Genomic DNA, 57,671 nt, shown 5'->3' with positions numbered 1-57,671 from the left:
AATCGCTTTTGCCGATGAAGTACCTATCCTATTAACACCTAAATTAATCATTTTAATCGCATCTTCGTAATTTTTCACACCTCCTGCGGCTTTAACTTGCAAGGGTTTGGCATTTTCAATAATCAGTTTCATTGCTTCAAACGTTGCTCCAGATGGTTTATTGTCAGATGTTTTATAAAATCCTGTGGAAGATTTTACGAATATTTTATCAGCACTTTTATCACCAAAATTACTTAAAACAACATCTTTTATCAGTTGTGCAATTGCGATAATTTCATCATTTGATAAAGCTGCTATTTCAATGATCCATTTTACGATTTTACCGTGTTCCAATCCCAATTTTGAACCTTTAAAAACTTCACTTTTTATAAGATTGATGTTTCCATTTAAAAAGGCGGGATAATTAATTACAAAATCGAGTTCGTCCGCACCATCGTCAATGGCTTGTTTTGCTTCAATCAATTTATCCTCAGTTGATAAAGTACCCTCATGAAATCCGATAACCGTACCGACCAATACGTTGCTGTTTGCTTTGGTAACTAATTCTTTTGCCAATGATACAAACCTCGGTCTTATCATTACCAATTTAAAATTTTCCGTAATGGCTTCCTGAACTAATTGAATTACATTTTTATGTGTTTCTTCTTTAGAAATACCAGCTTGAATCGGCGTTTTTAGATAGGTAGAATCTAAGTATTGATTAATGTCCAATTTATTGAGGATTTGAGTGGTAAAAATAGTCATTTTATTACAAAATAAATCCCGCTCAAGGCGGGATTTGTTCTAAGATCAAAATTGATTATCTAAATAAGATTAGTGAATTTCAAATACAATCGGCAACGTATATTTTACAGGTACCGCTTTTTTGCGTTGTTTACCCGGAATCATTTCGGGCAGTTTTTGTATAACACGCAATGCTTCTTTTTCCAACGTTTTATGGGGTGCTCTTATTTTAATGTCTGTAACCAATCCGTTTTTGTCAATGGTAAACAGTGCAAAAATGCGTTGTTTCCCTGTTAGGTTTAAACCCTCAGCTATGCCTGCATCAAATTTTCTATTAACAAATTTTGTCATTTGTTTGGTAAAACACGCTTTAGATTCCTGTTTTTCTAGTCCTTCGCAACCAGGAAAAACGGGAGCTTCTTCTAAGATTTCAAAAGGGATTGGAGGTATATCGTCATCTCCTTTTTCAATTACTTCATCAATCTCACCAATATCTATTTTTGGCTGATCATCTGTAGTTGGCAGGTCTAATACATCTTCAAATTTAGTGTTATCAGGAACTATTTCATGATCTGTCAATGGTACTTTTTCACGCTTTTGTTTTTCTTTGGGTTCTTGTTTTTTTTCAATAATAATATCGGGTGGTGCTGTAAAGACATAGGCTTGTTCTTCATCAGGAATAAAATCGTCAAACAATGTGATTGTTTTGGTTGACGTAAATTCTAATGATACATAAACTATTAATAGTGCCAATACCAAGCCCAGTTGCATAAAAAGAGCTGAACTTCGGTAGAATTTCTCGGTTGGTGGTTGATTTTTTTGGGGTTGTTTTGAAAAATTCATAGTGGTATGTTTAAAGTGTTAAAACTATGTTAACATCAATAAACATACCAAGATTGAATCCATTTTGAGCTAAATGTATTAAATTCTAACTTCTAATGTAATTGGTAGCGTATATTTAATACCAACAGGCACACCACGTTGTTTAGCAGGTATCATTTTAGGTAAAGATTGTACCACTCTAATGGCCTCTTTTTCTAATCTCGCATGTGGACCTCTAGCTTGTACTTTAGCAATATTGCCGTTACGGTCTATACTAAAAAGTACAATTACCCGCTTTTTACCCGCTTCCAAGCCTAGTTCTTGTGTAAGGTTGGTGTCAAAATTTTTTCCAACATGTGCCAAAATTTTTTCTGACAAACACTTCTTTAATTCGGCTTTATTACCCTTACATCCTGGAAAAATAGGTGCATCTTCAATAACCGCAAACGGAACGTCATCTACAACTACTTCTTCTTCAACCACTTCTTTAACTTCATCCAGTTCAACAACCTCTACGGCATCGTCTTGATCAATTTCAGTAGATTCGAGCATTGTTTCTTCTACTTCCGCTTCATCTGTTACCACCTCAATAACTTCAGGAGCAGGAGGGGGTGGTGGTGGCGGTTTTATTTGTTCTACCCGCTCCGTAATGGGTATATCTTCTACTATCTGTTCTTCCACTATAATACCAGTAAAATCAGAAACTGTTCTCTCATATGCTTTATGTTGTAATGAAAAGTATACAATGATTAGAGATAATGTTAGTCCCAGTTGTAAAAACAACCCACTATAATTCTCTAATTTGGCTTTGGGATTCTTTTTAACTTCCATAATTGAAAAATTTAAAATTTACTAATGTCTAAGCGATTATCTGATCGCTATTTTTTAAGGACACTACTAAGGTCTCAATTATTGTAGTAAAAAAGAATGATAAATATCATGTAAAGTACTGAATTACAGAACTTTTAAAAATTTATAAAAAATTTATAATAAACTATAATTCTGCAATATTTTTAGAAATTATGTGAATTTAAATTTATAAATGGAACATTTTATTGTAGATTTTATTTTTACTTCTATGTTGTTAAGCAATTTTTCTAACCCTATACTGCAAAAGTGTAAGGCTAGAAGGTGTAATCATATTTCAAGTTTATTGGTAAAATCACAGTATTGTGTATAAAAAAAAAGACCATCTTTAAGATGGCCTTTAGATATAAAAGAATATATTTTTTTTACTCTACCAATAAAGTAATTGGCAGTGTATACTTTACACCAACAGGTCTGCCACGTTGCTTACCTGGAATCATTTTTGGCAACTGGTTAACAACACTAACACCTTCTTTTTCCAATCTTGCATGTGGTCCTCTAGCCCTTACATCTGTAATATTGCCGTTTTTGTCTATTTTAAAGACTACATATACTTTCTTTTTACCGGGATCTAATCCTAGCTCACTAGCTAAATTTACATCAAATTTTCTAGCAACATGTTTTTCTATAGATTTTTGCAGACAAGCTTTTAATTCTGCTTTACTACCTTTACAACCTGGGAAAATTGGAGCATCTTCAATAATTGCAAAAGGAACATCCTCCGCTACTACCTCTTCTTCAACCACTTCAACAATTTCTTCAACTTCCACTACTTCGTTTTCGTCGGTTTCGGTTGACTCTAACATGGTTTCTTCAACTTCCTCTTCGTCTTCAACAACCTCAATTACTTCCGGAGCTGGTGGTGGCGGTGGTGGTGGCTTTATTTGTTCTATTCTTTCGGTGATTGGAATATCCTCTTCAATTTCTTCTCCAATGTTAAGCATACCTAAGTCATCAATATCCCTATCAAAAGTTTTAAATTCAATACCTAAATAGACAATAAGCAAAGCTAGCACAAGCCCAAGTTGTACAAATAACTTACTGTAGTTTTCCAAATTTGCTTTTGGATTTTTTTTAGTTTCCATGGGTAAAAAGTATTAATTTGTTTGCTAATTTAATAAATAAATTTATGTAAACAAGAATTATTTTTAATTCTCTTGTTTTTTAAACCACAAGTGAGAGGCTAGCCAAGCTAACAATACACCAGAGGTATTGGCAAGTTCATCATACCAATCTGCTGTTCTATATGTGGTGAGCGTTCCTTGTAATGCCTCAAGAATCATGCCGAAAACAACAAGGGATAAGGCAATATAAACCCATTTTTTTTTGCTGTTCCTAAAAACATAGAACCAGCTCATACTCAAGGTGAAATAAGCAATTAAGTGTCCAATTTTATCAGAGTTGCTTATACCAATATTAATTTGAGCAATTCCTTTTAAAGAAACAAGACTTAAAAAAGCAACAAAAAGCGTTAAGAAAATAGCAATTATTAAAGCATTACGCTCCAATAACCGCTTTATAGGCTTCAGCATCTAATAAACTGTCAATTTGCGAAGTATCGCTAATTTTAATTTTAATCATCCATCCCTTTCCGTAAGGATCTGTATTTACGTTTTCAGGATTGTCTTCCAAATCTTCATTAAATTCAATAACTTCACCTGAAAGTGGCATAAATAGATCCGAAACCGTCTTAACTGCTTCTACAGAACCGAAAACTTCGTCTTTATCAATGGTTTCATCTAGTGTGTCAACATCAACATAAACAATGTCTCCTAATTCGCCTTGTGCGAAGTCGGTTATACCAACTGTGGCAACATCGCCATCAATTTTTACCCATTCGTGGTCTTTAGTAAATTTTAATTCTGCGGGAATATTCATTTTGTTAAAATTAAATTAGAAAGGCAAAGTTAATAAAATGATTAACGATTAACGATTTTTGGTTAACGAATTTAAGTTGCTCCTTTTGATACTAAAAAGCCTATTGTTATTTCTGTACTTCAGTTGTTTAACTTATTAATTCCCAATCGTGTAACGAATGCTAATACCGGCACTGACGGATTTTCTTGGAAAGGTGGTTGAAATTAGGAAACGAGAGCTGTTTTGATCGTAATAAAAAGAAGCTAATAAATTTTTGTTCAATGCGTAATCCGCTTTAAATTTAAAGGATAATAAACGTTGCCCGCCCGTTACCTGATTGTTCAATACATCAATAGAACGAATAGTAGTGGAGTTGTTGCGAATGCCTATATCACCCGTAAGGTTAATGTCACCTTTAAAATTGGTTAAGGTATTACCGGTTCTAATTTTCAATTTAACGTCTTTGAAACGATAGCCCAGCCCCAAAACATATTCCTTACCTCTAACTTCTGTAATGGTATTGTTGCTTATGTTTAAGTTTAGCATTTTGTCCTGTTTCAGTTCTGCCCTTACCGAAAACGAATTTTTCATACGCATATCCACTTTTATCAGAGGATTGAATTCTTCAATTAAATTAACGCCTGAAAATATTTTAGAGGGTCGGTAATTATTGGTGCTCTCATTGATATTTTCAGAGCCATAAGGGTTATCTGCGTTATATAGCAAATTGTTATTAAAACCCATAACAGAATAAGTTGAACGGTATTCGTGTTCCACTATAAAACTTCTAAAATGTTTTTTAAACCAAGCAAATTTCATGAATCCTTTATAGTTTAAACGCCAATTGGGTATGGGAACATCTCTAAAAGCACTCAATTTTACTTTACTAGCATCTCTACCCGAATAGGTTGCTAAAAATGCTGGAATCAATACCTGTTGACTGTTTTCGCCAAAACCAGCAATATCAGCACCTGATTGCTGTGCCAAACGCTGTTGGATTATAGTTCGGTTTGCTTTAAACTCGTCAAAAGTGGCATCTCCATTACCGTCAAAAGCTTTGCCTAGCATAAAATGACTGATACTGAAATTACCTATTTCGTTAAAAGGCTGATCGTCTAAATCAAATTCAACTCCATTAATAACATCTATTTGCTGTGATTTGTTTTTGGTAAATATTTTATTTGCTGATAGCTCAATACTTAAATCTTTAAACGGCCTAACGTCAGCATTAATATCTAATTTGTTTAAATGTGTAGTGGCAAAAGTTTTGCTGTAATATGGGTCTGTAGCATCTCTTTTGACCAGCCAAGCATTGGCTGCGGCCAAACTTCTGATATCCCTTTGGCTTCCAAATACAAAGCCCAAAGTAGGGGCTAGGCTACCGTTATAATTGTCTCTGCCTAAAAAGCCAACTTCAGGTAAAAATCCTGGTAAAATAGTACCATTTTGTTCTGAATAGGCAACCTTTATTTTTTTGACAGAGGTAACCACATCTACCAAACCTTGCAGTACTTTTTTGCCACCTGTCTTGTCTTTTGTTTCAATAACCCTTCTAGATCTAGGTGCAGCTATTTTCTTGGAAGTTGAATCACGTTTTTTAGCATTTTTATCCCTTTTTGATCTTTTGGTTTTTTTCTTTGCCAAATCTGTAAGCCCTGTTCTTTTATAGAGTTTGGTCATGTCTAAATCGGCAGAAAAAGTATGGGTATTGGCGTTTTGTATGGTATTGCCAATATCCTCAACATATTGTGGTGCGGTGGCTTGCCAATCGAAATCGGCAGTGTAGCTATAGGTTCCGTTTAAAAAATCGAACCAAGTAATTTTATTTAACGGAATTTTATAAGTAGCATCTAATGTTTGATGGTATTGGTTGGGTCTGCCAATACTAAAGAAATTATCAAACAATCGGTCAACAACCGGTTCTCCATTTTCTTTTCTGTCATTAATATAGCTATTTCTTGCGTTGAAAGTAAAAGTAAGCGATTTTGTAAGGTCATAAGCAATGTTATAATCCCAATCGAACAAATAACGTCTTTGGTCAAAATTTACCGGATCTAAGTCTTCACTATAAGACCTAATGAACTGTTCATTATAACTCCTTATAATATTTGAGTTTACGGAAATTGAAGTAGGTAACGGATTCAGGTTAAAATCTTTAATAAATCTAAAAAGACTGTTTTTCTCTAAAAATTGGGATTTTTTAAAAGGTTCAAGTTCTAAAGGTTTAAATCCGTAATTGTAAGTAGCAGCAGCCCGTACATTTCGGTCAACAAATTTTTCCACTTCATAATCTTTATGATAGGTATCGTTGTAAGCATAAGAAAACGAGAGGTTTTCAACATCATAAAAACGTTGTTTCTTTTCAGGATTCGTTCTTTCCTTCCTAACATTAATCAGGTTTAAACTTCTACGTTTTGTATAATCTCTTGAGCTTTCTGCTTCGGCATCGTTTTTATCAAAACGTACATCTTGATATCTTTGATTCCATTTTGGATCGGCAAATTCCTCGCCATAACTCACATTCAAAGGAATTCTTACGCCTGCCGATTTAGGTAGTAATTGCCCTACGTTTATATTACTGATGACATCGTATTGTTTTGCGTCTTCTTGACTTCTTTCGTTTACAGTTTGTTCTAAAGATCCAAAACCCTGTGAGTTTGCCCTGCCCGAAACAGAAAAATCAGCAAAATCGGCAAAATTGGCATCTGCATTTACAACGGCAGCCCAACCACCTTCGTTATCATAATCGGCGACACGTAATTCGTTAAACCATAATTCGGCACTTTTAGACATGTTGGATTTGTTTTTCACCCCAATCATTATAGTTCTTATATTACCTAAGTTGGGATTTCCTTTCAGACGTAATCTGGCATCGGGTTCTGCTGTTTCGCTTGGATATAAATCATTAGGAGGATTAGATGCCGAAATACGCTCAATTTTTAATCGTCCAAAGGCTTTGAGGTCAGCAATCATTTCGTTGGCGTCAGGCCAAATTTCGTCGTCAAAAGTAGCACCAAATGGTGTTATTTTTAAGGGAACTTCATATTGGTAAAAGTTGTTATCGGTATCGCTACCCAACCTTATAATGGCTACCAAATCGTCATCATTAACGCCTAGTTGACCAGCAATTGCTTCCGCATGTATAAACATTTTCAACGTGTTGAACATACGCATATCAAACTGTGTGTTTTTAAAAACAGCTCTTGTTTCGCCCGCAGGCAAATCGTTTATTCTGACAAGTAAGGATTGTTCGTTTTGTTCTTGTAAAGTGGTTGTGCCTTGTAACCTTTCACGGCGTAAACCTGGGGGCAAAACATAAGGAATTGGTGTTTTATTTTCATTTTCTTGAACGTTAACAACACCCACCTCAAAATTTCTATTTTCTTCTTCGGTCAATTCTTGGGGTGGATTAATATTGTCATCCAACGTTTTGGTATATCTTCTCCAATCACCACGAACTAGTTCCAATTCACCAAAACGCAATACCACCGGTATTTTAAATTTGGTCAAAAACATTCGCATAAAACGGATAGAATTAAAATCAGAAATTTGACCAACGGTTTCGTCAGGTGTGGAAATTGGAATTCTAAATTGATACCATTTGGTTTGCTGTTGCGTTCCATCGGGAAGATTAACAGCTACAATTTTCTCATCAACTATATTGTTTTGACCCACAACAAATTGTGTAGGATCTATATCCACTTTATACTGAAAATAACCTTCTACAGTGCTCATGGTCTGGTCTTTATTGATGTCCTCAATATCAGGAAAAGAGCTGGCCGCAGTAGGATACGATTCTGTTGAATTATTAATAGTGGGTGAATTACCCTGTGTTTTATTAAAATTTCTATATCGGGTTAAAATAGAGGCATCTGCCGCATCTAAGTCGCTACCTCTGAAAAAGTTATAGTTATCATTAGCCGGGTCAGGACCAAATTGGGTTCCAAATCGTGTAGCTTCTTCGTCATCTTTTAAACCGTCCAATCCTAAATCTTGATTGGGTCTTTCATCATCCTTTTCGGTAAAAGCATAAATCAGAGATTGCTTTATAGGGATATCCGACCAAGCTGTTTGATCAATATTGGCACCAATATTGGGTTTGGGTATTTTTACACCATCTTCAGGAAGGCCGTTTTCATACATTCTACGATTATCGGTCAAGATATCTTCAGAAATATTACCTAAGTTAAAATATAGTTCTCCGCCAAAATCAGTTGGGTTTACAGAAGTAGGTCCACCTTCTTCTGGTTTTATGGAATAGTTCTCATAAGGATCCATTAACCAGAATTGTATATACTCTACATTGGCTTGTTGGAAATCTGTGGTGTTCAGAGAACGCATAATACCGGCCCATCTGTTTTCCGGATCTGTAAATTTTCCGTTGACAACGTTTTGGGTGTCAAAATTATAAGAACCACGCTCTTCAGGGAAATATGCTAAATCTAACGTATTTACTATATTGGATTGGGTAATATCTAAATCTAGTTCTGGGAACAGTTCGTTATAGCCAACCTGACGAACTTCCGCTCTAGATAGTTCAGCATTGTCAATATTATTTGGTTTTAAAGAGTTGCCATAAAACAATCTATCAATAGTGTACCAAGCCAACTGCGATCTTTTCTTACCAAATTTCAGCTGATCTGGATCGGCATCATTATAAAATTGCAAATCTGCTCGATTTTGATTTTGTGGCACACTGGCCAAAAACCATTGTCGGTACGAACTGATATCCAATGGGATTTGCGAGCCTTCAAAATCGTCTATGTACGAAGCATTTTCTCCGCTAATTCCACCATTTCTGTTTTTTGCAGTTCCGGGCATTAAATAAGCGGCATCGGCCCTGATTGAAAAGTTAGAAGCCACATCCGTATCAATATTCGGTAATTTATTTACCCATTTGGTAAATTTTGGTACTTCGGTCTGGTAGCTTAAATTAAATCCCGCAAGGGTATTATTGACCGATTCTTGACCAAATTGCATTTTGCCATAAGGTCTTTCCCTCATATTAATAATTGTACCACCAATGGCAAAATTTTCTGAAAAAACATGTTGTACATCGACACCTAAATAGCTGCGTTGTTGTTGATTGAATCCATTATTATTTTCGACAGAAACTTCAATTGGAGCATTGGAAGCCATTAAATTCGGGTTGATAACCTGTACCGTACCAATATTATAATCTACCACATAATCAACACCTTCCAAAAGTTCTCTGCCTCCAGATGTTACTTTTACAGATCCTTTACTTACATTAAACGCCCCCAAAGGAATACCAGTATCATTCTCCGTTTTAAAATACCCTTTGATGATGTATTTATCTTTGTACTGAAAATCGTTTTGTGCCTGTGATTTTGTTCTGTCGTACAATTCGGTAAAGACATATTTTTCATCTGCGGCATTGGTAAGAATTTCCCCCAGTTCACCAGGTTCAGCAGTATTTGAATTGCTATTTCCAAAAGGTTCAACCGTTGGGAATATTACGTAACCTTCTTGAGAATTGACTGTAATGCTTTCTACATAATCGAATAAACCATCACCGCCAGGCTCAGGGTCATTAGATTGGTCCAAACGGTCAACACGCAATAGATTAAGTAGGGTTTTTTGATTTACACCGGGCGTTTGGGCATTTTGCAAAACGTTTAAGGGTACTCCTTCTTCATCGTCCTGATACATTACTTCCAACCTAAACCCATCACGATTTAATTGATAAGCTCCCGGCAAGGCGTAAATATTTTTCATCATTAAATCCCACATAGGTATTGTGGTATTTACAATTTCGCTACGTAATAATTTAACCACTAAATTTGCGGGTGCTATAACACCATCGGTTGAAAGTTCGCCCACTCTAAAAACATTTTCTCCGGCTACATTACTATCGGTATACTCAAAGGCAACCGCCAAAATTTCGCTATCGGCCAATCTTCTATTCAGGGTAATGTATCCTAACTGTGGGTCTAATGTAAAATCTATACCCAGAATCAATTTTCTAGCATTTTCTAAAATGGTATAATCCGTTCCCTGTTGGTACCCAGATAAAGTAGAACTTACGGTAGAAATATCCCTAATACCAGGATTGCTCAATATATTGTTTAACGAGTTGGCTTTATTAGATGGGTCTTTTTCTCCCACTACGGGAGTTACTAAATTCGAATGGATATTGGTATCTTCTCCTTCACCAAGATCGGCCAGAGCAACAATGCTTCGGACATCTTCCGTGGTATTGTTTTTATTGGTAACCCAAACCTCAATTTGAGTAACTTGTTTTGAACTATTTATCAACGGAAATTTAGTCAAGGCACTATTAAAATCATCTCGGAAACGTTGTGATAAAAAGAAGTGCCTGTTATCGTCATAATTACTGGCACTCATGTCAAATTCGGTAATGGTGGCACCGCCTTCTGCGGCCACAGAACGTGTTTGTGATTTTTGTTGAGAGAAAACCCCTGTTACGGTAGTTTTACCAAATTGCAATTGTGTTTTAAAACCAAATAGGTTTTGTGCACCGCTTACCAAAGAATTTTGAATGGGCATACTGATATTACCCACTTCAATTTTTTGGATAATATCGTCTTCGGTAGGTGTATATTCTAATTTGATCTGATTTTGAAAAGTAAAACTTGCCTGAGTATCAAAATTTGCATTTACCCTAAGTCGTTTACCTACTTTAGCATTTAAACTGGCACCTATTTCTTGACCAAAATCGAAAGTGGTACTTTGCCGGTTACGCTCGGACAACTGTGGATTTTGTACTTTTTGATACAATATACCCATTCTAATTCCCACATATCCAGTAGGGTTTACCTCAATGGTATTTCCTCCAAAAATATTTTCGAAAAGTCCCGATTTTACGTAATACCTTGGTAGTAAGTTCTTTTGAGCGTCGTTATCTTTGTTTTTACCACTTACCGCACTCACTTTATCCTTAAAGTAGTCTAACATATCCTTGTTTAAACGATATTCTTTATACTCCTCTTCGGTCATGTAAGAAGGATGTTTTACATAATAATCGCCAACTTTTTTTACAAAAATGTATTGTTTTGCCTCGGCATCGTAAACAATTTCGTATTCCGATAAATTATCCAGGAAAAGGCTGCCTTTCTGGTCTCGTTTAAATTTGTACGGTAAATTGGGTAAAGTGTCCCTTTTAATCGTATCTGTGGGTTTAATGACTGATTTAGTGTTAGTTACCTTAACGGTGTCTTTTGGATTACGAGCAGACGGGGGTGCTTGAGCAAAAATGAAGGTTGATGCAAAAATGAGTACTAATAAAAATAGACTATATGTCCTTTTTAAGTTGATATTCAAAGTTTTACAAGTTTTTTAATGCTTGCTTTATGATGTTTTCAAGGGTAGTATCAGGGGTTTCTTGAATAATTTTCTGTACTAATTTTTCCACCTGTTTACGCGAAAACCCAAGTACTTCTAAAGCAGATAACGCTTCATCTTTAATAGTATTGTTGTTAGAAGCAGAATCTTCTGAAATTTCATAAGTTTTAACAATTTTATCACGTAAATCTATAATAACACGTTGGGCGGTTTTGGCTCCAATTCCCTTTACGGATTGTATAGTGGCAACATCTTCAGAAGCAATGGCACGTTGAATTTCCTCTGGAGTCATTGAAGAGAGCATGGTTCTTCCAATACTTGGGCCAACGCCCGAAACTGAGATTAGAAGTTTAAAAATTTCACGTTCTACTTTATCTGCAAAACCGAATAAAGTATGCGAATCCTCTTTTATATTGAGATAAGTATAAAGTTTTAATGCTTCCGCATCGGGAATTTTAGCGAAAGTATTTAAAGAAATATGTAAAAAATAACCAACACCGTTACATTCTATAATAACGTAAGTCGGATTTTTTTCTACTAGTTTTCCATTAAGATGAGTAATCATTTAGATTAAAAAGTTAGAGTTATTTATTTAATCCGTAAATGTAGTTTTTAAATTTTGAATGGCAAATTGGGTTTTGTTAATTTGTTAGAGACTAAAAACGAAAACTTCATTTTTTACTTCTTTCGTTTCTCATTCTCTTGAGCATCAATAACGGCAATGGCGGCCATATTTACCATTTCATCAACACTAGAACCTAATTGTAATATATGTGCGGGTTTTTTCATGCCCAACAAAATAGGACCAATGGATTCGGCCCCATAAAGTTCCTTCATTAATTTGTACGTAATATTAGCAGAGTCCAGATTTGGGAAAATAAGAACATTTACTTTTTTATCGACCAATTTAGAAAACGGGAACTCTTTTTTCAGCATTTCAGCATTTAAGGCAAAATCGGCCTGTATTTCACCGTCTATAACCACATTGGGATACTCTTGATGTATTTGCTTTATGGCATCGGCTATTTTTGTACATTCTTTATCTTTTGATGCTCCAAAATTTGAATAAGAAAGCAAGGCAATATTAGGTTGTATATGGAAGAGTTTTGCCAATGAAGCCGTCATTCTTGATATTTTTGCCAAATGTTCTGCTGTAGGGTTTATATTAATGGTGGTATCTGCCAAAAACATGGGGCCACGTTTAGTCAACATTAAATTGGTAGCGGCTATTCTGGTTACGCCATCAGCCATTCCAATGAGTTCCAACATAGGTTTTACCACCGATGAATAATTTCTGGAATAACCTGTAAGTACAGCATCTGCTTCACCTTCATTTACCATCATGGCGGCAAAGTAATTCCGCTCTCTCATTAATTTTTGGGCATCCAATAATTTTATACCATTACGGTGACGGGCTTCCCAATAATTTTTAGCAAATCTATTTTTTCTATCGTTCTCTTCGTCCGTTTTAGGATCTATTATTTCTACTTCATCATCAAATCCAATCTCCGCCTTTAGACCTAAAATAGTTTCTTTCCTACCTAGTAAAATAGGGGTGCCAATGCCTTCATCGTATACTATTTGAGCGGCTTTTAACACATCTAAGTGATCGGCTTCTGCAAATACTACCTTTTTAGGGTTGGCTTTCGCTCGGTTATGCAGTAATCGGATAACTTTGCTTCCAGTACCTAAACGTTCCATTAATTCGTCTCTATATTTATCCCAATCTTTAATAGGTGATGTAGCAACTCCACTGTCCATTGCAGCTTTGGCAATAGCTGGAGGAATTTCATAAATCAATCGTGGATCAAAAGGTTTTGGAATTATATATTCTTTACCAAAAGCCAGACTGACTTCATCATACACAATATTAACTTGTTCAGGAACAGGATGTTTGGCCAAATCTGCCAAGGCATGAACTGCTGCCATTTTCATTTCTTCATTAATTTTTGTGGCACGCACATCTAGTGCTCCCCTAAAAATAAAAGGGAAACCGAGTACATTATTTACCTGATTAGGATGGTCGGACCTTCCCGTTGCCATAATAATATCCTTACGGGTCTTTACCGCTAAATTGTAATCAATTTCAGGATTTGGATTGGCCATGGCAAAAACTATTGGGTCTTTAGCCATAGATTTAACCATTTTTGCACTTAAAATATTAGCTTGAGATAAACCGATAAACACATCAGCTCCGTCCATAGCTTCTTCTAGTGTGTAGATATCTTTATTAGTTGCAAATTCAGCTTTTTCAGCAGATAAATGCTCTCTATCTTTACGGATAACCCCTTTGCTGTCCAACATTACAATGTTTTTAGGTTTGGCACCTAATTTTATATACAAGTGTGTACAAGAAACGGCAGCTGCACCGGCACCGCTTACTACAATTTGTACCTTGGAAATATCTTTTTTGGCAATTTCAACCGCATTTTTTAAAGCAGCGGCCGAAATAATTGCCGTACCATGCTGATCGTCGTGCATTACGGGAATGTCCAATTCTTCTTTTAGTCGGCGTTCTATCTCAAAAGCTTCAGGAGCTTTAATATCCTCTAGATTAATCCCGCCAAAAGTGGGAGCAATCGCTTTTACTGTTTCTACAAATTTATCAACATCAGTAGCATCAACTTCTATGTCAAAAACATCAATGTCCGCAAAAATTTTGAAGAGCAATCCTTTTCCTTCCATTACAGGTTTGGATGCTAATGGACCAATATTACCAAGGCCTAAAACAGCTGTTCCGTTAGAAATTACCGCAACTAAATTGCCTTTGGAAGTGTATTTATAAACATCTTTCTGATTTTTTTCAATAGCCAAACACGGTTCTGCAACCCCAGGAGAATATGCCAAGGATAAATCGCGTTGGGTTGCATATTTTTTAGTTGGAACAACTTCAATTTTACCAGGTTTTGGTAAAGCGTGATATTTTAAGGCTTCATTTTTTTTCTTGCGACTATCCATAAATTATTTTAGTTAGAATGGCAAATTTAACACTATTCATCTAAAAATCTAATATTGCGTTGCAAACCTGAAAATTTTAGCCCCTTTGTCCCTTGGACATTTCCCCACAAGGGGAAAATTTTAAAGACATTTACTCTAAAAAACGAATATTCCGTTTTAAACCTGAGAACTTCGTCCGTTTAACGGCTGATTTTTTAAAAACTTTTTTAAATACATCTTCGGTAAGTTCTGTCCAATCTTTTTTGGTCATTGATAATAATTCTGGGTGTGGATTAAATAGTGGTTCTTGATGAGGTTTAGAAAATCGATTCCATGGGCATACATCTTGACAAATGTCACACCCAAACATCCAATCGTCAAATTGACCTTTTACCGATGTAGGAATTTCATTCTTTAATTCAATGGTAAAATAGGAAATACATTTACTGCCATCGACAACATACGGTTCTACAATGGCTTGGGTTGGACAAGCATCAATACAGGCGGTACAAGTACCACAGTGATCCGTTGTTGGGGTGTCGTACTCCAATTCAAGGTCAATAATTAATTCGGCAATAAAATAAAATGATCCAACTTCCTTGGTCAATAAATTACTGTGTTTACCTATCCAGCCCAAACCACTTTTTGCCGCCCAAGCTTTGTCCAACACGGGTGCGGAATCAACAAAAGCCCTTCCGTTTACCTCGCCAATTTCCTCACGAATAAAAGCCATTAGATTTTTGAGTTTGTCTTTTATTACAAAATGATAATCCGTACCATAGGCGTATTTGGAGATTTTATAAGTATTTTCAATTTGTTCTTTTTCAGGATAGTAATTTAAGAGCAGTGAAATGACCGATTTTGAACCTTCCACTAATTTTGTGGGATCCAGCCGTTTGTCAAAATGATTTTCCATGTATAGCATTTCACCGTGCATGTTCTTATTTAACCATTTTTCCAATCGCGGTGCTTCTTCCTCTAAAAATTCGGCTTTGCTAATACCACAGGACAGAAAACCAAGACGTTTGGCTTCGGTTTTGATAAGGTGTGACCACTTTGTGGAATTATTTTTATTATTTGCCAAAGTTTAAAGTGAGTTTATAAAGCTAAAGTACATAAACAATTTATTTACCAAATAGATGTTATAAACTTTATAAAAATTATGTAAAGACCTCTGATGATTTCAAAGTTTAAAAATCCCTTTTTTGGAAATAAAAGTTGAAAAGCGAAGTTTAATATTATATTTGTTTAAAATTACGCCGAATAAAAAATACAATAATTGAAGACTAAAACAATCCTAAATTTATTTATAAACATATACTAATGAGCTACTTTTTAATGTATTTTTTATTGTTATCAAACAGTGTTTCTAATGACAATCCACAATTAACCATAAAAATTGATAATATTAAACTACTTGAAGGTAAAATTAGAATTGGAGTTTTTAATAAAAGCAAAAACTTTTTAAAACGAGAAGCAGCTATAAAACATTATTACATAACGGTTAATAATACAACTGAAACTATTGAGATAAATGATTTGCCAAAAGGAGACTACGCTTTTTCAATGTTTCATGATGAGAATTCTGATGATGAATTTAATCTTAATTTTCTTGGAATTCCAAAAGAACCTTATGGGTTTTCAAATAATGTAAAACCGAAATTTTCTGCACCTTCTTATAAGGATTGTCTATTTTCATTAGAGGAAGACTTCGTGATGGAAGTTACGTTGAGTAACTGATAGATTATAGTATTATGGCGTTCAACTAAAAAGAATTACGTTTCTTTATAGCTATCAAATTTTATAATGATGAGAAAAACTGTATATATAGCGGGAGTTTTATTTAGCTCGATCACACTATTATCTATACTATTTAAGCTACTCCATCTACAAGGAGCTCAAATCTTATTAATTATTGGAATTGTGGGATTAGCATTACTTTTTATTCCACTTTACGCCATATACAGGTACAATAAAGATAAACGAAAATGACATAAACAAGCAATTATTGTTGTTGGTCTTGATAATAGTGCTGTTACCCTCAGAGAATGGGCTTTGGCAGTTAATTTTTCCGATGCTTTCTTAATAAAATGTGATTTTTATGAAACTGTAGAAAAACGCTTTGGTATAGAAGGTCTTGAAATACCATTCTAGCACAGAACTTTGGTTTGAAAGACATTAAACAAAACAAACTTTTACATTTTAACAAAAAAACGTATCTATTTTTTATACTTGGTTATCATTATGCTTAAATCATTACAATCAAAATCGATAGTTTTTCTAATTTCTTTTATCGTTTTATTGAAAAAATAACCTATAATTAATAAAATTTCCAATCCAATAAGCAACCAAGGATTAATACCTTTAACGAGATGAGCTAAGGCTTCTGAAAGTAGTGCAGTGGTGTTAAATAAAATTAAAATGAGTAGTACGACTGATGTTTTCATAGCTTTTTTGTTGTAAAGCTATCAATCTTTTAATCTCTTGTCAAGGGGAAAAATCCTGAAATTTTGTAAGGATTTTCGCCCTCTTTTATTGGGGCTTTTATCCATATAAATTTAAAAAAGCCCTCCTTGAATACTACCTTTAATTTTACCTAAATGTTTATAAGCTAGTTCAGTAACCTCTCTTCCGCGAGGTGTCCGCATAATAAAACCTTGTTGAATTAAAAAGGGTTCATAAACTTCCTCAATGGTTTCTGCACTTTCACTAACTGCGGTCGCTAAAGTGGTTATCCCTACGGGGCCACCTTTAAATTTATCAATGATGGTAACCAAAATTTTATTGTCCATTTCATCTAGGCCGTGAGCATCTACGTGTAATGCTTTTAAAGCGAATTTTGCAATATTAATGTCAATTGTGCCGTCACTTTTTATTTGAGCAAAGTCACGTACCCTACGCAACAAAGCATTGGCAATTCGTGGCGTACCACGACTTCTGCCTGCAATTTCAATGGCGGCTTCCATAGAAATGGGAACATCTAAAATAGATGCACTTCGTTGTACAATAGTTGTCAATAAATCCGTTTGGTAATATTCTAATCTACTATTAATGCCAAAACGTGCCCGCATTGGAGCTGTTAACAATCCAGATCTAGTGGTAGCTCCGATTAATGTAAAAGGTTCTAAATTTATTTGAACGGTTCTAGCATTTGGACCGGATTCGATCATAATATCAATCTTATAATCTTCCATGGCAGAGTAGAGGTATTCTTCCACTATTGGACTTAACCGATGGATTTCATCAATAAAGAGTACATCACGTTCGCCTAAATTGGTCAATAATCCAGCTAAGTCACCTGGTTTATCCAAAACAGGGCCAGAAGTAACCTTTATGTTCGCGTTCAATTCGTTTGAAAGAATATGTGCCAAAGTGGTTTTTCCTAACCCAGGAGGCCCGTGAAAAAGTGTGTGATCCAATGCTTCAGTACGAAGGTTGGCAGCTTCAACAAATATTTTAAGATTTTCAAGTACTTGCTCCTGCCCCGTAAAATCGTTAAAATTTAGTGGCCTTAACTTTCTTTCAACATCTAATTCTTCATGTGAAAGATTTTCATCGGACGGATTTAGGTTTTCGTTCATGAAACAAAAATACTGAAAGATTAACGATTAACGAATAGGTGATTAACGATTTAGAACTTAAACATACAAAAACCAATATTCGCTACTATTTAAGAAATACGAACTTTAAAAATCGCGTAACATGAACTTTGTAACTACTAGACTCAACGGTGTTACATCGCTACCGTTTTTTTTTAACTCGTACCTCTTAACCTCTAACTTCGTACCTTTTTCATTCCACATCTATCAACTCGGGTAGCACAATAGCACCAGAATAGGCCTCTTTAATTTCGACTAAAGCTCTATCAGCTTCTAATCGTGATTTATAATTGCCCACACGGACTTTCCAGTCTGGAGGAAAATTCTCGATTTTTAAATAGGTTTCTGGGAATAAAGATTTAAAATTTTCACGGGCTTTGTATGCACCTTGCTCACTCCCAAAAAATATCTGAATTCTGTATCCTTTTATTTTAGTTGTTTTTTTATTATGGGCTTTCTTTTTGGCTAAAATGTTCTTTATGTTTTCACTAGCCTCAATGCTTAGGCTTCCTTCTTGCTGGGCAGTTAAAAATGACGTGCTAAGCACACAAATTGTAAGGATAGCAATGCTGTATCTGTTTAAAAATGATTTCATTATAGTTTTTTGTTTTGGCAAATTTAAAATTTTGTTTTTAGCTTTAGCATACAGTTCGTTATTTAGAACGATTATAAATTACATTTAACATTATTTTTAGATTTTGCATCTATCCAAATAATGTTATTTTTGTCAAATCTTTCTAAGAACGTGCTTTCGTTATTTAGAATAGAAAAAATCGTACCAAAACGATACTTGATAATATATTTTATAATATGAAAAGTGTGAATCAACACCGTAAAACCTTAAGATTAATCATATCTAGTCTTACTTTCATTTTACTTTTTACATCACAGTTATTTGGTCAAGAACCCAATCTTGATAATGGTAAAAAATTATTCAATGCCAATTGTGCTGCTTGTCATAAACTGGAAGGTAAATTAATTGGTCCACCTTTAAAAGGGATAACGGAGAAAAGAGAAGAGGCTTGGTTAATTGCTTGGATTAAAGATAACGAGGCGTTAAGAGCAAGTGGAGATGAAGATGCAATTGCCATTTACGAGGAGTACAATAAGCTACCGATGTTGGCGTACCCACAATTTTCAGATCAAGATATAAAAGATATTTTAGCGTATACTGATGATAAACCTCAACCAAAATCGGAAGAAGGTGGTGCTGCACCAGTTCAAACGGCAGCTTCTTTAGGGATAGATTCTATGCAAGTGGTTACGGGTAAAAAAATATTCAATGCCAATTGTGCCGCTTGTCATAAATTGAACGACAAATTAATTGGTCCGGCTTTGGCAAATATTCAAGACAAACGTTCCGACGAATGGTTACACGCTTGGATTAGGGATAACGCTGCGTTAAGAGCAAGTGGAGATGCAGATGCTATCGCTATTTATGAAGAATACAATGGTTCTCCAATGACGGCTTTTCCGCAATTATCAGATGCCGATATTGATGCAATTTTGTTATATACGAAGCACGCAGATATTTTAGAAAAACCAACTGATAAGGTACCTGTAAATCCAGTAGCTTCTACAGCCCCAATTCCCTGGAAAACCTATTTGGTTTTGTTGGTATTGGCAATAGCTGTAGTATGGGTTTACTTTAAGAGCAAAAATGAATTTGTGAAATTGGTTACCACCATTGCACTTTTGCTAGTGGTTGGTTATTTAGCCTATTGGGGGATGATGAGCATTGGTGTAGATCAAGGTTACAAACCAGTTCAGCCTATTGCATTCTCGCATAAAATACATGCAGGTGACAATAAAATTGATTGTCAGTATTGTCACTCTTCCGCAAAACATAGTAAAACTTCCGGAATTCCTTCGGTTAACGTATGTATGAATTGTCACAAAGGTATTTCAGAATATAATGGTCCTGTTACTGCCGAACACGATAAGGAGTTTTACGATGGTGAAATTCAAAAAATATATGATGCCATTGGTTGGGATAAAGAAAATAACCAATACATAGCTGGTTACGAACAGAAACCGATTGAATGGGTACGTATTCATAATTTACCTGATTTTGCTTATTTCAATCACTCACAACACGTAACTGTTGGTGGTGTAGTCTGTCAAAAATGTCATGGTCCTGTTGAGGAAATGGAAGAATTGGAGCAGTTTTCTCCATTAACTATGGGTTGGTGTATCAATTGCCATAGGGAAACAGAAGTGAAAATTGAGGATAACGAATACTATGCAAAAATTCATGATGAATTATCAAAAAAATATGGTGTTGAAAAAGTAACCGTAGCACAAATGGGTGGTATGGAATGTGGTAAGTGCCACTATTAAGGTATGAGGTTGGAAGTTCGAGATACGAAGTTAAAAAGTCCGAAGACCGAAGTCCGAAGACGGAAGTAAAAATTTAAAAACTGAATAAATATAAATAGTTCCGAAATTTCCCCCTAAGGGGAAATGTCCGCAGGACAAAGGGGCTATAACCAATAACTAAAATATAGAATGGCGTCAAACAAGAAATACTGGAGAGGTGTTGAAGAGCTTAACGAAAACAGCTCTATTGTTGAAAAGCTAAAAACATCGGAATTTGTTGAAGATTTACCGACCGATGCGTTTCTTGGTGATAAAGAAGCATTGGAATCTTCATCAACTTCTAGACGAGACTTTTTAAAATACGTAGGCTTTACAACGGCAGCAGCTTCGTTGGCGGCTTGTGAAGGTCCAGTGGTTAAGTCTATTCCTTATGTAGTAAAACCAGATGATGTAACACCTGGCATTGCTGATTATTACGCATCTTCTATAGCTAACGGCCAGGATTTTGCCAATGTATTGGTAAAAGTTCGCGAAGGCCGTCCTATTAAAATTGAACCGAATAAATTAGCTGGAGATCAGGGTACTACAAATGCAAGGGTACAAGCTTCTGTTTTGTCTTTATACGACAACAATCGTTTACAAAACCCTAGAGCTAATGGTGAGCCTGTAAATTGGAGTACTTTTGATAAGGAAACAATGGCTAAGCTAAATGAACTAAAAGACAATAATGAAACCATTGTTTTTTTAACAGGAACAACGGCTAGTCCAACTACCAATCAATTAATCCAAGACTTTAAAGCCTCTTATGCAAACGTGCAGCATGTTGCTTATGATGCTGTTTCAGAATCTGCCGCATTAGATGCCTTTGAAACGTTGTATGGCGAAAGAGCATTGCCAGATTACGATTTTTCAAAAGCTGAAGTAATTGTGAGTATTGGTGCGGATTTCTTAGGAGACTGGCAAGGTGGTGGTTTTGAAGTGGGTTATGCCAAAAGCAGGATTCCCAAAAACGGAAAGATGTCTCGCCACATACAGTTTGAGTCCAATTTGTCTCTAACTGGTGGTAACGCAGATAAGCGTTATATGGTAAAACCATCAGAACAAAAACAGGTACTGTTGAATGTTTACAATGCTTTAGTTGGTGGTGGTTCTGCTAAATCAACTTCAGTAGATGAAGGATTAAAACAAGCCATAAAACAACTGGAAGCTGCTGGTAAAAAAGCAGTAGTTGTTACAGGAATTCAAGATAAAAATGCTCAATTATTAGCATTGGCCATTAATAAAAGCATTGGTAGTGAAGCTGTTAATACAGTTGCACGTAAATATGTTAGAAGTGGTAGCGATGCCAAAGTATCTCAATTAATTGGGGATATGAAAGAGGGTAAAGTTGGTGGCGTAATTACCTACCTTACAAACCCGGCTTATACGTTGGCTAACGGTGCAGAATTTGTTGAAGTACTTAAAAAAGTTAAACTCTCCATAGCTTTTGCCATGGGTGAGGATGAAACGGCTTCTGCGGCACAATATGTAGGGGCAATCCCTCATTATTTGGAATCTTGGGGTGATGTTAGAATCAAAAAAGGACATTTAGGGTTGATGCAACCTACTATCAGACCTCTGTTTAACACACGTCAATTTCAAGATACATTATTAAAATGGAACGGTAGTAGCCAATCGTATCACGATTATATAAAATCATATTGGAAAATCAATGTGTTAAAAGGGCTTTCATGGAACAGCACATTGCACGATGGTGTACGCCATTTAGGTGTGGTTGCCGATGCTGTTGAAACCGCTACTTTTGATGAAGAAATTCCAAGTCACGTACCACCCGAAACATTATCCGTACAAGGGGCTTTATCCGCATTTGCGGCATCTATAAAACCATCTGATTTAGAACTGGATTTATATACCAAAGTGAGTTTAGGTAATGGTCAAATGGCAAATAATCCTTGGTTACAAGAATTGCCCGACCCGATTACCAGAACATCTTGGGATAATTATGTAACCATGTCTAGGATTGATGCAGAAGCAAAAGGCATCACCAACAGAACCGTTTCCAATGGAGCTTTAAATGGCGATTTGGTTAATGTAACCGTAAATGGTGTAACCTTAGAAAATGTACCTGTTTATATTCAACCAGGTCAAGCACCGGGAAGTATTGGGTTGGCATTGGGTTATGGCCGAAGCTCTGCCGCAGTTCAAGAAAATCTACAAGTAGGTGTTAATGCTTATCCTTTATATCAAAATTTCTCAAACCATCAAGCGGTAACTATCGAAAAAGTTGCCGGTGAGCATGAGTTTGCTTGTATTCAGTTACAACATACATTAATGGGCAGGGATGAAATTACCAGAGAAACTACTTTGGATGATTTTATCAACAAGCCAAAGCATGATTGGAATCCCAAAGGACACGTTCAACTGGACCATCAAAATGTTGAATTGGAAAAAGTTGACTTATGGGAAAATTTTGATGATTCTTGGGGTACAAAATTCAATCTTTCCATAGATTTAGCAACGTGTATTGGTTGTGCGGCTTGTGTTGTAGCTTGTCACGCAGAAAACAATGTCCCCGTCGTTGGTAAGGACGAAATTAGAAAGAGTAGAGATATGCACTGGTTGCGTATTGATAGGTATTACTCTTCAGATATGACGAAGGAACGTGGAAAAGAAGAAGGTATTTTTGGTACTGGTAAGTATTTCAATGCCCAAACGCATCCTTCCGATAATCCAGATGTTACTTTTCAGCCGGTAATGTGTCAGCACTGTAACCATGCACCTTGCGAAACGGTTTGTCCAGTAGCTGCAACTTCACACGGAAAACAGGGTCAGAACCAAATGGCATATAACCGTTGTATTGGTACACGTTATTGTGCAAATAACTGTCCGTACAGAGTACGTAGGTTCAACTGGTTTAAATATTTTGACAATAATGAATTTGATTATAACATGAACAGTGACCTTGGTAGAATGGTATTAAACCCTGATGTGGTTGTACGTTCTAGGGGGGTTATGGAAAAATGTTCAATGTGTATCCAGATGACCCAAGCCACTATATTAAAAGCTAAAAAAGAAGGAAGACCTGTTAGAGATGGGGAATTTTCTACTGCTTGTGTAAATGCTTGTAGTACTGGTGCCATGGTGTTTGGTGATGTAAATGACAAAGAGAGTAAAGTTGCACAAATTAAAGAAGATGATAGAACCTTCCATTTATTGGATTTTGTAGGTACACAACCTAATGTGTTCTATCAATTAGATGTTAGAAATACAAACGAATCATAATAATAATTAAGAATAGTATATAATTATGGGTCATTACGAAGCACCTATTAGAGAGCCAATTATCACAGGCGACAAAAGTTACCATGATATTACATTAGACGTAGCCGCTCCAATTGAAGGTAAAGCCAATAAAAATTGGTGGATTGCTTTTATAATTTCATTAGTTGCCTTTTTATGGGGAGTTGGTGCTATTGCTTATACCATTGGTACTGGTATTGGTGTTTGGGGTCTTAACAATAGAATTAACTGGGCTTGGGATATTACCAACTTTGTTTGGTGGGTAGGTATCGGTCACGCAGGGACGCTAATCTCAGCGGTATTGCTGCTTTTCCGTCAAAAATGGAGAATGGGTATTAATCGCTCAGCAGAGGCTATGACCATCTTTGCGGTTTTTCAAGCAGGATTATTCCCGCTAATACACATGGGTAGAATATGGAATGGTTTTTACACTTTACCAGTACCCAATCCTTTAGGTTCTTTATGGGTAAATTTTAACTCGCCATTATTATGGGATGTATTTGCAATATCTACATATTTATCTGTTTCGTTGGTGTTTTGGTGGACAGGTCTTTTGCCTGATTTTGCGATGATCAGGGATAGAGCTACTAAACCTTTTCAAAAGAAAATTTACAGCTTGGTAAGTTTCGGATGGACTGGTAGAGCAAAGGACTGGCAACGTTTTGAAGAGGTTTCTTTGGTGTTGGCAGGTTTAGCTACACCGTTAGTACTTTCTGTACACACCATTGTATCATTTGACTTTGCAACTTCGGTAATACCGGGATGGCACAGTACGGTTTATCCACCTTATTTTGTTGCTGGAGCGGTGTTTTCTGGTTTTGCCATGGTACAGACTTTATTATTAATTATGCGTAAAGTTTGTAATTTAGAAGACTATATTACTAGGGTACATATCGAAAATATGAACAAGGTAATTTTGGTAACCGGTGGTATTGTTACCGTTGCCTATTTATCAGAATTGTTTGTAGGATGGTACACTGGTAGTAGTTACGAAGATTTCGTGTATTTGTCCGTAGGTGCTGCAACAGGCCCTTATTGGTGGGCATTTTGGTCGTTGATTATTTGTAACTCCATTATCCCACAATTATTTTGGTTTAAAAAAATTAGAACAAATTATATTTGGACATTCATTATCGCTATCTTTATCAATATAGGTATGTGGTTTGAGCGTTTTGATATTATAGTTATCAATTTAAGTAGAGGGCATTTACCATCATCATGGACACAATTTTCACCAACATTTGTTGATATAGGTATATTTATAGGTACATTAGGATTCTTCTTTGTGTTGTTTTTGTTATATGCCAGAACATTCCCTGTTATTGCCCAGGCCGAGGTTAAATCTATTTTAAAATCATCAGGTAATAATTATAAAAGGCTGAGAGACAATCCACAAGCGGCAAAAGCGGTGGTTAAAAAGGAAACGGTTATTGTTAAGGATGAAGATGTTACTATTGTAAAGGAAGAAATTGTTGTTGAAAAACCGATTGTTGATGTTGATGACACACAGTCGAAAACAGATAGTTTACTTGATAAATTGGGTAAATTTGATCCTACCACTCAAAAGGCCGATAACCTTAAAAAGATAAGCGGTATTGGTCCGGTAATGGAAAAAACATTGAACCAAATAGGCATTTACACTTTTGCACAAGTTAGTAAAATGACAAATGAAGAATATGACTTGTTAGATTCGATCACAGGTACTTTCCCTGGAAGGGCACAAAGAGACGATTGGGCAGGACAAGCTAATAAACTTAAATCGTAATTATGAGTTCTAAAGTAATACACGCATTGTACGATGATGATGATGTGCTTTTAAACGCCGTAAAGGAAGTACGTGCGGCACACCATCATATTGAAGAGGTTTATACACCTTTTCCCGTTCACGGTTTAGAAAAAGCAATGGGCATACCACCAACGCGTATGGCCATAACGGCATTTTTATTTGGTGTAACAGGCTTGGCTTTTGCAATTTGGTTTTTGAATAATATTATGATTGTGGATTGGCCACAGAATATAGGAGGTAAACCAAGTTTTAGTTTTTTGGAAAACATGCCTGCATTTGTGCCTGTTATGTTTGAAATGACGGTATTTTTTGCCGCTCACTTAATGGTAATTACGTTTTACATGCGTAGTAAAATATGGCCGTTCAGAAAAGCGGAAAATCCAGACCCTAGAACTACTGACGATAAATTTTTAATGGAAGTTGCTGTGGATGGAAACGAAAAAGAAGTGACAAATTTACTTGAAAGAACAGGTGCAGTAGAAATAACCGTAAAAGAAAAACACTAATATAAGATGAAGAGTTTTATCAAATATACTTCAATAGTAACTTTAGTTGTGCTTATGGCTTCTTGTGCTGGTGACAGCCAAAGAAGTAGGGAAGTTCAATATATGGGCGATACGGATATGTATGAAGCCGTACCTTACGAGACTTATTCGTCAAATCCGATATTAGAGGATGGTATGTCGGCTCAACATCCTGTTGCAGGTACTATTGCCAGAGGAAAAACAATGTATGATGTGCCAAATTCTGAAATCGGATATCAATACGCTAAGGATTCCGTACGTTCGCCATTATGGGAAAAAGCACCAACAGATTCTGTTGCCAAAATTTCTGATGAAAATATGAGCCAAGGTAAATATTTATACGGTATTTACTGTGCTTCATGTCACGGCAATACAGGTGATGGTCAAGGTGTACTTGTGCAGAACGAAAAGTTTTTAGGTGTGCCAAGTTACAAAGACAGGGAAATTACTGAAGGTAGTATTTACCATGTAATAATGTATGGTAGAAATTTGATGGGGTCGCATGCTTCTCAGTTGAATGACAAAGAGCGTTGGCAAGTAACACACTATGTAGAACAATTAAGAAAAGATTTGTTAAAATAATATTGATTTAGCAAGAATTAAAAGATATGTACACAGTTTCAAGTAGATTAAAAACCTTTACGATAGCATTGATGATTATTGGTGCTCTTGGTGTGGGTTATGGCTTTTTTACAACACCAAAAACCGTAGAAGATGTTAAAGAAATAATGCATAATGCGGATGATTCTCATGGAGCACCAACAACTACTCACGGAGAAGAAAATGCCAAAGATGTTCATGCAGTAAAGTCGGCTGAAGATCATGCTGATGCGGAGGCTGGTCATGATAATGAAGATTCTCACTATGAACATGTATTAACACAAGCTAAGAACAGACCTTGGACCGCTATTTATGTACCTATGATATTCTTTTTATTAATTAGTGTGTGTGCCTTAGTTTATTACGCTATTCAAAGGGCGGCCAGTGCCGGCTGGTCTCCAGTACTGTTTAGGGTTATGGAAGGAGTAACGGGTTATATTGGCATTGGTTCTTTAATTGTGTTGGCGTTTTTAATAGCCTCTGCAATGCATGCCAATCATATATTTGCTTGGATGTTTGTAAGCTCTGACCCAACTGCGGCCAATTATGATTTTGCCATGGAGACTAAAGAATGGTGGTTAAATGTGCCATGGTTTTTAATCCGTGCGGTAATCTATATTTTAATTTGGGTTGGTTTTAGGCATTTTATCCTGAAAAGTTCTAGAATGCTCAATGAAACAGGTGATTTGAAATATTTTAAGAAGAGCTTTACTTTATCGGTTGTCTTTTTAGTTGTCTTTTTAGTTTCTGAATTATTTATGGCATTTGACTGGCTAATGTCTATTGATCATCACTGGTTTAGCCAATTATATTCATTCTATGTTTTTGCAAGTATGTTTGTGTCGGCAATAACCGTGATAGCTTTAGTAACCATTTATTTAAGATCTAGAGGATTTTTACCACAGGTTAATGATAGCCATGTACATGATTTGGCAAAATATATGTTCGCGTTTAGTATTTTTTGGACTTACCTTTGGTATGCACAGTTCATGCTACAGTGGTATGCAAATATTCCAGAAGAGGCTACTTATTTTTATCCTAGGTTAATAGGCGAATACCAACCATTGTTTATAGGCATGCTAATTATGAATTTTGTGTTCCCAATTTTAGTATTAATGAACAGTGATTATAAAAGAATACCATGGTTTGTAGTATTGGCAGGGTTAATTATTTTAACGGGTCATTATTTAGATGTATTTGTAATGGTTAATCCAGGTACGGTGGGTAGTCATTGGCATTTTGGCATTCCTGAAATAGGGGCATTAATGTTCTTTGCAGGGTTATTTATTTTTGTAGTGTTCAATTCACTTACAAAAGCACCATTACATCCTAAAGAGAATCCATTTATTAAAGAAAGTGAAATTTTTCATTATTAAAAAATATCAAGCATAACAGATGAAGGCACTATTTTTTATTATCATTTTTGTAGTTTTAATTGTTGCTTGTTGGCAATTTGTAAAATTATTGGGCTTAACAAAAGTTGATAATCAAACCGCTACAGAAAAAGAAAATAACATTAACGGATGGTTAATGCTTGGTTTAATGGGCTTTATTTATGGCTTAATGATATACACCCTTTTTCAAGGTCGTATCGTTTTGTTGCCCGAATTATCTGCTTCCGAAGAAGGTCACCACATAGATGTACTTTTTAAAGTGACTATGGCTTTAATTTTGGTAGTTCAATTTATAATGCAGTTTTTACTCTTCTATTTTACTTTTCAATACAGAGGAACTGACACCAGAAAAGCATACTTTTTTGCCGATAGCCATAAATTGGAAACAATTTGGACTGTAATTCCAGCAATAGTACTTTCCGGGCTGATTATTTATGGTATTTGGACATGGAATAATGTAATGGATTCTTCTGATGCTGAAAATCCCATATTTATTGAATTGTACGGAAAACAGTTTCAATGGGACGCCCGTTATGCAGGAGAAGATAACCAATTAGGGAATGCGAATGTTCGTTTTATCGAAGGAACCAATACCATGGGTGTTGACATGACGGATAAAAATTCAGCTGATGATATTCCACTGGTAGTTAACGAGGGGCAATTTGTTAAGGAACTCCATATCCCAAAAGGAAGAAAAGTAATATTCAAGATTCGTTCTCAAGATGTGTTGCACTCTGTGTACATGCCTCACTTTAGGGCTCAAATGAACGCAGTACCTGGTATGGTAACGGAAATTGCTTTTACACCAACTGTAACAACTGCTGAAATGCGTTTAAATGAGGATACTAAAGCAAAATTTGATGCTATAAATGTACTTAGGGAAGAAAAAGGGGAAGAGGCTGTAGAATTTGATTATCTAATATTGTGTAATAAAATTTGTGGATCTTCACATTATAATATGCAGTTAAAGGTTGTGGTAGACGAAGAAGCTGACTTTAAAAAATGGTTGGCTGCTCAAAAGACCTATGCTCAATTGAATACTAAATAATAAAAAATAAATATTTTAAAATATGTCAGATCATCATCATAAAGAAACTTTTGTAACAAAGTACATCTTTAGTCAAGATCATAAAATGATTTCTAAGCAATATCTTATTACGGGTATTGTTATGGGTTGTATAGGCGTGTTTATGTCTATGTTATTTCGTTTGCAATTAGCCTACCCTGAACAATCGTTCAGTATTATAGAAGCGTTTTTAGGCAGAGCGGGCGAAGGTGGTGTTATGACGCCAGATATGTACCTTTCCTTAGTTACCATTCACGGTACCATAATGGTATTTTTTGTATTAACGGCCGCATTAAGTGGTACGTTCAGTAACTTACTTATTCCGTTTCAGATTGGTGCAAGGGATATGGCATCGCCATTTTTGAACATGCTTTCTTATTGGTTGTTCTTTTTATCTAGTGTAATCATGGTCATTTCATTATTTGTTGAAACTGGCCCAGCTAATGCAGGTTGGACAATTTATCCACCATTAAGTGCATTGCCACAGGCTATTTCAGGTTCTGGTTTAGGTATGACGTTGTGGTTAGTATCAATGGCTATATTCATTGCCTCATCATTAATGGGAGCATTAAACTATATAGTGACGGTATTGAATTTAAGAACAAAAGGAATGAAAATGACAAGATTACCATTAACAATTTGGTCATTTTTTGTAACAGCTATTATCGGTGTGGTTTCATTCCCTGTGTTATTGTCAGCAGCATTATTACTGATAATGGATAGAAGTTTTGGTACTTCTTTCTTCTTATCGGATATATATATAGCCGGTGAAGTATTACATTATAAAGGAGGTTCCCCGGTATTGTTTGAACACTTATTCTGGTTCTTGGGTCACCCAGAGGTTTATATAGTTATTTTACCTGCTATGGGTATAGTTTCTGAAGTATTGGCAACGAATTCCCGTAAACCAATTTTTGGTTACAGAGCGATGATTATTTCCATAATTGCCATTGCATTTTTATCTACCATTGTATGGGGACATCATATGTTTGTAACTGGTATGAATCCGTTTTTGGGTTCTGTGTTTACATTTACAACTTTATTGATTGCAATTCCATCAGCTGTAAAAGCCTTTAACTGGATAACCACCATATGGAAGGGAAATCTGCAATTGAATCCTGCCATGCTATATTCTATCGGTTTTGTGTCGACATTTATTACAGGTGGATTGACAGGATTAATTCTTGGAGATAGTGCTATTGATATTAACGTGCATGATACTTATTTTGTAGTGGCTCACTTCCACTTGGTAATGGGTGTATCTGCCATATTCGGGATGTTTGCCGGTGTGTATCATTGGTTCCCTAAAATGTATGGTAAAATGATGAACAAAGATTTGGGGTATCTGCATTTTTGGCTAACAGCAATTTCCGCTTATGGTGTATTTTTCCCAATGCATTTTGTAGGGTTGGCAGGTTTACCAAGACGTTATTATAACAATACGGCATTCCCAATTTTTGATGATTTGTTACATATAAATAAAGTAATGACCATCTTCGCTATTATTGGCGGATTGGCTCAAATTATATTTTTGGCAAACTTCTTCTTTAGTATTTATAAAGGCAAAAGAGCACCTAAAAATCCTTGGAAAGCAAATACCTTAGAATGGACTACACAAATTGAGCATATTCATGGTAACTGGCCTGGAGAAATACCAGCCGTACACCGTTGGCCTTATGACTATAGTAAGTTAGATGAGAATGGCGAACTTTGGGGCGGACAAGATTATACGTTACAAACGGTACCGATGCGTGAGGGTGAGGAGGATTTTAGTTAGTATGATACAAAAAAAGCCTTATTTTGAAGTTTTTTTACAAGCCTACTAATTAGATTTAAACCTTATTTTGAATTTTAATTTTTCTTTCAAATATATTAATAAAGTGTATATGAAAATGGAAATCCCAATCATTTCCAGTGTTTCCTCAATGGTATAGAGAATTGAAATTAATGTTTGAGAGGGTGTTTCAATGGTAACAGCTTTTGACCCAAGCATTTCTAAACCAACAGCTCCAGTGATATAAACACCGCCAGAAATAATAAATAAGAATCTTATCTTTTTTGGTAATTTTAATAGAAAGTATTTAAAATAAACTATCGCCAGAATTATTACAAATATGCTATAAGGAATCACCCATGAGTAATACAGAACTCCTGTGAACTTAAACTTATTTTCTAAAAAACTTCCGATTCGTTCGTGGATGGATATAAATTCATCTACAGATAAAAACAAAAAGCAAATTGACAAGATCATCCATAGCAGATAATTATTGCCTAATTTTTTATGAATTAAACTAATTAATGCAAGTAAAAATGTGCAAAAAAACAAAATTAGAGTAGAGAAGTATGTCGGTACATTTGATTCTTGATCTAAATTGAACATTTCAAAAATAAATTTATTATAATAGTTAAGATTTATTTTCGCTATAATTACTACACAGTTGGCGGTAACTATAATCAGAATACATAGTACTAATAATTTTAACGTTTTGGTTGGGTTGATATTTATTTTCATTGATTTTTTAGTTTGTTGTTTAGGAAAATTATATATACCAATGAAACAATCCCAATCAAAAATTCTATATATTCAGAGAGTCTTTGCAGCCCTATATCATAATTTTTATTTATTGGAAAAAAATCAGCGTATAAATCAATAAGAGTAACTATTGTAATAACAATTAGGTAAGAATATAATATTTTAGGAAGAGTTAATAAACTGAGATTATTATTATTCTTAAATACCAGAAAGCCTAGCAATCCTCCAACACCAAAAATAAGTCTGAAATATTCAGACTTCCCCTGTAATCCATTTAAATTGTGTAGTGTGAGTTCTTGTTGAGCATTTAGTTTTTTAAAATTATTAGGCGTTTCAAAATTAAAAATTTGTTGTCCCCAAGCAATTTCTTCCATTGCAATAAATAATAAACCGATTATAAAAATGAGTAAAATTACCCATAGGTAAGTTTTTATATTCTTAAAATAAATAAACAAGAATCTAAATCCTATAATACTGGCTATAAAAAGGAAGATAAATGTTAACATTTCTATTAAATTATTTTCCTTAAGAATGTTTAAAGTAAATTGTTGTGTTACTGAATATGCTAACATTAACCCTACTAGAGGTACCGTTATAATTGGAAATATAAATAGACCAATATAACTTAAATATGATATCCTTAAATAATCACAGTCATTTTTAAACATATATCTCATAAATTGTAAATTTGATTAAATTAAGATACAAATGTTATCTTAGATATTTATAAAACAACAAACAATCAGAACCTCCTACTTTCGTTTATTTTTTTCTTTTTTATGTATTACTTAATCGATAACTATAATATTAGAAACAACCCATTGTGCATTATGATTTAAAAGAAAAAAAGTTGTTCATCTTACTGAAAATCAGCAAATTGATTTAACCACAAATCATTAACAATGAACAGCTTAAATGCAAATTACAAAAGAATATTGGAAGTATTACGAAAAATATCAAAAGAACAACTTTTAAACTATCAAAGGCGTCAACCAAAGCTTAGTGATTTAGAACTTATTAGTTTGGGTTTAACCGCTGAATTTATAAGAATAGATAGTGAAAACGACTTGTTTAGAAAACTTCCAAAAAATATATTAGAAAAAATCAAACGTAGTGTCTACAATAGAAGACGAAGGAAACTTGCTAATAATCTCAATAATATTCGGTTAAAATTAGCTTCCGCTTTTAATGAGTTTGAAAATCATTTTGTTGTAGACAGTATGCCTTTAGAAGTTTGTAAATTATCAAGAAGCTAACGTGCCAAAGTCTGTAAAGAAGCTGCTTATGCGTTTCCGGACAAAGGCTTTTGTGCTGCACAAAACGCTAACTATTATGGCAATAAATTACTCGCTGTTTGTTCTGTAAACGGTGTTTTTCAAAATCTTGACTTAAGTCCTGCTTCTATACACGATGTAAATTATCTCAAGGATATTAAGATGCAGATAAGTGATTGCACGTTAATTGGCGAAAGAGGTCATTTGTCGGCTAACATTCAACTTAACTTATTTGAAACCTGTAACATAAAGCTAAACACGCCTAAGAGAAACAATCAAAAGGATTACAAAAAACAACATTATGCGTTTAGAAAAAAGAAAAAAAAGGATAGAAACATTTTTAGAATAACAAATAAAAGCTAAATAGGGTTATCTTTGAGAAAACAATCCTACTCAAATGCGATTCCTTAAAAAACTACTCAAATACTTATTGGTTTTAATTATCCTAATCGCGGTTGGAGTATATTTCTTTCTTCAAAGCTTAAAACCAACCTATGAAGGTGAATTAAAATTAGCCTCATTGACAGACAAGGTTGAAGTTTATTACGACAATTACGGAATTCCACATATTTATGCTCAAAACGAATTGGATGCACGAAGAGCTTTAGGCTACGTCCACGCCCAAGACCGACTTTGGCAAATGGAAGTAATAAGGCGTTTGGCAGCTGGCAGACTATCCGAACTTTTTGGCGAAAAATTAATTAGAACCGACAAATTCTTTTCAGGTTTGGGTATAGAAGAAGCCTCAGTAAAAACCATTGCCGAATTAGATAAAAGTTCAGAATCTTATAAGCAGACTATGGCATATTTAGATGGCGTCAATCAATTTATAAAAGACGGGCCAAAACCAATAGAGTTTTACTTATTAGGAATAGATAAGGAAGAATACACACTTAACGATGTCTATAATGTATTTGGTTATATGGCATTCAGTTTTGCCATTGCCCACAAAACGGATCCGCTATTGACTCAAATAAAAGAGAACCTTGGTGATGATTATTTAAAAGAACTTAACATTCCCATTACTGATAATTCTACACTCATAAAAAATGAAGTCAATCCTATTTTAAAAAAAGGTCTTGCTCAAGCGGTAAATGATCTCTACGAGAATTTGCCTGTTTCGCCCTTTATTGGGAGTAATGCTTGGGTAATTGGACCAGAAAAAACCAAAAACGGAAAAGTTATTTTGGCAAATGATTCACATATAGGTTTTGGGCAACCTTCGGTGTGGTACCAATCGCATATTAAAACACCAGATTACGAAATGTACGGTTATAATTTGGCATTAACGCCTTTTCCATTGCTTGGGCATGACAGGCATTATGCTTATGGAGTTACCATGTTTGAAAACGATGATGTCGATTTCTACTTCGAAGAAAATAACCCCCAAAACCCAAATGAATATAAAACCCCAAATGGTTATGAAACTTATAAAATTATAGACAAAGAAATAAAAGTAAAAGATGCCGAACCCATAAAATATCAAATCAAGGTCAGTAAACATGGTCCAGTTATGAACGATATTATTGAACATATTACTGACGAGCGACCAATAGCCATGAGTTGGATATACACCCAATTACCTAATAAAATGCTAGAAGCGTCTTTTGGAATGTCACATTCAAAAACACTCCACGATTTTAAAAATGCAACAGCATTAGTTCACGCTCCTGGTTTAAATATTATGTATGGCGATGCCGATGATAATATTGCTTGGTTTGCAGTCGCGAAGTTGTATAAATTGAATGATAGTGTAAATTCCAAAACCATTTTAAACGGAGCGAGCGGGACGGATGAAAAAATTGCGTATTTAGATTTTTCTGAAAATCCACAAGCTATAAATCCGAAAAGTAAGTATGTGTATTCTGCAAATAACCAGCCTGCCTCGCCGGCAGTCGGGCCTGATTCTATTGCAGGAAGGTTATATCCGGGTTATTATTTAACGGAAGACAGAGCGAAGCGTATAGTAGGGTTATTGGAAGCCAAAAACGATTTTACCAAGGAAGATGTTATGGAAATGATTAATGATGTTACAAGCTCGGTAACGCCATCAATAGTAGAAAATGCCTTAAGAAGTATTAAAGCATATGATTTTTCAGACTCCGAGAAAAAAGCTATTCAAACCCTACAAAATTGGGATGGTAGTTATAATTTAGAGAGTGTTGCTCCCACAATTTACAATCGCTTTTTATATGAGTTTTTAGTCAATACTTTTAAAGATGAAATGGGTTCGAGTTTTGAGTTATTTCTCAATAACCGTTTACAAAAGGAAATGAACGCTGTACAAATGGCAAAAGACAGTTCCATTTGGTGGGATGATATAAGTACAAAAAATAAGATTGAAACCAAACAAGACATAATTACCAAATCCTTAAAAAATGCAGTTACTTTTTTAGAAAGTCAACTGGGAAATTCCGTTGACCAATGGACGTGGAATAAAGTCCACACCCTAGAACACAAACATCCAATGGGTGAAGTGGCAATGTTGCGAAAATATTTTAATGTGGGACCTTTTGAAATCAACGGAGGTTCAGAAGTGATTAATAATTTAGGCTTTAAATTGGACAGCACTGGGTATTATCAAGTAACTTCAGGTCCTTCTACACGAAGGGTTATTGACTTTTCTGATGTTGAAAGCAGTATGAGTATTTTACCTACTGGGCAATCTGGTAATGTGTTAAATAAGCACTATAAAGACCAAGCGGAGAAGTTTAACAAAGGCGAGTTTGTACCAATGTTGATGAATGAAAAGGTGATAAAAGAGTTTGAGAGGAAGTTGGTGTTGATGCCTGAAAGCTATTAAATTGCAACCATATTCGATATAACCACGATGTGGTTATACATAGGTATAACATTTATGAAAAACCTACTTCTGACAATATTATTCTCAATTGGATTTAACTTTATTTATAGTCAAACTGAGTTTTCGCAACATTCAATCGATTTTTCCAAGAACAATAATAAAAGAAAAGTAAATGTATCAGAAGTTTCAATAATTGTAGATGGGATTAAAATTAATGGAAAAAAACTTGGACAAGCTTATAGATTTCCTAAAATTGATTCGTCCAAAACATTTAATTTTTTCATTAAAACAAATAAAATGAGATTTAATTCAGGACCTTATAAGGCTTGGATTTTGAATAAGGGCTCAAACATAACTCTGGGAAAAATAACACGGACAGACAAGCTTTTATCGGTTGCGAAATATAACGGAATGGAAAAAAATGAAGAGAATTATGAAATATTTTCAAAACGTTTTTTCATACCAAACGGTTTTACGATTGACATAAACAACCATGAAAAAATTAAGCGTCTTGACTATTTAGTTATTAATCCAATCCAAAAGGGAGATGGAAGTTATGTATTAACCAAAAAAATAGTTAAACTCAAAAAATAAAAGCGTTTGAAAACTAAGGATTTAATTATAAGCATTCGACACATTCTGAAAAATATCAAGTTAAAAACAAAATGAAACTCACCAAAGAACAATTGGATGCTTGTGCGTATATATTTGAGAAAGCTAACGGTAATGAAACATCACAATACGAAGAAAAAACAATTGCTGAATCTGGGCTAAAAAATTTAAACCCATGCGAATTGAAAATCCAAATTATCAACGGACTGAATGACGGGCTTTACTTGGACTCAAAAGAGCGAATAAGTGCTTATTGGGCTTTGAGTAAAGTTCACGATAAGAATTTAATTCCTAATTTTAGAATATGGCTTAAAATAGAACTTGAAAAACAAGATTCTGTCGCAATCTATCAATTAATGATTGCCTTAGGTAATTTAGAAGAAGCTGTTTTCAATAAAAATCGAAAAGGAAGTGCATTCAACGAAACTGAATTGAATTTAAGGGATGCAGAAAATTATTTAAAAAAGATTTGAATATCCATAATTAATAATAATATTGTATACGTCATGCTAAACTCGTTTCAGCACCTCATATCCATTTAACATTCATCCGTTTGTCAGATGTGGTTCTGAGACAAGATCGGGGTGACAAACGGATTATTTAACATTACGGACAATCTAATAAAGAATTAGTTTATACATATATAAAATGGAAATTAAAATAAAAAACATAGCCCTACTTATTATTTTTCTCCTTGTTATTATTTTTATAATGATTAATCAGAACTTTACTGAAAAAGTGAAAATGGAAAGCTATGAGGAACAATTCCATAAAGTTTTAACTAAAGAACAATTTTATTTTTCAGGAATTATTATTTCGACACATGAAGAGGAGTATGGGGCTGGATTTCTATGCCTAAAAAAAATTACTACTAATAAAAAATCAGGTTACTTGTTTACTATAAATAATAACTTTGTAGCTGGCGTTTACAATAATACTATTAAGTATATTGGGGATATTTCCATAACCAACGCTGTCGGTGAACTAGATAAAATAAAAAAAGGAGATTCTGTTAATTACAACATTGACTTAAATAATAAAATTACCATATATAGAAATAATGATTTAATACTAAAGAGAGATGCATTCGTTTATAAAGTCAATTATAATCAAGATTATAGATTTATTGATTGTGAATAACCTCCCGCTGGGCGAAGTGTAGAACAAATTTAAATGCTACGCTGTGCGAATGTCCCTCTGCTCCCGCCAGTTTGCAACTAGTGGCTTTTTCTAATTCTTATCCTCTTTTTCCTTAACTTCAGGATTTATGTTCATTTGCTGAAAAACAGAATTGGTAAGATTATCAAATTTACCTTCATCCACATATTTGCGTACCTGTTGCGGATTAAAATTACCGTTCAAATAAAATACGGAATTGCTTTTGGCCCCATTTTTATAAATGATAATTTCTTTTACTACATCCTTTTTTTCTCTCAGGCTAATTAAAGTCCTGATATCGTCATTGTTTTTCCGATATACATCAACAAAATTTTTAGAAACCAAACTATTGATTTCATTACTAATTCTATTGGCCTCAATATCTGTTTGGGGGCTTAATTGTATATATCTTATATCACGTACATTTCCCATAAAACTATTCATTTCACCAGAACTATGCCTTAATAAGCTCAATAAATATTGTGGCACTTGTATAGCGGTTACTTGTGGGTCGTTTTTATGAGCATTGTAAAAACTATTGATGGAATTGTAACTGCCACAAGAAAGTAATGAAAATGCAAAAAGCAACAAAATAATTTTTTTCATAGAATTGAGATTTTGTATAAAAATACTAAAATTTAATTAAGGATTAATTAGTTGGATTTTTAAAAATAAATCTTAACTTTGTTATTGTAATGAAAATAAAAAAATTATCAAATAGTATTATTCTTAACATTGTGATTATTAAATCGCAATGAATAGGAATGTAATATTATTTTAATAATATATGAACCTTCCTAATTTTAGGAAGGTTTTTTTTTGAATTGAATATAATATAATGCATGCAGTAAAATACTGAAAATAAGACATTTAAGTTAAATACAAAATTTTGAATTTAATGTAACCATAGTAAAGGATACAAGAATAAATTGAACAAATATTACTTTCGACAGTTCAAACAGAAAAATAACAAGTCTGTCGTTAAAAGATAAGCAAATTTTATGATTAATAAATACAGTAGAGTAGTTACCCAAGACGATACACAGCCAGCTGCACAAGCCATGTTACATGCGGTTGGGTTGTCAGATGAAGATTTCAATAAACCATTAGTTGGAATTGCCAGTACAGGTTATGAAGGCAATCCTTGTAATATGCACCTGAACGATTTGGCAAAACTTGTTAAAAAAGGCACAAAAGAAGCAGACGTAGTTGGGTTAATTTTTAATACCATTGGCGTAAGTGATGGAATTTCTATGGGTACACCTGGTATGAGGTTTTCATTGCCTTCACGTGATGTGATTGCCGATTCCATGGAAACCGTTGTGCAAGCTATGGCATATGACGGAATGGTTACTGTTGTAGGTTGTGATAAAAATATGCCTGGAGCCTTGATGGCAATGTTACGGTTAAATAGACCTTCTATTTTGGTCTATGGAGGAACGATTGCTTCCGGTTGCCATAACGATAGAAAATTGGATATTGTTTCTGCTTTTGAAGCTTGGGGCGAAAAGGTTGCAGGTACTATGCAAGAAACGGAGTACAGAGCAATTATCCAAAAGGCAATTCCCGGAGCGGGAGCTTGTGGAGGTATGTACACTGCAAATACAATGGCCTCAGCGATTGAAGCATTGGGTATGGCGTTGCCATATAATTCATCAAATCCTGCCATTAGTAAAGATAAAGAAGCAGAAAGTATCGCAGCTGGTAAAGCAATGCGGCTTTTACTGGAAAAAGATATTAAACCATTAGATATTGTTACGCGTAAATCATTGGAAAATGCTGTGCGATTGGTAACTATTTTAGGAGGATCAACCAATGCGGTATTGCACTTTTTGGCCATTGCCAGAGCGGCAAATATTGAATTTACATTGGCAGATTTTCAACATATTAGTGATACAACACCTTTCTTGGCAGATTTAAAACCTAGTGGTAAGTATTTAATGGAAGATGTACATCGTGTCGGTGGAATTCCCGCCGTGTTAAAATACCTTTTGGTTAAAGGTTTATTACATGGTGATTGTTTGACCGTAACAGGAAAAACCTTGGCGGAAAATTTAATTGATGTTCCAGATTTGATGGAAAATCAAGATGTAATTAAACCTTTGGAAAGTCCTATTAAAGAAACTGGTCATCTACGAATTATGTTTGGTAATTTGGCGGAAGATGGTTGCGTAGCAAAAATTACGGGTAAAGAAGGTTTGCGTTTTAAAGGTACAGCAAGGGTTTTTGATAGCGAATTTGAAGCTAACCGAGGTATTGGAGAAGGAAAGGTTCAAAAAGGAGACGTAGTGGTGATTCGTTACGAAGGGCCAAAAGGAGGTCCTGGTATGCCAGAAATGCTAAAACCAACAGCAGCCATTATGGGTGCAGGCTTAGGTAAAGATGTGGCATTAATTACAGATGGTCGTTTTTCTGGCGGTACACACGGTTTTGTGGTAGGGCATATTACACCCGAAGCACAAGATGGTGGTACAATTGCCTTGGTTGAAAATGGTGATGAAATCATAATTGACGCAGAAACCAATAGTATTTCAGTAACAGTTTCTGATAATGAATTAAAACGAAGAAAAGCCAATTGGAAACAACCTGATTTAAAATTTAATAAAGGAGTATTATACAAATATGCAAAAACGGTTTCGTCAGCATCTAAAGGGTGTGTAACCGATGAGTTTTAAAGTAAGTACAATTGAATAAATAGCCCGCTTAAGATTTGGGTAAATATTTTCTTAAGCGGAGAACATGAAATTATATACGAAGTCTAAAATGTTTTTTGCCACGAATTCACTAATTTGTATGTGGAATTATTTGGTAAAAAGTAATTTCCACGAAACCCCCCTCCGAAGGAGGGGGCTAGGGGGAGGCTATAAAACAATAACAATTATGAGTACAGAAACACAAACTGTTAAAAAAACAGCAACTTCTAAAAAAGTAACCATTTCGGGTGCGGAAGCCGTTATAAAATGTTTATTAGAAGAGGGTGTTGATTTAATTTACGGATATCCCGGTGGGGCAATTATGCCTGTTTATGACGAGCTTTATAAATATCAGGATAAACTACATCATGTATTAACACGTCACGAACAAGGTGCAACGCATTCCGCTCAGGGGTTTGCCCGCGTAACTGGAAAAGTAGGTGTGGCTATTGCAACTTCAGGCCCTGGAGCAACCAATTTGGTTACAGGTATTGCTGATGCTCAAATAGACTCAACACCAATGGTTTGTATTACAGGTCAGGTTGCAAAACATTTATTGGGTTCTGATGCTTTTCAGGAAACCGATATTATTGGTATTTCTATGCCGGTTACCAAATGGAACTATCAAATTACCAAAGCCTCTGAAATTCCAGAAATTATGGCAAAGGCTTTTTATATTGCTCGTTCAGGAAGACCAGGTCCCGTGTTAATAGACATAACAAAAAATGCTCAATTTGATTCGCTGGATTTTGAATATGAAAAATGTACTTCGGTACGAAGCTATAAAGCTGTACCTGAAGTGAAGGAATATGCTTTAAATGCAGCTGCTGATGTTATTAATGAGGCTAAAAAACCTATGATTGTTTTTGGGCAAGGTGTAATTCTAGGTGGAGCTGAAGAAGAGTTTAAAGCCTTTATTGAAAAATCTGGAATTCCCTCGGCGTGGACTATTTTGGGCTTATCAGCATTGCCAACTGACCACCCTTTAAATGTGGGAATGGTTGGTATGCACGGTAATTACGGGCCTAATAAATTAACAAACGAATGTGATGCACTTATTGCCATCGGTATGCGATTTGACGATCGTGTTACGGGCGATTTGACAACTTATGCCAAACAGGCAAAAATTGTTCATTTTGAAATTGACCCTGCCGAAATTGATAAAAATGTAAAAACGGATGTAGCCGTGTTGGGAGATGTTAAAGAGACATTAGCTAAAATCCTTCCAAAAATTAATAAAAATTCCTATCCGGAATGGATGCAGGAATTTAAGGATCACATGGATATTGAGGTAGAAAAAGTTATTAAGAATGACATTCACCCCGTTAAGGAAAAACTGACCATGGGCGAAGTTATCAATCAGATAAACGAGGCTTCAAATGGTGATGCTATTATCGTTTCTGATGTGGGGCAACACCAAATGATTGCTTGTAGATATGCTAAATTTAACCAAACACGAAGTAACGTTACTTCTGGTGGTTTGGGCACTATGGGTTTTGCATTACCAGCGGCCATTGGTGCAAAAATGGGCCAACCGGATAGGGAAGTTGTGGCAATAATCGGAGATGGTAGTTATCAAATGACCATTCAAGAACTAGGTACAATTTATCAAACAAATGTACCCGTAAAAATTGTGGTGCTTAATAATGACTTTTTAGGAATGGTTCGCCAATGGCAACAATTATTTTTCGATAAAAGATATGCCTCAACGGAAATGATAAATCCTGATTTTGTTACCATTGCGAAAGGCTATCATATTGAAGCGGAATCCGTATCAAAAAGAGAAGATTTGGCAAGTGCCGTTCAGAGAATGTTGAAGTCGAAAGATGCTTTCTTTTTAGAAGTTAAAGTAGAAAAAGAAGATAATGTGTTCCCGATGATTCCATCTGGAGCGTCAGTATCAGATGTTCGATTGAGCTAAGTCCACAATAATTTTAATATAATAATTACATGGAAGATATTCAAAAATTCACATTTTCGGTTTATACCGAAAACAATATTGGCATTCTAAACCGCCTTTCGGCTATATTTTTAAAGCGTCATATCAATATTGAAAGTATGACGGTTTCTAAAACTGAAATAGATGATGTACGCCGGTTTACCTTTGTGGTTAATATTACAAAAGACCAGGCAGATAAATTGGTAGGTCAATTAGAAAAACAGATTGAGGTAATCAAAGCTTATACGCATACAGAAGATGAAATTATTTATCAAGAAACAGCTCTTTTTAAAATTTCATCCAAGCATTTGTATGATGAGGACATTCAAAGCCGACTGAAGTTCAGAAGGGCAAATATTGTGGCAATTACACCTAATTTCTTTGTGATAGAAGCCACAGGTTTGAAAGATGAAATTGATAATATGTACGATAAACTGAAACCTTTTGGTTTGTTGCAATTTGTGCGTTCGGGCAGAATCGCCATCTCAAGGTCTAAAATGGCTATTTCTGAAATGTTACAAGCGTATAATTGAGGTTAATAGAATTATTTTAGTGAGAATTGTCCCCTTGAGGATTATTGAAATGAAAATATATTTTCATTGAAGATACAGAGCGAAGCTCATTAGGGGTGTTTCATCACAGTTGTCAGCGTGTAAATTTTTGGCACGAACCCGCCTGCCGGACGGGCAGGTGCACGAATTATTAGAGGACAATGGTAAAAAAACAATTGGCTCAAATTCCCTTCCCTTTGGGAAGGGTTAGGGATGGGATACTAAGAATTTTAAAATTAAAAATCAAACAATAATAAAGAATAATAAAAATGACAAATTATTTTAACACACTTCCATTAAGATTACAATTAGAGCAATTAGGTCAATGCGATTTTATGGATCAATCAGAATTTACCGAAGGTGTAAAGGCATTAAAAGGTAAAAAAATTGTAATTGTAGGTTGTGGTGCACAAGGCTTGAACCAAGGGTTGAACATGCGTGATTCTGGATTGGATATTTCGTATGCCTTAAGAGAAGGGGCAATCAAAGAAAAGAGACAATCATTTAAAAATGCAAGTGAAAATGGTTTTAATGTTGGTACTTACGAAGAGTTGATTCCAACTGCTGATCTTGTTTCCAACCTAACACCGGATAAACAACATACCTCGGTTGTAAAATCAATAATGCCCTTGATGAAAAAAGGAGCAACATTGTCGTATTCCCACGGTTTTAATATTGTTGAGGAAGGCATGGAAGTTCGTAAAGATATTACCGTAATTATGACCGCACCAAAATGTCCAGGTTCGGAAGTTCGCGAAGAATATAAGAGAGGTTTTGGTGTACCAACATTAATTGCAGTACACCCTGAAAATGACCCAGAAGGGAAAGGTTTTGAACAAGCTAAAGCCTATGCTGCAGCAACAGGCGGGCACAGAGCGGGAGTTTTAAATTCATCTTTTGTAGCTGAGGTAAAATCCGATTTAATGGGTGAACAAACCATACTTTGTGGACTGCTACAAACTGGTTCAATCTTATCTTTTGATAAAATGGTTGAAAAAGGAATTGATGCGGGTTATGCCTCAAAATTAATTCAATATGGTTGGGAAACGATAACAGAAGCTTTAAAGCACGGTGGAATTACCAATATGATGGACAGGTTGTCAAATCCTGCCAAGATAAAAGCATATAATTTGTCAGAGGAATTGAAAGATATTATGCGTCCACTTTTTCAAAAACACATGGACGATATTATGAGCGGTCATTTTTCTAAAACTATGATGGAAGACTGGGCGAACAACGATAAAAATTTGTTAAGCTGGAGGGAAGCCACTGGCGAAACTGCTTTTGAAAAAACAGAAAATACAAGCCAGAAAATAGCTGAACAAGAATATTTTGACAATGCCGTTTTAATGGTTGCATTTGTAAAATCAGGTGTGGAATTGGCATTTGAAACCATGACGGAAGCTGGTATTAAACCAGAATCTGCATATTACGAATCGTTACATGAAACGCCATTAATTGCGAATACTATTGCCAGAAAAAAATTGTTCGAAATGAACAGGATTATTTCTGATACCGCAGAATATGGTTGTTACTTATTTGACCATGCTTGTAAGCCATTATTAACCGATTTTATGAAAGGCATTGATACCGATGTAATTGGTACAACTTTCGGAAAAGGTAAAGATAACAGTGTTGAAAATCAAGAATTAATAGCAGTTAACAAATCCATCAGACAACATCCCGTTGAGGAAATTGGAGCAAGTTTAAGAGCTTCTATGACCGCGATGAAGAAGATTGTTTAGGTAGAGGTGATCGTTAGTCGTTGGACTAGTGGCCGTTGAAAAGTAGCTAAATTAACTGTAACTGACCTGCAAGGTTTTTACTTGTCCGCCGAAGCTTTTGTTTCTGAGCGAAGGAGGAAAACCTTGTAGGTCTTTTTCGTATCTTTCCTTCATTAAGTTTAAAACATAAAAAATCAAATGAGTCCGAACCCACAAATAATAACCTTAAAATCCGTCAAACAAGCCGCTGAAATCTTAAGAGAAGTGGCTATAAAAACGCCTTTGCAAAAGAATCTTAATCTATCCTCAAAGTTTGGTGCTAATATTTTATTGAAACGTGAAGATTTACAACAGGTAAGGAGTTATAAAATCAGGGGTGCGTACCATAAAATAAGTTCGTTATCCACCAAGGAAACTGAAAATGGAATTGTTTGTGCCAGTGCGGGAAATCACGCACAAGGTGTTGCTTTCGCCTGTAATAAGTTAAAAATAAAAGGCACTATTGTGATGCCTGCACCCACTCCAAAACAAAAAATAGAACAAGTTAAAATGTTTGGTGGTGATTTTGTTGAAGTGCTATTGATCGGCGATACTTTTGATGACGCTTCAAATAGTGCTAAAAAACTGTGTTTGGACCAACATAAAACATTTGTACACCCTTTTGATGATATAAAAATAATTGAGGGACAAGCGACAATTGGTTTAGAGATTATTGAACAATATAAAGTACCTATTGATTATGTTTTTTTACCTGTTGGTGGTGGTGGATTGGCCTCGGGCTTATCCAGTGTTTTTAAGTTTTTATCTCCACACACCAAAATAATCGGTGTAGAACCAGAGGGAGCACCCTCAATGAAAACGGCAATGGAACATAATAATGTAGTGATATTAGAAACTATTGATAAATTTATTGACGGAGCAGCGGTAAAAGAGGTTGGTCAATTACCTTTTGAAATTTGCAGGGAAAATCTATATAAAATGATTACTATACCAGAGGGGAAAGTGTGTCAGACTATTTTAGATTTATATAATAAAGATGCCATTGTGGTTGAGCCCGCCGGGGCATTGTCTATTTCGGCTTTAGATATTTTTAAAGACGAAATTAAAGGTAAAAATGTAGTATGTATTGTCAGTGGTAGTAATAATGATATTACCCGAACATCAGAAATTAAAGAACGGGCATTGTTATATGCCAATTTAAAGCATTATTTCATTATCCGGTTTCCTCAAAGAGCAGGTGCTTTAAAAGAATTTGTTGCTGAAATTTTAGGAACAAATGACGATATTACACACTTTGAATATTCTAAAAAACACAGCAAAGAAAATGCCCCGGCCGTGGTAGGAATTGAATTGAAAAACGAAGAGGATTTAGAACCGTTAATCACTAGGATGAAGGCCCGTAATTTCTTTGGAGAATATATAAACAACAAACCTGATCTATTTGACTTTTTGGTATAAATAAATAGTTTAGATGTTGATGAGTTTAGTAGATTAGTTGGTTCTGTTATTATTCCTTCTGTCATTCAGAGCGAGCAAAGAAATGGTTATCAATCAGGGGAGAATTAAGGCGAGTGAAGAATCTCATAATCATTATTAGAAATTACATCGTTATAGTTGTTTTTTGCAAAACGCATCTTTCTTTATTTTTTAAAATGGTAATTTTACTTTTTAAAATGAAACCAACATGAACATTCCAACGCAATACCAAATAAAAACACCATTACATCAAAAAAAATATTTAATTAATGGTGAGTTAAAAACATGGACAGGTAAAACTACTGAAGTGTTTTCTACTATATCTACAACAGAAACTTACAAACCAACGTTGCTAGGCACAATTCCGTACATGGAAAAAGAAACAGCCATTGAAGCACTTGAAGCTGCTTGCAATGCCTATGATAAAGGCCAGGGAAATTGGTCAACGATGAGGGTAGAAAAGCGTATTGCTTGTATGGAAAAGTTTGTAGAGTTGATGAAGAAAGAAAGGGAAGAGGTAGTGAAGCTTTTAATGTGGGAAATCGGTAAATCCTTACCCGATTCTCAAAAAGAATTTGACCGTACCGTAGATTATATCTACGACACCATTGAAGAATACAAACAACTGGACAGAGATAATGCAAAATTTTCTAAAGAGGACGGAATTTATGCACATATACGCAGAGGACCTTTGGGTGTTGTGCTGTGTTTAGCACCTTATAATTATCCGCTAAACGAAACATTTGCATTGTTAATTCCCGCTTTAATAATGGGGAATACGACAATTTTTAAGCCCGCAAAACACGGTGTATTGTTGATTTCTCCTTTATTGGAAGCCTTTCAAAAGAGTTTTCCTAAGGGAGTGGTAAATATAGTTTATGGAAGAGGGCGTCAAGTAGCCGCACCAATTATGCAAAGCGGTAAAATAGATGTTTTGGCATTGATTGGTAATAGTAAATCTGCTATTGCGTTACAAGACCAACACCCCAATAAAAACAGATTGAGATTGGTATTAGGATTGGAGGCTAAAAATCCTGCCATTATCTTGCCAGATGCTGATTTAGAATTGACTATCAATGAATGTATTGCTGGTACATTATCATTTAATGGGCAACGGTGTACCGCGTTAAAATTGGTTTATGTGCACGAAGACATTCAAGAAGAATTCAATAAACGTTATGCAGAAAAAGTTGATGCGTTAAAATTCGGTAACCCATGGGAAGAAGGTGTAAAATTAACCCCTTTACCCGAACCTGATAAACCCGCTTATATTCAAGAATTGATTGATGATGCTTTAGCAAAAGGAGCCGAAATTATCAATAAAAAAGGTGGTGAAACTACGGAAAATTATATTTTCCCTGCGGTATTATATCCGGTGAATAAAGATATGCGAGTATATAATGAGGAACAATTTGGCCCCGTTGTACCGATTATTCCTTTTGCAGATATTCAAGAGCCATTAAGTGATATGGCAGATTCTAACTATGGACAGCAAGTCAGTTTATTTGGACAAAGTGTACAGACCTTGGCTCCATTGATTGATACCTTGGTCAATTTGGTATGTAGAGTAAATTTAAACAGTTCTTGCCAACGTGGCCCCGATGTTTTTCCGTTTACAGGGCGTAAAGATTCGGCAGTAGCTACGCTTAGTGTACACGATGCTTTACGTTCTTTTTCTATAAGGACTTTTGTGGCTTCAAAAGATAATGACTATAATAATAAAATCTTGTTAGATTTGTTAAAATCTAGAAAATCTAATTTTATAAGTACGGATTATATTTTGTAGGAGGTTTTGTCAAAAATTTTACTAAAATATTTTATCTTGTAATTATTAAACGTATAGATGCAATACATTTATATAATTGTTACGGATAATTTCTGAACCACTCATGTAATAAAAAAGCTTGACTTTCTCAAAAAAAGTTGTAACTTAGGTATGTTAAAAAACTACAGAAGACACAAGAGGTGAAGCTTTAGCTTCACCTCTTGTGTCTTCTAAGGTTATATGCTTTTGCCCTATAACACAACACTATTAACACAAAACAGTCAATACTATTTTGTCACAATTATTTACTATATTTGTGACAGATTTTATATTTAAAAATGGCTGTATCTGTTGAAAATAAAGTAAAAAAGGCAATTGCTAATTATAAAACGGGAAAAATATTTTTCCCGTCTAACTTTTTTAAATTTGGAACTTCCACAGCAGTTAGACAAGCTTTAAACAGATTAGAAGACGATGAATTTCTTTTAAGATTAGCCCACGGAATTTATCTTTATCCAAAAAGACATCCGAAATTTGGAATTCTATATCCTAGTATTGAAGAAATAGCGATAGCTATCGCTAAAAGAGATAAAGCTAGAATAATCCCTACAGGAATACATGCTCTAAATAAATTAGGATTATCTACACAAGTGCCAATGAATGTTGTTTACTTAACTGACGGATCTTCAAGGTCAATAAAAGTTAATAACGGAAGTGTGAAATTTAAAAAAGCTTCGCCAAAACTGCTTTCTGTGAAAAGCGATAAAATCATACTTGTAATACAAGCTTTAAAAGAATTAGGACAAAAAAATATAGATTCAAAAGTTAAAGAGCGAATAAAGCAGATATTATTAACAGTTGATGAAGATGTCATGATACATGATATAAAACTTGCACCTCAATGGATAGCCGAAATAATTAAAGAATTAATTGAACAATAAAAATGGAGGAATGGTTTAAATTAAGCGAGAACGATAGAAGAATTGTGATAAATCAAGTAAGTACTAAAACTGGGTTGCTTCCAGTTGCTGTTGAAAAAGATTTATGGGTAATGATAGCTTTGCAAGCTGTATTTTCAACAGAAGTCGCTGAACATATAGTATTCAAAGGAGGAACATCTCTCAGTAAAGCTTGGGGAATAATAGAAAGGTTTTCAGAAGACATTGATTTAGCTATAGACAGAGCATTTTTTGGTTTTAACGGTGAATTAAGTAGAGCACAAGTTAAGAATCTCAGAAAAACATCCTGTAAGTATATCGACGAAAAGTTCCATTTACTTCTTAAAGAAGCTCTTTTAAAAAATGGAGTAAAAGAATTTGAATTAAGTGTTACAGAATTTGAAGAATCAGACACAGACCCATTAGCGATAGAATTAAGATATAATTCAATAGTTGAGCAAAAAGAATATCTTCAACCAAGAATATTAATCGAAATTAGTTCAAGGTCTCTCATTGAACCATACGAAAATAAAAAGTTATCATCTCTTATAAGTGAAAGCTATCCAAAAGAAAACTTCATTGACCAACCAATAAATGTACCAACCGTAATTCCAACCAGAACTTTAATAGAAAAGATGTTCTTATTACATGAAGAATTTCAAAAACCAAAAGACAGAAAAATTAGAAGCGAAAGAATGACCAGACATCTTTATGATATTTCACGACTCATGGAAACGGAATATTTAGAAAAAGCAATTACTAACAAAGAATTGTATGATACTATTATAGAACATAGAAATAAATTGACAAAAGTTTCCTGGGTGGATTATGATAATCACAGATATAGTACTTTAAACTTTATTCCGCCAAAAGAAATAATAGATTATTACAAAAAAGATTACGAGGCGATGACAGAAAGTATGTTCTATGGAGAAACTGATTCGTTTGAGAATCTAATAAAAAAGTTGAAAAAATTGAACGATAGAATTAATGGTTTAGAGTAAAACTATCCCTAAGTAAACGCGAAGCCCCCTGACTTTACATTCTTTACCAATAAAAATAGCTGTAGTTGTTCTATATAAAAAAGTTATCTTGCAATTTAATAGATAACAAAAAGTTTTTATAAATAACCGTGGCTAAAGAAAAACACCTCTATAGAATTTTATTTCTGGTTTCAGTATTTCTGTTACTGCTTAACGACTTGTACTTGAAATACGAATACCATAATTATCTGACAGGTAAATTGTCTGATTTCGCTGGCTTATTTGCGTTCCCCTATTTCTTTAGTTGTTTCTTACCGAAAAAAATTAAGTCCATTTACATTTTAACAGGAATTTTATTTGTGTTTTGGAAATCGGAATTTTCACAACCACTTTTTGATGTTGCTCACGCTAACGGAATCGGTATTAACCGTGTTGTAGATTATTCAGATTTATTCGCTCTGTTTATTTTGCCTTTTTCTTATCAGTATTGGAAATCGGAATTTAAGAGCGTCAAAAAAATGAATAGAATATTTAAACCCATTATTATTGCTATTTGTTGTTTTGCGTTTATCGCCACTTCACAACCAAGAATGTCGCACAGTTATGATTTGAAATCGGACTTTGAAACAACCATAACTTCAAAAATAGATTCCACAACAATGAAAATGTACTTTTATAGACCTGATAAAGTGGGCGGATATAGATATACAGTTGAAGTTCCTGACAGAAGGACTTGGATAGAAACCAAAGTAGAAATAACGGAACTACCCGACGGTAAATTTAAAGTTAAACTGGACAGTATTTTAAACTATACTATGACTGGAAATGGCAGTTTTTTCTTTAGTAATTATGACAAAGATGATGTTGAATACGTTGAGAACCTAAGTAAGGCTGATATTGAAAAATTATTTGAAAAGCAGTTAAAAGAGCAATTGAAGGAAAAATAATTATTTTCAATTCTGTATTCTACAATAAAAAGCGAATAAAATTAATACATTAATGCGTACCGATATAGTAATTAAACGACTGCTATTTTATTGGGTTTCGAGTTTTTTTCTTGCGACTTTAGTGTATTATTTACTATGGGTTATAATGCCTGGTCATCGTGTTTTTGGGTCACTTTATAGGATGTTCTTGTACCATTGGAAGTTCCCGATTTTATATATTTTAATCCCTTGCTTTTTTTATGGCATACTAGCAACGCTTTTAGCAAATAAGTTTAAAAGCAAAAATGTATCAGGTAAAATTATAATTACGATTTTAATTATTGTTTTGACCGTACTTATCAGCTCACCATTTGGAGGGATGCTTTGGCACTATCACGATATGCAAGCAGGTTATTTTCCAGAAAATTGGATTTCAAAAATGGTAAGTTATGGAATTTCATGGGGATTTCAAATGGGATGGATTGTTATTGGTTTATCTGTTCCTTACAATATTATTGGGTCCGTAATATGTTACTTTTTGACAAAAAAGGGAATTGAACTTTTCAATGATGAACCCCTCGACTTGTAGAAAATCGCTGAAAGTATATGGCCCCAAAAATCCACCAACACTTTAAACTCTATAAACCCTTTGGTATGCTTAGTCAATTAAGTTCAAATAGTGAACGGCAACTACGAAAGAAACGGTTTTTGAGTGAGCTGTATAATTTTCCTGAAGGGAGTATGCCCATTGGTCGTTTGGACGAGAAGTCAGAAGGGCTGTTGTTAATCACAACCGATGGTAAATTAAGCGACACTATTAACCGTTCTGGTATTGAAAAGGAATATTATGCCCAACTGGATGGTGAAATTACCGAAGAAGCCATCGAAAGCATTAAAAGTGGAATGGAAATAGGATTTGAAGGTAAGAAATATCTAACCAAACCTTGTGAAGTAACTAAACTTAAAGTCTCCATTAATTTACCAGAACCAGACCCAAAAATAAGAATCGGCCGTCACCGTCCTAATTCTTGGGTAAGCATTATACTTACCGAAGGTAAATTCCGTCAGGTTCGTAAAATGACTGCTGCCGCAGGTTTTCCTACGTTACGCTTAGTTCGTGTAAGAATTGGTAATATAAAGTTGGACGATCTACAAAAAGGTGAGGTTTTGAAAGTAATCGATTTAAACACACTGACCCAGTAATCATATAAAATTAAAATATTAAATTAGCTAACTTGGTTTAGATGAAATATCCCAAACATATAGATTGGAGCCAAAACAGATAAAAAATTACCAAAATGACTTAAAATTTAAACTTATGATACATAAAATTCAACTCATTTCAATTGTAATAGTATTTATGTTGGTATCTACCATATCAACCGAAGCACAAACCATTAAAGCAGAAAAAGGCTATTCCACGCAAATAGGAAATATGGTTTCTATGTTAGAAGATTTAAAAAGTAGAATTACTCGGAGAATTGCTAATCTCAATCAAGAAGAAACAGACTTTTTATTGGACGAGGATGCCAACCGGATAGGAGCGTTGATTTACCATTTGGCAGCTACTGAAAAGTACTATCAGCTCTACACTTTTGAAAATAGGGGATTTAAAAAAGATGAAGAAAAATGGTCTACTGCTTTGAGTTTAGGTGAGAACGCTAGAGGGAAATTAAAGGATAAACCTATTGATTATTATCTCGATATTTGGGACGAAGTGCGAAAAGAAACGTTACGACTTTTAAAAACAAAAGATGACAAATGGTTTGAAGCCAACGTAAAAGGGAGCAGTATGAACAACCATTGGGCATGGTATCATGTAATGGAACATCAGGCCAATCATATGGGGCAAATTGCACTAATTTCTTCAAGATTTTAAGAATAGAAATACTGTTATACCACAATGAAACCACAAATAAGACCGTATATCTTAGCAGAAACCAACTGGAAGCACCTCAAAGATGCTGACATAGAATTAGCTATTTTACCTTGGGGTGCTACAGAGGCTCACAACTATCATTTGCCTTATGGTACCGATAATTTTGAGTCAGAATACATAGCAGCTGAAGCTGCGAGAATTGCTTATGAAAAAGGAGCAAATTTAATTGTACTGCCTACCATTCCATTTGGTGTAAATACGGGACAAAGTGATATTTACCTAGATATAAACATGAATCCATCAACCCAGATGGCAATTTTAAGCGATATAATTGAAGTGTTAAACAGACAGGGTATTCATAAGTTATTAGTTTTCAATAGCCATGGTGGTAATGATTTTAAAACTTTATTGAGAGAATTAGGATTGAAATACCCCAATATGTTTTTATGTACTTCCAATTGGTTTCAAGCTATGGATAAGGAGAAGTATTTTGAAAATAAAGGAGACCATGCCGATGAAATGGAAACAAGTTTGATTTTACATCTAAAACCAGAATTGGTATTACCACTTGAGGAAGCTGGTGATGGAAGTGAGAATAAGCATAAAGTAAAAGCTTTTTCTGAATCTTGGTTATGGACAGAAAGACCATGGTCTAGGGTGAGTAAAGATACTGGAATTGGTAACCCTAAAAAAGCAACCAAAGAAAAGGGAGCTCAATTTTTTAAAGATGTTACCGAGAAAATAGGTAATGTTTTAGTTGAGATCTGTAATTTGGATAAAGAAAATATGTACCAATAAAATATATGTAAAATGACAAAGTATATAGCCATTCTAAGAGGTATTAACGTTGGAGGACACCGTAAAATTTTAATGGCTGATTTAAAGCAATTGTTGGAAAAAATGGGTTTACAAAACGTAATTACTTATATACAAAGTGGTAACGTTATTTTTTCAAGTACCATGTCAGAGAAAGATGCTGAAAAAGCCATGAAAAAAGCAGTTCATGAAAAATACGGATTTGATGTTCCCGTTTTGGTTAGAACCGTAAATTATTTTCATAATTTGATCGATAACAATCCCTATTTAAAGGATGAAAATGTTGATATAAACCAGCTTTATGTTACTTTCTTGTCAGAAATCCCTAATGAATCAGCCATTGAGAAATTGGAAAACACAGATTTCAATAAAGACAAATTTACCGTAATTGGCGATGTTGTTTTTCTCTGTTTTAATTCCAAATTGAGCGATTCGAAATTGGACAATAATATTATTGAGAAGAAACTAAATTTAACCGCAACTACTAGAAATTGGAAAACCGTTTTAAAATTAATTGAATTATCGGGTAATTAACATATAATATTGTTTTTCACTTCTTCAAATTTATATTGACAAATGCGTCAATGATTGTTTCAATAACGGCAAGCAAAGAGTTGTTCTCTTCTTACATTTGTAATAATCGGAAAAAAGAAGTTTAATTAATCTGTAAAGCAGATTCTAATATTAAAAAGATGAAAAATATAAAAGCACTATTTGTTGTTTTGGTGTTGGCAAGTGCCACATTGTTTGCCCAAGAAGCAACAAAGGATTTACAAAAATTTAACGAAATAAAAGGTTACGACCAACTAAATATTACTTTAGTAAAAGCCTCTTATAACAAAGCGGTAATAACCGGTGATGATATTGATAAAGTGGCAATTGACAATAAAGATGGTTTATTAAAAGTACGTATGGAAATTGAAAAATTCCTTGATGGTAACGAAACCAAAGTTACAATTTACCACACCGAAGATTTAAAATTAATAGATGCAAACGAAGGAGCGACGATTACTTCTGAGGATGAAATAGAGTCTAACTATTTATCGTTACGCTCTCAAGAAGGAGCAAAAATCAACGTAAAAATTGATGCTAAAAACGTAAACATAAAAGCGGTAACCGGTGGTTTTATAACAGTAAATGGAGAAACGGATAATCAAGATGTTTTGATTAGGACCGGTGGCGAGTTTCACGGTAAAGCGTTAGAATCCAATCGTGCCGATGTTACTATTTTTGCGGGTGGAAAAGCCTTTGTAAATGCTGAAGATTATGTTGATGCAACGGTTAACGCAGGTGGTACTATTGAGATTTTCGGTAATCCCAAAAAAGTGAAAGAGGACAAAAAACTTGGAGGAGAAATTATTGTCAGAAAAGATATGTAATTATTAATCCATTCGTAGTATATCTAAAAAAGTGAAGCTGTAAACCTAGTTTACGGCTTCACTTTTTAAATACATATTCGATTATAATATTGTAAATTTAAAAATGATTTTTGTTAAAATAAACCCAATAACTGAATTCAGGGGGTAATGGGTTAAAGCTTCACTCTATATTTGTAATGATATTTAAACTGTTTGGATAACATTTCAGCAGTTTACCAACCCAAACAATGCAACAGATTATCGAAACTATTATTTATGACTATTCTTACTTTAGTTTGTACGGACTAACGTTCGTATATTTTCTGTTCTTGTATTTTGTGTTGGCACCATTGTTTTTATCGGTTTGTAAACTCTTAAACAAAAAGGGCATTCTCCATAAAATTATCAATAAAAAGGTAAAACGAAAACAATTGATTTTTGAAATCAAACATTCCTTTAAATCCATTGTCATTTTCGGATTTTCAGTCTTACCTATTATTTATTTAATCAGAATTGGCAAAATTACATTGTTGCCAGATACTTTTTTGAATATCATTATAGGAATTGTGGTATTGACAGTTTGGAACGAAATTCACTTTTTTGTGGTACACAGAATCATGCATTTGCCTTTTTTTATGAAGCGGGTGCATTTTGTGCATCATCAATCTAGAGTGCCAACGGTTTGGTCGGTCTATAGTTTTCATTGGTTTGAAGCTTTTTTGTTGAGTACCGTTCCACTGACCATAATGCCATTTGTACCATTTTCTATCATTGCTGTTTTTCTATATCCCCTTGCCAGTATTTTACTGAATTATGCTGGACATTGCAATTACCGTTTTGGAGATGGTTACGGAAATTCATGGAAGCTTTTTGGAACGTTTCATAACGAACATCATTCAAGAGGGAGGGATAATTACGGTTTTGCATCTAACGCATTGGATAAATTTTACCAACGCTATATTAAGAAACATTAATATGAAAAAAGAAGAAGTATATATTACAGGAATCGGTGCTTTTTTACCGAATAAACCAATTGATAATAACCAAATGGAAGACTATTTGGGTGTTATCAATGGTAAAAAAAGTGCGGTTAAAGACCGAATTTTAAAGCAGAACGGAATTAAAACTAGGCATTATGCTCTTGATAAGAACCAAAAAAGTACGCATAGCAATGCTGAACTCGCTGCTAATTCCATAAAATTAGCATTAGAGAAAAGTGGAGTAGATGCAAAGGCAATAGAATTGCTTTCAACGGGTACAACGCAAGGCGATTTGCCCGTTCCGGGATTTGCAAGTATGGTTCATGCCTTGACGGATTTCGATAAATGCGAACTGGCAAGTTTTCAAAGTGTTTGTTCAAGTGGAATGATGGCATTAAAAAATGCATTTACACAAATAAAATATAAAGAAAAGCAAGAAGCTGTAGCGGTGGGAAGCGAGTTTGCGAGCCGTTTATTTAAAGGGTCAAGATTTGACGGGCAACAACAAAAATCAGTACCTTTTGATACTGAATTTTTACGTTGGATGCTTTCAGATGGAGCAGGAGCGATGGTATTGTCCAATAAAAGAAATGCTAAAGGGTTATCACTGAAAATTGATTGGATGGAATTAAAATCTCATGCCAATGAATTTCCTGTCTGTATGTTTACAGGAAAAAACGACAACAAAAATGAAAAAGAAGCGACTTGGTTGGATTACGCAGATTATGAATCGGCCTCGAAGGCTGGAGCGATAAATCTAAAACAGGACATCAGATTATTAGATAAAGTAATTCAAGTAGGTGTGGCCCACTATTTTGAATTGATTGACAAAGGAATGGTCAATCCTGATAAAACAGATTGGTTGTGTTGCCATTATTCTTCTGAATATTTTAAAAAACCCATAAAGGATTTAATGACCAAAGGTGGAGCCTTTATTTCAGATGATAAGTGGTTCAGTAATTTAACCACAAAAGGGAATACCGGAGCTGCATCTATTTATATAATGTTGGAAGAATTGTTGTATTCTGGCAAGTTAAAAGCTGGGGAAACTATTTTGTGCATGGTGCCTGAAAGTGGTCGTTTTATCACTTCTTTTATGCAATTGACCGTTGTTGGTCAAGATGAAAATACCAAAATGTATCCTACTAGAAAAATAGAAGCACCTGAATTGATAGTGGAAACGAACCCGACATCTGAATGGCTAGTACGTCAACTCACTCAGATTTGGATTGACTTTGAAACAAAATTGTTGCAAGTACCTATCGTATCAAAAATCCACAGTGGACAATTAAGATTTGATGATTATAAACTGTTAGTACACGATTTACGCCAACAAGTTATTGATGGTTCGCAATGGATATCAAGAGCAGCCTCAAATATAGATATTGAATTGTTTGAGTTGCGTTCGGCATTCATTAAACATACCGCTACAGAACACAAAGATTTTCAAATCTTAGAACGAAATTTTGTAGCTTTAGGCGAATCTTTAGAAGACATCCAAACAGGAAATAAAAATATTGGAAGTGTAGCACTGACCTCATTTATGTTTCAACAAGCTAGTAAAAATAATCCGATTGATTTGTTGGGAGCCATGTTTATTATTGAAGGCATCGGTAAAAGATTGGCGGGTTATTGGGGCGAAATGATTAAAGATCAATTGAAATTAAATAAAGATCAAGTTTCATTTTTCACCTATCATGGTGTTGCTGATGAAAACCATTTCCATCAACTGGAAGAAGCTTTAAATCACCCATTTATGAATATGGAGTTGGCAAAACAAATAGCCAAAACAGCAAAAACAACGGCAAAGTTATATGAAATGCAGTTGGCGGAATTGGGGAATTATTAATAAAAAGCTGGAAGTTGGAAAACCGAAGTGAAAACTATGTTATGAATTCAGCATGAGTATTGTCCCCTTGAGGATTATTGAAATGAAAATATATTTTCATTGAAGATACAGAGCGAAGCTCATTAGGGGTGTTTTTACTGAGTTTATTTATACTATCAACGATTCAGAATAACTAATTAACCCGAAACAGAATAACCACAAACACAAAAACAACAAAAAATGTCAAACGAATTAGATATTTCAAAACATGATAGTCGCGATCCAAACCCTTGGTTGGCAATGTATTTAGATAGC

Annotated in this window: 48 protein-coding genes and 2 pseudogenes (2 of these 50 only partly in view); 34 read left to right on the top strand and 16 right to left on the bottom strand. The window is 34.6% G+C overall.

The features are described from left to right. From deoC to queG, 10 genes are all read right to left on the bottom strand, one after another. Positions 1-744: the 5' portion of a deoxyribose-phosphate aldolase gene (deoC, locus tag UMM65_RS05005; protein ID WP_321975385.1), read on the bottom strand. The gene continues 33 nt to the left of window position 1, outside the view; only the first 744 of its 777 coding nucleotides appear in the window; it begins with the start codon at positions 742-744; its stop codon lies beyond the left edge, outside the window. Between the two features lie 69 nt (positions 745-813). After that, the gene (locus UMM65_RS05000) at positions 814-1,566 is read right to left on the bottom strand and encodes an energy transducer TonB (RefSeq protein ID WP_321975384.1); all 753 of its coding nucleotides are present in this window, start codon (positions 1,564-1,566) and stop codon (positions 814-816) included. Between the two features lie 78 nt (positions 1,567-1,644). Then, positions 1,645-2,376 (bottom strand): energy transducer TonB, encoded by a 732-nt coding sequence (locus tag UMM65_RS04995; RefSeq protein ID WP_321975383.1) that lies wholly within the window; start codon positions 2,374-2,376, stop codon positions 1,645-1,647. Positions 2,377-2,777: 401 nt separating this feature from the next. Beyond that, entirely contained in the window at positions 2,778-3,497 is a 720-nt protein-coding gene (locus UMM65_RS04990; protein ID WP_321975382.1) for an energy transducer TonB, read from the bottom strand. Between the two features lie 63 nt (positions 3,498-3,560). Then, positions 3,561-3,944 carry a VanZ family protein gene (locus UMM65_RS04985; RefSeq protein ID WP_321975381.1) on the bottom strand — a complete coding sequence of 128 codons (384 nt, stop codon included), beginning with the start codon at positions 3,942-3,944 and terminating at the stop codon, positions 3,561-3,563. After that, a complete protein-coding gene (gene gcvH, locus UMM65_RS04980) occupies positions 3,910-4,290 on the bottom strand; it encodes a glycine cleavage system protein GcvH (RefSeq protein WP_321975380.1) in 381 nt (126 codons plus the stop codon). The genes UMM65_RS04985 and gcvH overlap by 35 nt, the downstream gene beginning before the upstream one ends. A 135-nt stretch (positions 4,291-4,425) precedes the next feature. Beyond that, entirely contained in the window at positions 4,426-11,574 is a 7,149-nt protein-coding gene (gene sov, locus UMM65_RS04975; RefSeq protein WP_321975379.1) for a T9SS outer membrane translocon Sov/SprA, read from the bottom strand. Between the two features lie 4 nt (positions 11,575-11,578). Further along, the gene (ruvA, locus tag UMM65_RS04970; protein ID WP_321975378.1) at positions 11,579-12,160 is read right to left on the bottom strand and encodes a Holliday junction branch migration protein RuvA; all 582 of its coding nucleotides are present in this window, start codon (positions 12,158-12,160) and stop codon (positions 11,579-11,581) included. Positions 12,161-12,273: 113 nt separating this feature from the next. After that, positions 12,274-14,553, bottom strand: coding sequence for an NADP-dependent malic enzyme (locus tag UMM65_RS04965; RefSeq protein WP_321975376.1), 2,280 nt, complete (start codon positions 14,551-14,553; stop codon positions 12,274-12,276). Positions 14,554-14,683: 130 nt separating this feature from the next. Continuing rightward, complete coding sequence (gene queG, locus UMM65_RS04960) at positions 14,684-15,616, bottom strand: tRNA epoxyqueuosine(34) reductase QueG (RefSeq protein WP_321975375.1); 933 nt, start codon at positions 15,614-15,616, stop codon at positions 14,684-14,686. 239 nt (positions 15,617-15,855) lie between these two features. Here queG and UMM65_RS04955 point away from each other — a divergent pair, with 239 nt between their 5' ends. Together UMM65_RS04955 and UMM65_RS17635 are read left to right on the top strand one after the other, a co-directional pair. Then, positions 15,856-16,272 (top strand): DUF2141 domain-containing protein, encoded by a 417-nt coding sequence (locus tag UMM65_RS04955; protein WP_321975374.1) that lies wholly within the window; start codon positions 15,856-15,858, stop codon positions 16,270-16,272. 66 nt (positions 16,273-16,338) lie between these two features. Continuing rightward, the gene (locus UMM65_RS17635) at positions 16,339-16,524 is read left to right on the top strand and encodes a GldL-related protein (protein WP_415859553.1); all 186 of its coding nucleotides are present in this window, start codon (positions 16,339-16,341) and stop codon (positions 16,522-16,524) included. A gap of 227 nt (positions 16,525-16,751) precedes the next feature. Here the strand turns inward: UMM65_RS17635 and UMM65_RS04950 are convergent, their stop codons facing one another. From UMM65_RS04950 to UMM65_RS04940, 3 genes are all read right to left on the bottom strand, one after another. Further along, a complete protein-coding gene (locus UMM65_RS04950) occupies positions 16,752-16,979 on the bottom strand; it encodes a hypothetical protein (protein WP_321975373.1) in 228 nt (75 codons plus the stop codon). Between the two features lie 111 nt (positions 16,980-17,090). After that, positions 17,091-18,113, bottom strand: coding sequence for a Holliday junction branch migration DNA helicase RuvB (ruvB, locus tag UMM65_RS04945; protein WP_321975372.1), 1,023 nt, complete (start codon positions 18,111-18,113; stop codon positions 17,091-17,093). Between the two features lie 211 nt (positions 18,114-18,324). After that, positions 18,325-18,726, bottom strand: a complete 402-nt coding sequence (locus tag UMM65_RS04940) for an SPOR domain-containing protein (RefSeq protein ID WP_321975371.1) — start codon at positions 18,724-18,726, stop codon at positions 18,325-18,327. 215 nt (positions 18,727-18,941) lie between these two features. Between UMM65_RS04940 and UMM65_RS17630 the strand changes: the two are divergent. The 9 genes and pseudogenes from UMM65_RS17630 to UMM65_RS04900 form a co-directional block, all read left to right on the top strand. Continuing rightward, positions 18,942-19,289, top strand: a pseudogene (locus UMM65_RS17630) (cytochrome c); the annotation flags it as partial. Continuing rightward, the gene (locus UMM65_RS04935) at positions 19,281-20,471 is read left to right on the top strand and encodes a c-type cytochrome (protein WP_415859554.1); all 1,191 of its coding nucleotides are present in this window, start codon (positions 19,281-19,283) and stop codon (positions 20,469-20,471) included. The pseudogene UMM65_RS17630 and the gene UMM65_RS04935, both read left to right, overlap by 9 nt. Before the next feature lie 168 nt (positions 20,472-20,639). Beyond that, positions 20,640-23,732 (top strand): TAT-variant-translocated molybdopterin oxidoreductase, encoded by a 3,093-nt coding sequence (locus tag UMM65_RS04930; RefSeq protein ID WP_321975369.1) that lies wholly within the window; start codon positions 20,640-20,642, stop codon positions 23,730-23,732. Positions 23,733-23,754: 22 nt separating this feature from the next. Then, positions 23,755-25,515, top strand: coding sequence for an NrfD/PsrC family molybdoenzyme membrane anchor subunit (gene nrfD / locus UMM65_RS04925; protein WP_321975400.1), 1,761 nt, complete (start codon positions 23,755-23,757; stop codon positions 25,513-25,515). A gap of 2 nt (positions 25,516-25,517) precedes the next feature. After that, a complete protein-coding gene (locus UMM65_RS04920) occupies positions 25,518-26,042 on the top strand; it encodes a DUF3341 domain-containing protein (RefSeq protein ID WP_321975368.1) in 525 nt (174 codons plus the stop codon). A gap of 6 nt (positions 26,043-26,048) precedes the next feature. Next, a complete protein-coding gene (locus tag UMM65_RS04915) occupies positions 26,049-26,642 on the top strand; it encodes a c-type cytochrome (protein WP_321975367.1) in 594 nt (197 codons plus the stop codon). Between the two features lie 26 nt (positions 26,643-26,668). Next, positions 26,669-28,036: a quinol:cytochrome C oxidoreductase gene (locus UMM65_RS04910; RefSeq protein WP_321975366.1), complete on the top strand. Its 1,368-nt coding sequence runs from the start codon at positions 26,669-26,671 to the stop codon at positions 28,034-28,036. A gap of 19 nt (positions 28,037-28,055) precedes the next feature. Continuing rightward, positions 28,056-29,102 (top strand): cytochrome c oxidase subunit II, encoded by a 1,047-nt coding sequence (locus UMM65_RS04905; protein ID WP_321975365.1) that lies wholly within the window; start codon positions 28,056-28,058, stop codon positions 29,100-29,102. 22 nt (positions 29,103-29,124) lie between these two features. Then, entirely contained in the window at positions 29,125-30,897 is a 1,773-nt protein-coding gene (locus UMM65_RS04900) for a cytochrome c oxidase subunit I (protein WP_321975364.1), read from the top strand. 45 nt (positions 30,898-30,942) lie between these two features. On the opposite strand, the gene UMM65_RS04895 is transcribed toward UMM65_RS04900, so the two are convergent. Both UMM65_RS04895 and UMM65_RS04890 read right to left on the bottom strand, forming a co-directional pair. Beyond that, the gene (locus tag UMM65_RS04895) at positions 30,943-31,632 is read right to left on the bottom strand and encodes a hypothetical protein (RefSeq protein ID WP_321975363.1); all 690 of its coding nucleotides are present in this window, start codon (positions 31,630-31,632) and stop codon (positions 30,943-30,945) included. Further along, positions 31,629-32,330 carry a hypothetical protein gene (locus UMM65_RS04890; protein WP_321975362.1) on the bottom strand — a complete coding sequence of 234 codons (702 nt, stop codon included), beginning with the start codon at positions 32,328-32,330 and terminating at the stop codon, positions 31,629-31,631. The genes UMM65_RS04895 and UMM65_RS04890 overlap by 4 nt, the downstream gene beginning before the upstream one ends. A 225-nt stretch (positions 32,331-32,555) precedes the next feature. Here UMM65_RS04890 and UMM65_RS17715 point away from each other — a divergent pair. From UMM65_RS17715 to UMM65_RS04865, 5 genes and pseudogenes are all read left to right on the top strand, one after another. Beyond that, positions 32,556-33,269, top strand: a pseudogene (locus UMM65_RS17715) (IS982 family transposase); the annotation flags it as partial. Between the two features lie 55 nt (positions 33,270-33,324). Continuing rightward, the gene (locus UMM65_RS04880) at positions 33,325-35,730 is read left to right on the top strand and encodes a penicillin acylase family protein (RefSeq protein ID WP_321975360.1); all 2,406 of its coding nucleotides are present in this window, start codon (positions 33,325-33,327) and stop codon (positions 35,728-35,730) included. 54 nt (positions 35,731-35,784) lie between these two features. Next, positions 35,785-36,324 (top strand): hypothetical protein, encoded by a 540-nt coding sequence (locus UMM65_RS04875; RefSeq protein WP_321975359.1) that lies wholly within the window; start codon positions 35,785-35,787, stop codon positions 36,322-36,324. A 71-nt stretch (positions 36,325-36,395) separates the two neighbouring features. Beyond that, positions 36,396-36,815 (top strand): hypothetical protein, encoded by a 420-nt coding sequence (locus UMM65_RS04870; protein WP_321975358.1) that lies wholly within the window; start codon positions 36,396-36,398, stop codon positions 36,813-36,815. 175 nt (positions 36,816-36,990) lie between these two features. Next, positions 36,991-37,482 carry a hypothetical protein gene (locus tag UMM65_RS04865; RefSeq protein WP_321975357.1) on the top strand — a complete coding sequence of 164 codons (492 nt, stop codon included), beginning with the start codon at positions 36,991-36,993 and terminating at the stop codon, positions 37,480-37,482. Between the two features lie 90 nt (positions 37,483-37,572). Here the strand turns inward: UMM65_RS04865 and UMM65_RS04860 are convergent, their stop codons facing one another. Then, complete coding sequence (locus UMM65_RS04860) at positions 37,573-38,106, bottom strand: DUF4252 domain-containing protein (RefSeq protein ID WP_321975356.1); 534 nt, start codon at positions 38,104-38,106, stop codon at positions 37,573-37,575. Positions 38,107-38,501: 395 nt separating this feature from the next. Here UMM65_RS04860 and ilvD point away from each other — a divergent pair, with 395 nt between their 5' ends. The 18 genes from ilvD to UMM65_RS04770 form a co-directional block, all read left to right on the top strand. Then, positions 38,502-40,175, top strand: a complete 1,674-nt coding sequence (ilvD, locus tag UMM65_RS04855) for a dihydroxy-acid dehydratase (RefSeq protein ID WP_321975355.1) — start codon at positions 38,502-38,504, stop codon at positions 40,173-40,175. 205 nt (positions 40,176-40,380) lie between these two features. Next, a complete protein-coding gene (gene ilvB / locus UMM65_RS04850; protein ID WP_321975354.1) occupies positions 40,381-42,114 on the top strand; it encodes a biosynthetic-type acetolactate synthase large subunit in 1,734 nt (577 codons plus the stop codon). A gap of 29 nt (positions 42,115-42,143) precedes the next feature. Continuing rightward, on the top strand, positions 42,144-42,665 hold the full coding sequence (gene ilvN / locus UMM65_RS04845) for an acetolactate synthase small subunit (RefSeq protein ID WP_321975353.1): 522 nt from the start codon (positions 42,144-42,146) through the stop codon (positions 42,663-42,665). Positions 42,666-42,952: 287 nt separating this feature from the next. Further along, positions 42,953-44,428 carry a ketol-acid reductoisomerase gene (gene ilvC, locus UMM65_RS04840; RefSeq protein ID WP_321975352.1) on the top strand — a complete coding sequence of 492 codons (1,476 nt, stop codon included), beginning with the start codon at positions 42,953-42,955 and terminating at the stop codon, positions 44,426-44,428. 177 nt (positions 44,429-44,605) lie between these two features. Beyond that, positions 44,606-45,865, top strand: a complete 1,260-nt coding sequence (ilvA, locus tag UMM65_RS04835; protein ID WP_321975351.1) for a threonine ammonia-lyase IlvA — start codon at positions 44,606-44,608, stop codon at positions 45,863-45,865. 226 nt (positions 45,866-46,091) lie between these two features. After that, on the top strand, positions 46,092-47,669 hold the full coding sequence (locus tag UMM65_RS04830) for an NADP-dependent glyceraldehyde-3-phosphate dehydrogenase (protein WP_321975350.1): 1,578 nt from the start codon (positions 46,092-46,094) through the stop codon (positions 47,667-47,669). Between the two features lie 317 nt (positions 47,670-47,986). After that, positions 47,987-48,589: a DUF6088 family protein gene (locus UMM65_RS04825; protein WP_321975349.1), complete on the top strand. Its 603-nt coding sequence runs from the start codon at positions 47,987-47,989 to the stop codon at positions 48,587-48,589. Positions 48,590-48,591: 2 nt separating this feature from the next. Then, the gene (locus UMM65_RS04820; protein ID WP_321975348.1) at positions 48,592-49,590 is read left to right on the top strand and encodes a nucleotidyl transferase AbiEii/AbiGii toxin family protein; all 999 of its coding nucleotides are present in this window, start codon (positions 48,592-48,594) and stop codon (positions 49,588-49,590) included. A gap of 128 nt (positions 49,591-49,718) precedes the next feature. Beyond that, on the top strand, positions 49,719-50,516 hold the full coding sequence (locus UMM65_RS04815) for a hypothetical protein (protein ID WP_321975347.1): 798 nt from the start codon (positions 49,719-49,721) through the stop codon (positions 50,514-50,516). A gap of 52 nt (positions 50,517-50,568) precedes the next feature. After that, complete coding sequence (locus UMM65_RS04810; protein WP_321975346.1) at positions 50,569-51,084, top strand: hypothetical protein; 516 nt, start codon at positions 50,569-50,571, stop codon at positions 51,082-51,084. 17 nt (positions 51,085-51,101) lie between these two features. Next, a complete protein-coding gene (locus tag UMM65_RS04805; RefSeq protein ID WP_321975345.1) occupies positions 51,102-51,698 on the top strand; it encodes a pseudouridine synthase in 597 nt (198 codons plus the stop codon). A 115-nt stretch (positions 51,699-51,813) separates the two neighbouring features. Continuing rightward, the gene (locus UMM65_RS04800; protein WP_321975344.1) at positions 51,814-52,374 is read left to right on the top strand and encodes a DinB family protein; all 561 of its coding nucleotides are present in this window, start codon (positions 51,814-51,816) and stop codon (positions 52,372-52,374) included. Between the two features lie 24 nt (positions 52,375-52,398). Beyond that, positions 52,399-53,172 carry a creatininase family protein gene (locus tag UMM65_RS04795; protein ID WP_321975343.1) on the top strand — a complete coding sequence of 258 codons (774 nt, stop codon included), beginning with the start codon at positions 52,399-52,401 and terminating at the stop codon, positions 53,170-53,172. A gap of 12 nt (positions 53,173-53,184) precedes the next feature. Next, positions 53,185-53,724 (top strand): DUF1697 domain-containing protein, encoded by a 540-nt coding sequence (locus UMM65_RS04790; protein WP_321975342.1) that lies wholly within the window; start codon positions 53,185-53,187, stop codon positions 53,722-53,724. A 158-nt stretch (positions 53,725-53,882) separates the two neighbouring features. Continuing rightward, a complete protein-coding gene (locus tag UMM65_RS04785) occupies positions 53,883-54,569 on the top strand; it encodes a head GIN domain-containing protein (protein WP_321975341.1) in 687 nt (228 codons plus the stop codon). A 227-nt stretch (positions 54,570-54,796) separates the two neighbouring features. Further along, the gene (locus UMM65_RS04780; RefSeq protein WP_321975340.1) at positions 54,797-55,522 is read left to right on the top strand and encodes a sterol desaturase family protein; all 726 of its coding nucleotides are present in this window, start codon (positions 54,797-54,799) and stop codon (positions 55,520-55,522) included. 1 nt (position 55,523) lies between these two features. Continuing rightward, positions 55,524-57,377, top strand: a complete 1,854-nt coding sequence (locus UMM65_RS04775) for a beta-ketoacyl-ACP synthase III (RefSeq protein ID WP_321975339.1) — start codon at positions 55,524-55,526, stop codon at positions 57,375-57,377. 219 nt (positions 57,378-57,596) lie between these two features. Further along, positions 57,597-57,671 carry the 5' end (the start) of a DUF6999 family protein gene (locus UMM65_RS04770; protein WP_321975338.1) on the top strand. 822 nt of this gene lie beyond the right edge of the window, so the window shows 75 of its 897 coding nt (coding positions 1-75); its start codon is at positions 57,597-57,599; its stop codon lies beyond the right edge, outside the window.

Origin of the sequence: Aureibaculum koreense (genome assembly GCF_034296135.1) — a bacterium.
Lineage (GTDB): Bacteria > Bacteroidota > Bacteroidia > Flavobacteriales > Flavobacteriaceae > Aureibaculum.
Note: the sequence above shows the minus strand (reverse complement) of the source record. Positions and strands in the feature narration are given on the sequence as shown.

Coding starts and splice junctions, on each gene's coding strand:
- UMM65_RS04990 (WP_321975382.1), bottom strand. CDS start 3,497: ATGGAAACTAAAAAAAATCCAAAAGCAAATTTGGAAAACTACAGTAAG.
- ilvD (WP_321975355.1), top strand. CDS start 38,502: ATGATTAATAAATACAGTAGAGTAGTTACCCAAGACGATACACAGCCA.
- UMM65_RS04795 (WP_321975343.1), top strand. CDS start 52,399: ATGAAACCACAAATAAGACCGTATATCTTAGCAGAAACCAACTGGAAG.
- UMM65_RS04875 (WP_321975359.1), top strand. CDS start 35,785: ATGAAAAACCTACTTCTGACAATATTATTCTCAATTGGATTTAACTTT.
- UMM65_RS04785 (WP_321975341.1), top strand. CDS start 53,883: ATGAAAAATATAAAAGCACTATTTGTTGTTTTGGTGTTGGCAAGTGCC.
- UMM65_RS04870 (WP_321975358.1), top strand. CDS start 36,396: ATGAAACTCACCAAAGAACAATTGGATGCTTGTGCGTATATATTTGAG.
- gcvH (WP_321975380.1), bottom strand. CDS start 4,290: ATGAATATTCCCGCAGAATTAAAATTTACTAAAGACCACGAATGGGTA.
- UMM65_RS04955 (WP_321975374.1), top strand. CDS start 15,856: ATGAGCTACTTTTTAATGTATTTTTTATTGTTATCAAACAGTGTTTCT.
- UMM65_RS04790 (WP_321975342.1), top strand. CDS start 53,185: ATGACAAAGTATATAGCCATTCTAAGAGGTATTAACGTTGGAGGACAC.
- UMM65_RS04805 (WP_321975345.1), top strand. CDS start 51,102: ATGGCCCCAAAAATCCACCAACACTTTAAACTCTATAAACCCTTTGGT.
- UMM65_RS04780 (WP_321975340.1), top strand. CDS start 54,797: ATGCAACAGATTATCGAAACTATTATTTATGACTATTCTTACTTTAGT.
- UMM65_RS04905 (WP_321975365.1), top strand. CDS start 28,056: ATGAAGGCACTATTTTTTATTATCATTTTTGTAGTTTTAATTGTTGCT.
- ilvB (WP_321975354.1), top strand. CDS start 40,381: ATGAGTACAGAAACACAAACTGTTAAAAAAACAGCAACTTCTAAAAAA.
- UMM65_RS04900 (WP_321975364.1), top strand. CDS start 29,125: ATGTCAGATCATCATCATAAAGAAACTTTTGTAACAAAGTACATCTTT.
- UMM65_RS04965 (WP_321975376.1), bottom strand. CDS start 14,553: ATGGATAGTCGCAAGAAAAAAAATGAAGCCTTAAAATATCACGCTTTA.
- ruvA (WP_321975378.1), bottom strand. CDS start 12,160: ATGATTACTCATCTTAATGGAAAACTAGTAGAAAAAAATCCGACTTAC.
- UMM65_RS04825 (WP_321975349.1), top strand. CDS start 47,987: ATGGCTGTATCTGTTGAAAATAAAGTAAAAAAGGCAATTGCTAATTAT.
- UMM65_RS04800 (WP_321975344.1), top strand. CDS start 51,814: ATGATACATAAAATTCAACTCATTTCAATTGTAATAGTATTTATGTTG.
- UMM65_RS04830 (WP_321975350.1), top strand. CDS start 46,092: ATGAACATTCCAACGCAATACCAAATAAAAACACCATTACATCAAAAA.
- UMM65_RS04860 (WP_321975356.1), bottom strand. CDS start 38,106: ATGAAAAAAATTATTTTGTTGCTTTTTGCATTTTCATTACTTTCTTGT.
- UMM65_RS17635 (WP_415859553.1), top strand. CDS start 16,339: ATGATGAGAAAAACTGTATATATAGCGGGAGTTTTATTTAGCTCGATC.
- UMM65_RS04920 (WP_321975368.1), top strand. CDS start 25,518: ATGAGTTCTAAAGTAATACACGCATTGTACGATGATGATGATGTGCTT.
- UMM65_RS04940 (WP_321975371.1), bottom strand. CDS start 18,726: ATGAAATCATTTTTAAACAGATACAGCATTGCTATCCTTACAATTTGT.
- UMM65_RS04880 (WP_321975360.1), top strand. CDS start 33,325: ATGCGATTCCTTAAAAAACTACTCAAATACTTATTGGTTTTAATTATC.
- UMM65_RS04865 (WP_321975357.1), top strand. CDS start 36,991: ATGGAAATTAAAATAAAAAACATAGCCCTACTTATTATTTTTCTCCTT.
- ilvN (WP_321975353.1), top strand. CDS start 42,144: ATGGAAGATATTCAAAAATTCACATTTTCGGTTTATACCGAAAACAAT.
- ilvC (WP_321975352.1), top strand. CDS start 42,953: ATGACAAATTATTTTAACACACTTCCATTAAGATTACAATTAGAGCAA.
- UMM65_RS04995 (WP_321975383.1), bottom strand. CDS start 2,376: ATGGAAGTTAAAAAGAATCCCAAAGCCAAATTAGAGAATTATAGTGGG.
- UMM65_RS04910 (WP_321975366.1), top strand. CDS start 26,669: ATGTACACAGTTTCAAGTAGATTAAAAACCTTTACGATAGCATTGATG.
- UMM65_RS04930 (WP_321975369.1), top strand. CDS start 20,640: ATGGCGTCAAACAAGAAATACTGGAGAGGTGTTGAAGAGCTTAACGAA.
- UMM65_RS04775 (WP_321975339.1), top strand. CDS start 55,524: ATGAAAAAAGAAGAAGTATATATTACAGGAATCGGTGCTTTTTTACCG.
- UMM65_RS04810 (WP_321975346.1), top strand. CDS start 50,569: ATGCGTACCGATATAGTAATTAAACGACTGCTATTTTATTGGGTTTCG.
- UMM65_RS04895 (WP_321975363.1), bottom strand. CDS start 31,632: ATGAAAATAAATATCAACCCAACCAAAACGTTAAAATTATTAGTACTA.
- ilvA (WP_321975351.1), top strand. CDS start 44,606: ATGAGTCCGAACCCACAAATAATAACCTTAAAATCCGTCAAACAAGCC.
- UMM65_RS05000 (WP_321975384.1), bottom strand. CDS start 1,566: ATGAATTTTTCAAAACAACCCCAAAAAAATCAACCACCAACCGAGAAA.
- ruvB (WP_321975372.1), bottom strand. CDS start 18,113: ATGAACGAAAACCTAAATCCGTCCGATGAAAATCTTTCACATGAAGAA.
- UMM65_RS04950 (WP_321975373.1), bottom strand. CDS start 16,979: ATGAAAACATCAGTCGTACTACTCATTTTAATTTTATTTAACACCACT.
- UMM65_RS04890 (WP_321975362.1), bottom strand. CDS start 32,330: ATGAGATATATGTTTAAAAATGACTGTGATTATTTAAGGATATCATAT.
- UMM65_RS04915 (WP_321975367.1), top strand. CDS start 26,049: ATGAAGAGTTTTATCAAATATACTTCAATAGTAACTTTAGTTGTGCTT.
- UMM65_RS04820 (WP_321975348.1), top strand. CDS start 48,592: ATGGAGGAATGGTTTAAATTAAGCGAGAACGATAGAAGAATTGTGATA.
- UMM65_RS04985 (WP_321975381.1), bottom strand. CDS start 3,944: ATGCTGAAGCCTATAAAGCGGTTATTGGAGCGTAATGCTTTAATAATT.